Consider the following 54848-nt stretch of genomic DNA (forward strand, 5'->3'; position numbering starts at 1 on the left):
TGGCGCGTCACCGCAGCAGCCGCCGTGCTCGGCCTTCGGATCGATGCACGCGCGCACCGGCACGATGATCTCGCGCCCCAGCCCGTCGATCGCCACGCCGGGATCGACGCACAGCCTGTCGCCGTCGATGGAGACCTTCAGCCCGCACAGGACACCCTTGCCGAGCGTGAGCCGGTTGAGCAGCCATTGCTTGTTCCGGCCGTAGTCCTGCTCCATCTGGAACTGCTGCACGTCCATCCGCTTGCCGTAGAAGAAATGATTGCGGCGCGGCGCATTCAGCGTGCGCAGCAGGAGTTCGGCTTGATCGTGTGCATGCATGTCTGTCTCCGGCTAGGTCAATTGCAGTGATCCGTCGAGCAGGGCTTCGCCGACGCGCGGGGCACCGTCGGGCGGCATCAGGCGCGCGTGCTCGTCGAGCCGCGCTTGGTCGAGCTGCCACGCCGGCAACGGGCCGCCGACGATCGCGTCGACGCCGACCGTCGCCTGCAGGCCGATGCGCAGTTCAGGCATCACGACCTGGACGCGATAGTCGGTATGCGCGGGCTTCTCGCGATCGACGATGCGGCACAGCTCCCGCAGCGTCGCCGGGCTCGCGACGCGATAGCCGTCCACCACCACGCAGAAGCGATATGCCTCGCTCGCGAAGAGCGGCAGTCCGATCTGATGCGCGGCGAGCGGACCGGACTCGCCCACGACCGCGCGGCCGACGAGCTGTTCGCCCTCGCTCGAGGGGCAGCAGCCGGGCGCGGTCAGCCAGTCGGGCGCGACCATGCCGAGCGGGTCCACTGGCGGCAGCCGGGTATCGAAGCCGAGCTGGGAGGTTTCGCCGAGCACCCAGAGCCTGCGCTCGGCGTAGCTTTCGATGATGGCGGGCCGGATGCCCGTATGCAGGGCGACGAACTCGGCGATCGATGCGGGCGAGCCGCGCCGCGCGAAGAGCGAAACGGCGCGCGCGATCAGGGCGCGGCGCTCGTCGTCGCTCGCAATCCGCGGCAATTCGAGCGCGAGCCACTGCGCCAGCCAGTCGAGGCTGGTGGCGCTCGCGAAGCTCGGGGCGGCCACGAGCGGCATGTCGTCGAGCTGCTCCTCGACAGCCAGAAACTCGCCGCGCAGCAACTGCGCGAGATGCTTCAGGACGTCGTCGGGGTCGTGACGGCGATAGGTCGAGGGCAAGTAGTCGCGCAGGTCCTCCGCCTCGGTTGCGGCGCGTGCCTGGCGCAGCACGGGCGTCGCGCGTGGATCGTCCGTGGAGAGCGTGAGGCGCAGCCAGATGTGGCGCCGCTCGCTCACCCCGCTTGCGAGCGGCGCGAGCAGGGCGTCCGTGCCCGGCAGCGTGGCCCAGTCGCTCGCCGAGGGGGCGGGCGCGGGCGTTTTCGCCTGCGCGACTTCCGCCACAACTGAGGTGCCGGCCGGTATCTCGCATTCGATCCAGGCGCGCTCCCACTCGCGCTCGACGCCCGCATCGAACGGTCCGGCGACGATCTGGCCGCCCGCGGCATAGGCCGCATTGGCCGCGAAGCGCAGATAGACGTCGTCGAGCCCCGGCTTGATATACAGATCGCCGCCGGCATCGAGCGCAAGCGCGGTGACCGGGCCGCGCCAGCCGCTCACCGCGCCCTGGAGGACGCCGCCGTTGTCGAAGACCAGGATGCCGCCATCGGCCGCGTTGGCGATGTAGACGCGCGCGGCATCGGCGGCGATCGCGCCGGGCATCCAGGCGGCCGGGCCGTCGAAGGTCGCGACGTAGGTCCCGCCGGCGTCGAACATGTCCACGCGGTCATGCGTGGCGTCCGAGACGAGCACCGAGTCGTTTGCGCCAATGGCGACGAAAAGCGGCGCCGCGAGGCGCGCCGACGCCGCGATCGCGCCGTCGAACGCGGTATCGGGAACGCCAAGGCGCGACACGCGGCGCACGGTGCCGGCCGTCGCATCGACGCACACCAGGCGCGCTTCGGAGTCGAGCGCGAGGCTAGTCGGCGCAAGGCCCGCGACCGGCGCCGAGCTTGCTTCCAGCGCCGGCAGCGCGAGACGCTGCACGCGCAGGTTGCCGCTGTCCGCGACGAACAGCGCCTCGGCGCCGAAGGCGAGGCCGCGCGGCGCGCTGAAGCCTTGCAGCCAGGCTTGCGAGTTGCATTGCGGCTCGCTCAGCAGCACGCGATCGTGTGCGGTGTCGGCGACGAACACGCGGCCGCACGGACCGAGCGCGAGGCCGGACACTTCGCGCGGGGCGGGATAGTTGCCCGCGAGAGCCACCGCCTTGCCGCCGGGCGGTCCCGGCACGCGGGCGAGCGTGAGCGCGCCATCGCGATCGAGCGCGTAGCCGCTGCCGCCGCCGAGCCAGTGGCGGCGGTCGCGCAGCAGGACATGTCGGGTGGGCGTGTTCATGACGGGTCCGGCCTCGGCTTCTGCCGGGTTTGCGGGGCCGCGTCGCCGGAAGTCGGTGTCATGGTCAGCTCACGTACAGGTTGTATTGGACGCAGCCGCCCACGTTCGGCTTGAGCAGCTTGAACTCGAGCTTGTGCTGTCCGAGCCCGATCTCCACGCCGAGCTTGAGCAGGTCGATCGAGCCGGTACCGTCGGGAGCGGCGATCGCGTGAGCGTTGCTGCCGTTGCCGAGCTTGCCCCAGTTCGCGGCCTGGCCGGGCTTGGCGGCGAGCTGCTGCAAAAGTTGCGGCGTGACGTCCTGGCCGTCGAGAAACACGTGCATCTCGTCCACGTAGCCGAGCGCGAGCGCCGTGCCGCTCGCGCGCGCGTCGGGCTGCACGCCCGTGGTGTCGCTGTCCTGGTCGATGAGATGGGTGTGCGCGGGCAGCGCCGCGGCGTCGCCGGTTTTCGAAGGCACCGTGCCCGCCATCACCTTGTGCGTGTGTTTGCCGGAGGGCTTGACTTCCATCATGCCGCGGCCGCCGCGCTCGCCGCCCGCGCCGGTGGCCATGTAGGAATTCGGGTCGTCGTCGTCGCCAAAGTCTATCGAGCCGCTTTCGCCGTCGTCGGAGCCTGCCCAGATTTCGTGACGGTGCTCGCCGTCCTCGGCCATCACCATCGCCGAGAGATCAATCGGATGCGAGTGCGCCGAGGCTTCGCCGGAGGGCGCGGTGTTGAACTTGAGGTGATGCGAGTGCCGCCCGAGCTCCGTGTAGTAGAGCGAGCTGAACTTGCGCGCCCGCAGGTACAGCGTCACGTCGGACGGGTAGCCGCCGTCGACGTGAAAGTACAGGACCTTCGGATTTGCCGAATCGATGTCCTTCTCGCCTTCGAGACTGACCGTGCGCACCTGCTGCGGCTTCACGGGCGTGGCGTAGCGGCGCACCCCCGGCAGCACGCGCTCGACCGTGCAGGTCTGCGAGAGCTCGATCTGCGCGAGGATGATCTTGCCGCTGTCGGCGGCGGGCCAGCTGTCGAGAAACTCGAAGACCACGCCCGCGGCGATGCGGGTTGGCGCACCCCAGGCGAGATCGCCGCTGCACGGCTCGCAGGGCGCCGCGACCGCGCAGCCGTCCTGCACCGGCTGCGTGCGCGTCTCGCGGTACGAAACCGCCAGCAGGTTGCCGAACACGACGCCCTTGGTGGTGCTCGGCGCGCCCATCACCTGCGCCTCGGCATCGGCGAGCAGGGCGATCTCGCGGCCCAGATGATCGAACGCGAGGCCGCTCTGGACGATCACCTTGTGCTTGTCGGCCGGGTGCTTCAGCACTTCGAGGCCCTTGACGATGCCCGCCGAATAGAGCGAGCGGTTCAGGAGCCGCCGCACGCCCACGTGATAGCCCTGCTCGCTGCGAAAGTCCGACGCGGCGAGGCGCTGGCCGTTGAAGTAGTTCAGGCGCTGCAAGGTGTCATCGGGCAGATTCGCACTCATGGGGATCGCTCCTTTGCAATTCGACAGGCAGCACGGCCTGCGCGCGCAGCCGGTGAGGGCCCGGTCGCACGAGCTCGTGCGCGCAGAGCTCGACGTTGCCGCAGCGGGCGGCCGACTCGTTGCTTCCGCTCTTCACGCTGTTCGTGCTGCTCACGCCACAGGCACTGCAGCCGCAACCCGCCGGGGCATCGCCGCCGCAGCCGCAGCTTCCGGCGTTGCGCACGCCGGCGCGCCGGGCGAGGGTCAGGAAGCCGAAATCGTTCACCCGTGTGACGCCGGGCAGCACGGCCAGCAGCGCCATCACCTCGCTGCGATAGACCGTGCGGCCGATCGGCCAGCCGGTGCCATCGGGGCCGCCGGTGAGCGGGTCGAAGAACCGGTTGATGGCATCGCCCGCGAGTTGCAGCGTCGCGGCGAGGTCGATGCCGGCGTCGAGATGCAGGAGAGCCTGCACGCCCACGCGGCGATAATGTGGCGCGATCACGTGGACTTCACTCGTGACGAGGCGGCGCGGCGCGAGATAGGCGGCGACCCGCTCGCGCAGCGCGCGGCTCGGCGTCGGCGCGGGCAGGCGGCAGCGCGGCACGATCACCACCGCGACCGCGCCGGGCGCCGGATAGCAGGGCAGCCAGGGCGACAGGTTGGCCACCGCGTGCGCGCGGGCAACCGGCAGCGCGGGGGCGGCAAGGGCAAGCCGTTCGAAGTCCGGCAGCGTGACGGCCTTGTCGACGCTCGTCGCCAGCGTGTAGGCGCGCGCGCGCAGCGCGTCGAGCGTCTCGCGCGCGGCGCCGCCCGCCGCGGCGAATGGCTGGGCGACGGTCAACGGCGTCATGAGGCCGCCGAGCGCCGGCGCGAGCGCGACGTTGCGCGGCGAGGCGGGCAGGGCGGCGAGCGTCGCCGCGTCGATGTTGCCGGCAGCGCCGCCGCCGGCGCGGAAGCTCGCATGAACCGCAAATCCGGCTGGCAGCGGCTGGCCGCGCAGGCCGTCGCCGCTCACGAGCCCGCCATCTTCCGGTACGAGCAACACATGACGGTCGTGCGGGCCGCTCGCGTCCCAGTCGAGTTTCGTGACCCAGTCGGTCTCGACGGTGCCCGCGCCGTCGTCGAGACGCAACTGCACGGAGTCGGCCACGACGGGCGCCTCGCCGATCGCGAAGCGCGCGAGCGCGTGGCCCGCGGCCATGCCGATGGCCCGCTCGCCACGGGTGAGCGCATGCTCGGCGGACACGGCGTTGACGGCCGCATGCACGATACGCGGCGCGCACTCGTAACCGCCGTCCGATAGCCGGCAGCGGATGAAATAAGCGGCTGGCGCGGCCGCGAGGGCGCCCGCCTGATGATTCGCCGGCGCGGCAAAGCGCACGAAACCGGTGAGGCTCAGCGCGCGCGTCTCGTCGACCAGTCCCTGCAACGGCTGCCACAGTCCGCCGCCCGCATGGAACTCCCATACGGTGCGTGCGCGGTAGTGCAGGCGCCAGTTGCCCGCGCGAGCCGCCCATTCGGCGGGGCAGGCGAGCTTCAGGCGGGCGGCGAGCGCGGCTTCTTCGTCGATCAGCGCCCGGCGCGCGCCGGCGTCGTCCTGCCAGTGATCCGTCCACACGTGCAGCGAGAGCGTGGCGCCCGGCGCGTCGAGTGCGCGGTCGAAGCCCAGCAAGAACGCATGGCCGTCCCGCGCACGCGGACGCGGACCGAGCGGGAAGTAGGCGTCGAGCGACGCATCGGCGTCGGATACGCTCGCGAAGCTGCCCGACTGGTCCGCCCAGCCGAGCGCGACGATCTGCGCGGGCGTGACGTCGAGCGCCTCGGTGGTTTCGAAGAGCGGCCCGTGCGCGTCATGGAGTTGCATGCGCGCGGGCAGTGCGACGCCGCTCGCGTTGCCGTTGCCGATGGCGACGACCGTGCCCGCCAGCGCGGGTGCCAGCGGCGTGGCGCCGACGAGCCGCGCGAACTGGCGGATGGCTTCGTCCGAGAGGCGGTCGAAGCGGTAGATGTTTTGCTCGGCGAGCCATGCCGCGAGCTCGATGAGCGTCACGCCCGGGTCGGACGCATTGTGGTCGGTCCACTGCGGCGCGAGTCGCGGGATCTGGCCGCGTCCTTCGGCGACGAGCTGGTCGTAGGTGCGGTTATCGAGCGTGGGCTTAGGCAGCGGCATAGGACGCTCCCGTCGAGTCCGGCACCACCAGCTTGAGTTGCGAGTCGCCGGCCGCGATCAGTTGGTCGGGGCCGACCGGCACCGTGTCGCCGTACACCGTCTGGCCGACCATCATCTGCAGGAAGCGCACCGCGTCGACGCCCGGCGTTTCTTCGAAGAGCGCGGCGAGGTCGGACAAGGCCACCGTCTGCCCGAATTGCCAGCCGCGCCCTTCGCGGCCGCCCGTCAGCGGATGCAGGAAGCTCGCGAGGCGCTCGCGCAGCCGGGCTTCGACGCGGCCGGCTTCGTCGGCGTCGCTCGGCAGCACTTCGGCGTGCACGCCCACCTGCACGTAGACGGGCGCGAAGAGCTGCAGGTTGCCCGCGATGCCCGCCGGCATGCGCGCGCTCAGGTAGCGGGCCACGTTCGCCTTGAGTTCGAGCGAGGGCATGGGCTGCGCGCGCGCGGAGGCAGGCACGAGAACCAGTCCGACGTAGCCGCGCGCGCCGCGGCCGTCCGGGCTTTCGAGCGGCAGCGCCCGCACCCGGGCAACCTCGGGCGTGGCCGACATCGCGAGACATTCGTAGTCCGCCATGCTCACCGCGCGGTCGCGATGGCGAATCTGCTGCGCCGTGCGGTCGCGCGCAGCGCGCAGGTTCTCGGCCTGCGCGCCGCCGCTCGCGGGCAGCGGATTGCTGACCGCGTTCACATAGCCGACGCCGCTATGCAGCTCGCGGATCACGCCTGCATCCACATTGCCGATGATGCCGCCGCCCGTCACATAACTGATGACGATAGGCGCCCCCGCCGGCGGAATGAAGCCAGCCGCGCCGGGAAAACGGAACACGCCCCGGGCGCGCTCGACCACGTAGTGTCGGTCGCCGGGCCCGGAGGCGTAGAGATGTGGCACCGCGAGCCAGCGCACCCACACGGCGGTCTTGATGGACGTGTCCTGCGCATCCGTTTCGAAGCGCAGGCGCGCCGGGTCCACGCCGGCGACGGCGGTTTCCCAGTCGTCGCCCCGGCCCGCCCATTCGCGCACTTCGAGCACTTCGCCCGCCATCACCGGCACGCCGTTCGCGGGCAGCTCGAGCGCGCGCTCGAATTCGGTCACCGTGTTCGCGGCGGCGCCGCTGGCGGAAGCATCGCGCGGCGCGCGCGCTGCCGGCAGCACGAAGGTCTGGTCCGGCTGGCCGCTGCTCGTGCCCATCGTGTCGCGGTCGATGGCCTGCCCCTGGCTCGCCCCGACCGCGTTGAGCCACACGCCGCCTAGCTGCACGCGGTAGTCCTCGCTTGCAAGGCCTGTCTTCAGGCGCGCGCGGACGCGGTAGAGCGGGCCGCCCAGGCCATCGCGCGGCAGCATGTCCGGCGCGCCGATGAACTGCACCAGGCCGGTCTGCTGGAAGCCGAGCGTGGTGTCGCGCACGGAGAGCTCGGTCCAGCCGCGCGAGCCCCAGTAGTCCCATGCGTAGGGCTGCGGGGCGGCATCGGCGGCGGGCGCGATCACATGCGCGAGCACGCTCACGAGCGCGGCGGGCGGCTGCCCGCTGAAGCCGAAGTGCAACGCGGGCGCACGGTCCGACATCGGCTCGAAGGGCGCGAACGGGCTGCGCGGCCAGTAGGCATCCTCGCTGTGCTCGGCGAACGCGAAGTCGTTCTCGGTCAGACAGGCGTCGAGCGGCGCGGGATTGGAGAAATACAGATAGCTGATGCGCAGCGAAGCGACGATCGGCGGCTTTAGCGTCGGCGCGACGCTCTTCACGATGAACTTGCTGCTGTCGGCGGGATCGGGCTCGACCGACAGGCTGAGCGGCTTGCCGTAGTCGCCCGAAGCGAGCCGCAGCCGCAGCCAGTGCTGCTGGTCCGCGTTGATCTCGCACTCGGCCCAGTCCTGCGGCGCGACGAAACTGATCGCGGCTGCCGGCAGGCCCGTGCCGCCGGGGGCGACGCCTTGCGTGAGGCCCAGGGTGTTGTCGCTGTACTCCTCGTTCGGACCGAGCCCCACCCAGCGCGCGCCGTTGTAGTACTCGGACTGCACGTCGAGCGTGCCGCTTGCGCCGCCGGTCTGGGAAAAAGTGAACATCAGCTCGATGCGCGCGCCCTTGCGCGGAAAGGCCTCCTTGCAGGCCACATAGAACGCCGCGAAGCGCTCGGGCTGCGTACCGAACGGGTAGAAGTCCTTGTTCAGGTCGAGCCTGAATTCGTCCTGAAGCGCGCTGTCGGGCACGAGATCGTTCTTCGCATAGCCGACGCGGGCGCGCAGCACGTCCACCATCGGCAGGCTGCCGCTCTGGTCCGCGCCTTCCGGACGCAGGGGCGGGAGCGCGTCGGCGAGCACGAGGAAGTCGCTGGCCTGGATGTCGGCGAGCGCGAGGTCAAGGAGCACCGCCGCGTCCAGCGTGCCCGTGACGGTGGCGCGCGTCACGCCGTCGATCGTGACGACGTCGCCAGGCAGCAGGTCGCGGCTCGATTCGACCGTCACTTCGGTCCATTCGGGATGGATGCCGTACGGCCGCGCCGTCTTGCCGTCCCCACCCGTGGCGATGCGCGCGCAAGGAATGCGTTGCGACACGCTGGCACGGACCCAGTACGCCTCGTGGCCGGCGAGCGTCTGTGACTGTCCGTCGGGGCCGGCGTCCTTGCTCAGGCTGATCCTGCCGTCGCGGGTGAAGCGCTCCGTGCGGTCTTCGATCAGGACGAGCGGCAGCCAGCCGTCGGTGCTCAGGTACTCCCAGTCGAGCAGAAGCGGACGGCGCGCGGGCGCACCGGCTGCGGCATTCATCGCGTCGGCAAAATCGATCGTCACGTCCACCTGGGCCGAGCCCGCGAGGCGGAACATGTCGGCATGCCCGAGGTAGAGCCGGTGGGGCGCCTGCCGCATCGACGCGAACGCCGTGAAGCCGCTTTGCACGGACGCGCCGTGGTCGGCGTAGGCGTCCGCTTGCGGGTCGATGCTGTAGAGCGCCGCGATCGTCCCGCGCATGGCGGTGATCTCCTGCTCGGTGAAGAACTCGGGCGGCGTGCTGCGGTTGCTGGTGGCGCCGCTGTCGAGCGAGGGCGCGGGCGGCGGCAGCACGGCGGCCACGCGCGTGCCGGCCGGCACCGTGGCGTCGGCGGCGGCGTTCGCCAGCAGCGTGAAGACGAGCGGCGCGCGCGCCGACTGGGCGGGCAGCACGCTCGCGCCGATCTGATCGAGGAATTCCAGTTGCAGGCGCAGCGGCATCGCGTTCAGGCCCGCGGCCTGTATGTCCAGATTGCGCGCCACGATGCGCAGCAGCGCGCTGCCGGCGTCGTCGTGCGCGGTCCAGCCCGGCAGATAGCCGGCGCGGTGCGCGCTCAGGTCGGCGGCGATGGTGGGCCCGTCGCGCAGGGCGATACGGGGCGGGCGTGCCGGATAGCTGCTCATGCCGTGCGCCCCTCCTGCAGATAGAACGGATAGACGAGGTTGTAGAAGGTGTTGGTCGTGCGCACGCGATAGCGCACATCGACGTTCACCATCCCGTTCAGTGGATCGGCGCGCACGTCCACGCCGATGCTGTCGATGCGCGGCTCCCACAGGATCAGCGACTGCTCGACGCGGTGCCGGATCAGCGCGGTGGTGTGCATGTTGATCGGCTCGAACAGCAGCGCGCGCAGTCCGGCGCCGAAGTCGGGCCGCATCACGCGCTCGCCGGGATCGGTGTCGAGAATGATGCGGATCGCCTGGCGGATGTCTTCTTCGTACTCCGCCATCGCGATGGCGCCGCTCGCGTCGATCGCGAGCGGGTACGCGAAGCCCCGGCCGAGAAAGGCGCGAGCGTCGGCGCGGTCGAGTGGGTCGAGGGCTTGCGGGCTGGTCACGGTGCTCATGAATCGCTCCTCATCCGCCAATCTGCACGTTGGGTGAACCGGCGACGATGCTCGCGCCGCAGCCGCACAGGTCGCCTTGCCGCGCGGCGGGGCGACCGCCGATCAGGACGCTGGCGCTGCCTTTGGCGATCGGATTTGGCGGGTGCGGGCCGGCGAGCGGCGGCAGCGCGCAGACATGAACGTCGCCCAGGCAGACGGCCGGCATGCCGTTGATGAGCACGCTCGCCACGCCCGGGCCGGTGATCGCGCCGGGATGGCTGGTTGGGGCATAGAGGAAGGCGGCGGCGGGCATCGCGCGTGCTCAGTTGATCTTCACCACCGAGCCCTGCACCACGCACGCGCCGCTTGCCTTGAGCGTCGCGACGCCCTGGCTCTGCACGGTGAGCGATGCCTTCGCCTTGATCTCGATCACCGGCGCATCGAGCGTGAGCCTGGTTTTCGCGGTGATCGTCACGTCGCCGAGCTTGCCGACCGTCACGCTGGCGGTGGGCGTGCTGATCTCGGCCTTGTCGGCGGCGAGCGTGACCTTGGACAACAGGTTGCTCTTGAGCGTGACCGTCTGGAGCGCGTCGTCGAACTCCAGCTCGTGGCCGAGCGGCGAGCGCACGAGGCGCCGGGTGACCGCGTCGGTGGGGCTCAGGGAGGGCGGGCGGTCGAGGGTGTTCCACAGCGCGCCAACGACAAAGGGCTCGCGCACGTCGCCATGATTGAACGCGACCAGCACCTCGTCGCCGACCATCGGCACAAAGTAGGTGCCGCGCGCCATGCCGGCCATCAGCGTGGCGAGCCGCGCCCACGGCTGATACCCCGGCAGCCACGGCAGCATGAGCTGCACGCGCGCCTGGCCGGTGCTGTCGACGTTGTTGACCACCGTGCCGATCGCCACGCCGTAGACCTTCTTGTCGGGCGTGAGCGGCTGAACGTCTTGCAGCAGGCCGAACATCATGTCATTGGGCATTTGCGCTCTCCCTCTTCAAAACGACACGCGCACCGGCACCGCGCCCTGATCGGCGAGCGGTATCGAGCCGAACCAGATTTCCTTGCGCAGGCCGAACGCGGTGCGAAAGCCGCCGCTGTCGACCGTGTGCGTGACCGAGCTCACGCGATAGAGGCCACCGAACTCTTCGCCGACGCCTTCGATGCGCAGCACGTCGCCCGCGCGCATGGCCGGCTCGCCCACCACCGTGCCGGACGCGGTGAGGCGTCGGTTCAGCTTCGGAATCAGCTCCGAGACCAGCTTGCGCGGGATCGACGTCGGCGTGAGCGGCTCGTCGATCAGGTAGTCGCCAGGCTGCATGCCGATCGGCACCACGCCGGGGTAGATCGCGAGCGCGAGGCTCATCGTGTCCCAGTTGAAGCCCAGCGTGACCACGAAGGTCATCTTGATCGCGGGCACCCAGACGAAGCCGCCCACGGTGAAGATCTGACCCACCGTCGACACGCGCGGCGCGAAGTCGATGAGCGAGCGCCCGTAGCCGTAGGTGAACGTCGGGCGCAGGTTGTCGAGCGAGGACGTGAAGCGCAGCAGGTGGCCGCCGAGCGGGCCGCTGTGCTCGACCAGCACGTCCCAGCCGTTCTCGCCTGCGATGCGGTTGAGAAAGTCGTAGTCGCTCTCGTTCGCCTGCTTGCGGATCACCGCTTGCGCGGAATCGGGATCGGTCACGGCGACGAAGGTGTCCACGCCGCCGAGGATGATCGAGAGCGCCGCGCCGACCGGATCGAAGATCGGCAGCAGCAGGTTCTCCAGCGTGACGATGGAGGCCGTGGCGATATCGGGCAGAGGCAGATTGCCCACCGTGGGAACCGGAATCGCAAACCAGCGCACCTTCTTGCCGTCCCGCATGGTGCGGCGGCGGTCGTGCGCGGTGACGGTGAAGCCCGGCATCGCGCCCGACGGGAAGTTCGCCGCGCGCGCGACCACCTCGCCGTCGAACACCTGCACGAGCGGGTCGGGCGCATAGCCCAGCCGCAGCGTGAGGCGAGTGCCGAGCCTGAACTCCGGGTCGTCGAGCCAGCGCAGCCCTTCGTTGGCGAGGGTGACCTCGACTTCATCGAGCCCTTCCATGCCCGTCTGGCAACGCACGCTCTCGATCGCGGCGCGCAAGGCGGCGGGCACGGGCTGGCCGTTCAGTTGCAGTGCGAATTCGGGAACGAAGCGGGCGCGGTCCATGATGTCATGCGTAGACTTTGCCCGTATCGGGATCGCGATAGGGCAGATTGGGCAGGCGCAGGCGGCTGCCGGCCGGCAGATTGCGCGCGCGCTGCAGGCGGTTCGCCACGGCGATCACGCGCCAGAGCCGCGGGTCGCCGTACTCGGCGCCGGCGATCGACGAGAGCGTCTCGCCCTCGATCACGAGATGCCGCTTCGAGTAGTCGCTGGTCTCGCGCTTGACCTCCTTCGCTTCCAGGTCGATGTTGCGGTACTCGCTGAAGCTCGCGTTGATCCGCGCGCGCACGGGCGTGCCGTTCGCCAGGAACATCACGAACCGCTGCATGGCCTTGGCGAGCACGCAGGTGAAGGCGAGCGACCCCCATGTGAAGAGCAGCACCGGCGGCGCATGCGTGCTCGGCTGGATGTTCATGAGGTCGGTCACCTGCCGCACGAGATCGCGCACGTCGCTTTGCGCGGCGTTCACCACCCGGCTGCCGATCTTGTGCTCCTCGTAGCTGTCGAGGAACAGTTCCATTTCGAGCGTCTGCAGATTGCCGTTGACGAATTGCAGGAGCGGCGCGGAGAGGCCGGGCACGGCCGCCTGCGCGTAGTTGTTGTCGCGATTGAGCGTGTACTCCTCCGGATTGAACTGCACCGGAATCTGCTGCCCCGTGACGGTGTTGGTGATGATCGCCTTTTCGAGCTGCATGGCTGGTCTCCTCGTCTACAGTCGCCCGTTGCGTTCGCGAAACGACAGCGCGCGGCGCTCCAGCTCCGAGATGACCCGATGGCTGACCGTGGCCGTGAGGCGCGCAAGCTCCTGCGCAGGCAGACTCCAGGCCGCGCCGGCGGGCGTACCCGCGGCGCGGGGCGGCTCGCGTCCGGACGCCTGCACGACCGGAACCTTCGCAGGCTCGCGGCGCTTGCTTCCCAGTTCGTGCACGATGGCTGGCTGCGCAAGCGCCTTGATGACAGGCGGATAGACCCCTTGCGTTTCGGTGCGGCGCAGGATGTGCGGCAGCGTGTGCGCCACGGCTACGCGCAGCTGCGGCACAGGGACGATGCGCTCGCGCGGCGCGGCTTCCTGCCGCGTACGCAGATGGAACGTGCGGTGCTCGCTGCTGCGTTCGCGCAAGAGGCTGGCTTCGTGCCGCTCCACCGTGGGCACGTGCAGGAGCGGCGCAGCCGCGCGAATCAGCACGGCATGCGAATGCGATGCGAGCCGTAGCGAGGCGGCGACGTGGATCGCGAACGACAGAGCCTGCGGCGCCGCATGCCGTGGCCGCAACACGACGCGCTCGATCCGCGCGAGCGGCGCGGCTACGCGCCTTGCCCCCGCCCGGAGCGACAGGAACCGCCGGTGACGCGCGAGCGGCGCCACGCAGACACGCGGTATCGAATGGCGTTGCATGCTCATGCCTCGTTGATCCTCTGGTTCAGGGTCGAGATCTGGCTGACCCAGCGACGGCGGTCGCGGTGCTCGAGTTCCATGATCTGATCGTGCGGCCAATGAAAGTGATACGCGATGAACGCCACCTCCTCGGTCAGTTGATCGAGGGGGTAGCCGAAAACTCCCCCGGCCGCGCGGCTCCCGCGCCCGGCGCCAGCTCGTCGGCGTCGGCGGGTTCGTCGAGACGGTTGATCCGGTTGTAGAGGTTTTGCAGATACGCGAGGTCGGTGGCGAAGAGTCCCTCGATCACCTTCGGATTGATCGCCGCCACGCCGCCCAGGCGCGTCACCACGCGCGACAGCAGGATCACGATCAGGTACGCCTCGTTCCGCTGCACGCGCGGGTCCTTGAGCGGCAGGATTTCATCAGCTGCGGTGGCGCGGCGCATCACACCGTCGCGATGCAGCGTGCCGTCCTCGTCGAGATAGCCGCAGGGCAGGGTGAACTCAAACTCGGTCTGGAACATGACGACTCCTTTTCCGGTGGACTGCCTCAGGCGCGCACGATGCTTTCGTGCGCGAGTTCCAGCGCTTCGATTGCGACATCGTTCGCTTCGGCGTTGAAGCTGGGCCCGGTCCATTTCGCGGGCCACGCGTTGAAGAAGTTCCAGCGCGCCTTCTCCTGCCCCTGGCGGTCGAGCAGCACGATGGAGCCGTTCTTGCGCGCGGCGGCCGGGTCTCCTTCCGCCCACTGGCGGTGCCAGGCATAGAGGTCGAGGTCATCGGACATGCCCCACTTGAGGCTGATGTTCGAGTACTTCACCTGCCCCGGCAGCTTGCGCATCGTGATGTTCTCGCCGCCTTCGCGATGCTCGATCACGTCGATCGACGAATCGAGCCCGCCGGCCTCGTGAAACGCTGCGCGCACGATGCCGTCGATCTCGACGAGAAAGTTGAAATTGACGTAGGGATCTTTGCGGGTTGCCATCGCTGCTCCTTTGCAAGTACGGGCCGTCGATCAGGATTCCGACACGTCTGAGCCGCCGTCCCAGATGCCGATACGCACGATGATGAATTCCGCCGGATAGCTGGGCCGCACGCCGATCTCGATATGCAGGCGCCCGAGCTGCTGCTCCGAGAACGGGTTGAGGTCTTCGTCGATGCGCACGTAAAAGGCCTTGTCCGCCTTCTCGCCGAAGAGGGCGCCTTCGCGCCAGCTGCGCGTGAGAAAGTCGGTGAGCGTGCGCTTGAGCTTCTGCCAGAGCTGCGTGTTGTTCGGCTCGAACACCGCGCCGCGCAGACCTTCCTGGATCGACTCTTCGAGGTACAGGAAGAGGCGCCGGATGTTCACGTATTGCCAGCTCGGATTGCCCCCGAAGCCGCTCGCCGTGGTGCGCGCCCCCCATACCGTGGGCCGGCCGCCCGCATAGAAGACGCGGATGACATTGATGCCGTTGGGGTTGAGCCCTTCCTGTTCGGTGTGCGTGATTGCGCGCTCCACGCCGAGCGCGCCCGAGACCGTGGCCTCCTGGCCCGCGGGCGCCTTGTGCACGCCGCGCGCCTGGTCGGTGCGCGCGTAGATGCCGGCGACGTGCCCCGACGGCGGCACGTTCAGGGTCTTCACGCCCGCACTGTCGATAACCGTGAGCCAGGGATAGTAGAGCGCGGCATAACCCCGGTTCGACGTGAGGCCGGCGCGTTGCGTATCCACGCTGCTGCTGCCGAAGGGCGGCAGGCCGCGCGCCGCATCCAGCACCGCGAATCGGTCGAGCATCGACTCGCAGTGCCCGAGCAGGGCGCCCTGCACGGCAGCGTCCTGCCGGTCGGGAATGGCCACGATGTTGATGTCGTCGATCGCTTCGAGCAGCGCGATCGCCTTCTGGTAGTCAGCCACGGAGAGCGTCGCCGGATTGTCGGCCGCGCCGGCCGGCAGCGCCGTGATGGCGAGCGTCGCAGGCCGGTTGCCCGGCGCGGGCGTCACGTTGGGCGGGTCGACCGGGGTCACCGTCACGTAGGGATCGGCGGCGTTGACGATGTCCGCGTAGTAGCGCGGATGCTCCGGGTCGATGCCCAGCCCGTCGTACACCTGCGGGCTCCCGGTGGCGGGCGTGACGGTGAGCTTGAACTCCTGCGACTGCACCGACACGTCGCCGCCGCCCGCGCCGAACACGAATGCACTCGCGAGGCCACTCCGCACGGTGACGCGATAGGTCGTCAGCGCGCCGCTGATGCGCTCGACGATCACGCTCTTGACGATCGCGATGTCGGTCACCGCCGCCGGCGCGGTCTGCTTGAGCAGCAGCACCATGCCCGGCGCGAGGGCCGCGCCGCCTTCCATGCGCAGCGTATCGCTGCCCGCCGCTGGGTCCATGAGGCGCAGCGCGCCGGCCGCGTAGTTCTGCGACAGCGGATTGAGCACTTCGAGCGTCGCCCCGCTCACGCGGGCGAGCGTCACGCCATCGTCGGCGGGGGCCACGCCGGTCCAGGTGAGCCGGTCGCCGGGCCGGAACTTCTCGGCATCGGACGCCGCCGTGAGCGTGATGATCCGCGAGCCGGCGGCGGCACCCGCGATGGTTCCGGTCGGGCGGAAAAGCTTGGCCGGCGCATCGACGGCATGGACGTTCGAATCCACCGTGATCGAGAGCGCCGGGCTCGGCACGCCCGCCTGTCGCGCGCTCACGACGAGCGTGGGCGCCGCTGCGCTGTCCTTGAGCGTGAGCGTGCCGTAAGTCGCGTTGCTCACCCGGGTGACGAAGCAGGTCTTCCCGCCGTTCTCGTAGAAGCCGCGCACTGCGTACCAGAGATAGAAGCCCGGGACGGGGTCCTTGCCGAACTGGCTCGTGAACTGATCCCAACTCGTCAGGCGGGTGGGCGTGTTCAAGGGGCCTTCCGTGCACGGCCCGAGCAAGGCCGCGTTGCTGGTCCCCACCCCCGCGATCGGCGCCGCAGGCTCGAACTCTTCGATGTACACCTCGGGGGTTGCATAAGTCGCCATCTGCGTCTCCTTTGCTGGCTGTTCCGGTCAGGCGATAAAACGCATCGTCAGAAATGAAGGTCGTAGCTGCCACCCGGCGCCGGCACGTCGATCACCCGGGCGAACGCGGCGAAGCCCGTGGCCGACACCCGCAGCTCATAGCTGCCCGCGGCGATCTGTGTGAACAGAAAGCGTCCGTCGCCGTCCGTCCTGACTAGTTGCCGTCGCGTGCCGGCGGTGGTTCGCAGGTCGACCCAGGCGCCGGCCACGGGCAGCGCGCCCGGCGCGGCGCCCGCCCGCACGGTGCCGCCGAACTGCATGGAGGTCTCGGCGCTCGCGGGCACATCCGCCACGCGCGTTTCCATGAACGTGGTGGTCACCATCGGTCCCGCGGGCACGGCGGTCTCGTGGAGCGCCACCGTCACCGCGATATAGACGCACGGCTTCCAGCGATGCCCGTCGCCCATCGTTCCCCAGAACTCGGCGAGCTTCGGAAAGCCTTCGATCGGCAGCAGGGTGATCGGAAAGCGCTCCTCCGCGATCTGGGCCGGAGGCGGGGCCGGAGGGGTCGATGCCGCATAGATCTCGACCGGGTCGAGCTCATCGCTCTGGCCGAGCGCACGTGCCGCGTCGGCGAGCAGCGCGTGCTCGTCGATCGTCGGGTCGGTCATCGGCGTGATCGTGACCGGGCTCCACGCGCTGATGAGATAGTGGCAGTCGACGCGGCGCGGCGGCGGCGTCTCGAACACATCGAGCCCGACCGTGCTGCGCTCGCGTTCGTTGGTGCGCAGCTTGCGGTTCTCGCGCATGTCGAAGAGGTAGACGTTGAGCGCGTTGCTCGTCATGTTCGAGACGAGTTGACGCCAGGCTTCGTCGGGCGGCTGAAAGCGTACCTGCGCATCGGCGGTGATCTGCGCGACGCGGTTGCGCAGCAGGCGTTGCAGGAGCAGGTCGAGGTAGTCGATCATGAATGCCTCGCCGTCTCAGATCTCTTCGTAGCCGGGCAGGCCGGCGCCGTAGCTGTGGTACGGAACCTTGCGGTCGAGCTCGAGATAGCGCGCGCGGTCGGGTTTGAAGGTGTCGGCCTTGGCCGGGTCGCCGCCCGCCTGCTGGATGAGCCGCCGCAGTTGCGCGATGTCCTTTCCCCACTTCGGGTAGGCGTCCTTCAGCTTGTTCTGCTGGCTGGTCAGCTCGATCACGCTGGGGTTGGAGAGCTTCGGCAACTCGTAGCCGAATACGGTCGAGCCCTTGAACTCCGTTTCCATGGCCGCAAAGACGCCTTGCTCCACGCGCCGGTAGCTCTGCAGACGCCCGATCGTGTCGGTCGTGTCCTGCTGCAGCTTTTGCGCTTCTTCCGCCTTGCGGGCAGCGGCTTCGTCTGCTTCGGACCGTGGCGCGTGCGCAGCAGCGGCGGCCGCGGCGGGGGCGGGGGCGGGGGCGCCGCCGTCCCTGGCCGGGCCGGCCGCGGCCGTCTTCGCATTCGGCGCGGCGAGCCGGTTCAGGGCTGTGCGCATCGCGCTGCGCCGCTCGCCGATACGCTGACGCATTTCGATGAAGTCGCCCGGCCGCTCGAAGGCGCCCGCGTTGTCGCTGATCTTCCGGTCGAGCGCGTCGAGCTTTTCCATGTCGCTCTTCAGGCGCGCGAGCTGTGCGGTGTCGTCGCCGGCCGCCTGTGCCGCGGCGATGGGATCGCCGACGATCAGCGCATCGTAGAGCGCCTTCTGGTCGGCAATCGCATCGGGAAACTCGAACGCGATCGCGGTGCTTCCGACCGCGCGCTGCACGGTGTCGCTGCGCCCACGGCCCGACTCGCTTTCGAATTCCGCGACGGCCTTGGCGATCAGCTGGCGATTCTGGCCCGCAGCCAGCACTTTCGGACGCGTATCCATCCAGGCTTGCCAGGTTCCGAAGCTGCCGGACCAGGCGCGCGACCACTCGTTCGGATTCTTCGCAAGCGCGATGAGCGCCGCGTAGCTGTCGTCGGTGAGCGAGGCGCCGTGCTGCTGCACACTTTCCTGCAGCACGGGCGTGCTGCCCGTGAAGGCGCCGACCACGGTGCCCACCGGCGCCTTGTTGAAGTTGCCGGCAAACTTCTGCGCGCTGCGCGTGAAGTCCGTCTCGCGCCGTTCGTTGCGCGTCTCACCGAAGCCCGCGTTGTCCGGGCCGGCGCCGCCGGCGAACGCATTGGTGTCGCTCGCCGAGACGACGGGCTTGCTGCCCGCGCGCAGCGTGGCCCCGCCCGTGCCCTGCGCGCGGTAGGTCCTGGTGACGCCCTCGGGGCCTTCGGTCACTTCCTCGTTGATCTCGCCGCGATCGACGATGTCGAGCGACAGCCCGCCAACGCCAGCCGTTGTCGTGGTGCCCGTGCCCTTTCCCCGCGACGTGGTTCTCGAGCTGACGAGGTCCGGATAACGGGCCTGGAGTCCCTGCAGCGCATCGATCGAGCCGGCCTTGCTGATCTCGGCGAAGCGGGCATCGCGGGCCGGATCGTTCGCGTCGATCGTGAAGCTTACCGACAGGCCTTGAGTCGCGCTGTCCGCGCGGCTGACGCCCATGCTCGCAACGCCATAGCCGCCCGTCGCGCCGATCGTCGTGTCAGTGCCCTTCGTGCTCGTGACGGTCACGATGTATTTGCCGTCGCGCAGCGCGACGCGGCGCTCGAGCCCGGATTGCGCGCCCGCACCGAGCTGGAGGCCGACGCTGCCGCCGCCTTTGCCGCCGCCCGACGCGCCGAGGTTGCCTTCGATGCTGCCCGTGGCGCCGAGCGCGATTTCGTCGCCTTCCTTCATCTGCGCGAGGCCCTGCGGCGAGCCGGCGAGCGCGCGCATCTGTCCCGCCAGTGCCCGGGCGTCGTCGATGCTGCCCGCCGCGGCGAGCTGGGCCACGCGCAACTCGCGCCAGGCGCCGCTCGAGCCGGCCGTCACGTCGGCAAGATATCGGCGGGTTTCCTCCGCCGAGAACTCATGCGCCACGGTCAGATCGAGCGATCCCGACGCGGCGACGCCGGCCGACACGGAGCCTCGGCTGCCTTCCTTCTCCGCCTTGCCCCCCGCGTGTCCGCCGAGGTTCAAATGGAAGACGATGCGATAACGCGGCGGCTTGCTGAACGGGATCTCGCTCGTCTCGACCCACGCCTTGCCGCTGAACGCGGCCGTCTTCGTGACGCTGCGGCCCTTGCCATAGTCGGTCTTCGACTGCGCCGAAGCGTTGACCTGCACGCCGGCCTTGTCGGGGCCGGCGATGAGCGAAGCGCCGGCATCGCTCTGGCGCGACGTCGCAGGCGCGGGCTTCACGGCGGACTTGTTCGCGCCTTGCCGCGGCTTCGACCGGGGCGGGGCGTCCTTCTGTTCCTGTTGCTCGGTGCCGGGTGCGGGCGGCGGAGTCCGGGTCTGCTGCTGCGCCGCGGTCTTCGGCGCTGCCTTGGGCGCGGGCTTTGCCTTCGCGGGCGACGGCTTCGGGGTGCGGCCTGCCGCACGCGGCGGCGTTTCGGGTTTGTTGCCGCTCGTCGGAGCAGGCACGGCGACGGGTTTGCGAGGCGCGGCTTTGGGATGAGCGGGCGCGGTGCTCTGCTTCTGCGGCTGCGTCTTGCGCGCCGTGGCTTGCTTCTCGTCAGCCTGCCGTTTCTTCGTTCCCGCTGGCGCGGCCCTTTCGGCGCCTGGCTCGGGCGTGGCGCTCGCCTGCCGGGCCCCGCCCGGCTTGACTCTGCCCTGGCTCGCGATCCGGGGCGCGTTGCGCGTGGCCGGTTTAGCGGACGCTTTGCGCACCGCTCTCGGCACCGTGTACGCGTCGGCGGCGCCGTGTGGCTTGCCCGCGGCGCCTTTTCCGCCGCCTGCGGTGGTGCTCCGGGGGCCGCCTGCCGCTTTCTTCGTCCGTGACGCCGATTTTGGCTCGGATTTCCGGTTGGCGGCCGGCGTGGCCGCGGCAAGCTCCGCGACATCGCCCGGGCCTGCGCCACCCTTGCTCGCCAAAGTCCGCAGGCCGCCACGCCGGGCGACATTGGCCTTGCCCGTGGCTCCCGCCTGTTTCGACGCATGCCTGGTTGTGCCGCCGCCCTTGTTCTTCGGCGAGGCCGGGCTCGCGACACCCGCTTGCTTCGACGCCCCGGTTCGCGGCGCGGGCTTCTTCTTGCTCTGCGCCGCCTTGCTGCCCTTGGTAGGTGTCGCGCTGGTAGCCGATGCCTGCCTGCCACGCTTCCTGGGCGCAGCCTTCTTGCCCGCGGGCCCGGTGGCCGGTGAGCTCCCGGCGGCCGCGGGCTGTTGCGTCCCGGCCTTGCCGCCCTTGGTGCCTGCGTTGGGACGCTTGCCTTGCTGCGCGGGCGGGGTGGCCGGTTGCTGGCCGGCTGCGCCCTGCGCCTGTGCCTGTGCCTGTGCCGCGCTGCCCGCTTTATTGCGCATGCGCGTGATGTTCCGCGGTAGCGTGCCGTTGCGCAGATCCCTCTCCAGCTTCTCCCGATGCGCCTCGTATGCGCGCTCGATCTTGCCGGGCGCGTACTGGATGAGGCCGCTCTCGCTGATCTGCTCGTCGCCGAGTTTGTCGCGCAACTGAGCGGACCTGCGGCGCGTGGTCTTCGGGCCGTTTTTCAGATCGCGCGTCCAGTAGACGACGCCTTGCAGGCGGTTGTCGCGCGCCGCCTGCAGCAGCATCTCGGCGGTTTCAGTGTCGCCCACCATTCGCAGCTCGGCGATCTTGCGGCCGACCCACTCGTTGGACATCTGCCGCACGCCGTCGCTCTTGTTCAGGCCGCTCGCGCCATACTTGTTCTCGATGATGAGGATCTTGCCGCGCTTGCTTATGCCCCAGGCGTCGATCCCCGTGCCGTAGTCGCCGACGTGCTGCTGCGGCGAATTCCAGTCGGCGAGCGTGATGCCTTCCTTCTCCGCCTGCGCGAGGCCGCCCGCAGTGCCGAGGCGCTCGCCGGACTGCAGCGAGGCCTTCTTCGCGACCCTACGCGACGGCTTGCCCTGTTCGAGCGCGGCGCGATCGATGTCGGCGGTGCTCTGGCGTCGCTTGCCGCTCGCGCCGCGCTCGGGACCGATGCGCTGCGCCTGCACCGAATCGATGTCTTCCAGCACTTGGGAATGCAGGTCCGTCGCCCCGGCGGCGCTGCGCACGCGCCTTTCGAGTCCTTCGATCATTTCCTCGGCGCTGTCGCGGTCGCGGCCGATGCGCTTGCGCACCTCGGCGGCGGCGCGCACCGTCGAGCTGCGCGGCAGACCCGCAGTGGCGGCGTCCGCCTCGACCTTGCGCAGGCGCTCTTCGAGCGGATCGGAGGCGGGCCCCGCGCCTTTCTTTTTCTTGCCCTTGCGCGCTTCGTCGTCCTCCTCGCGCGCGACGCCCGGTGCGGTGCCGCCGCTCACCCGCACCGGACCCTGGCCGTTCGAGAACTGACTCGCGGCCCGGTCGGCCGCCTGTTCGTGCCCGGCATACGGGTCGAGTGCGGGAGCGGAGCCGCCCCGGCCTTGCTGGATCACGTGCGCCAGTTCATGGCCGAGCAGGCGCCTGCCGCGGACGTCGTGCGGTGCATAGCGTCCGGCGGCGAATACGATGTGGTGCCCCAGCGTGTAAGCGTTCGCGTGCAGGTCCGCGGCGGACTCGGCCGCGTCGCCATTGGTGTGGATGCGGACCTGCGAGAAATCCTGGCCGAAGCGCGCTTCGACGTGACGCCGCAGCCCGGCGGGCAACGGCATGCCGGCCTGACCGACGGCGCGCAACACCGCGTCGCCGTGACCGTGCCCGGGCGTGTCGAGGTACGCGTATCCGCGATCCGGCGAGCGGTCGCGCGAGACATGCGGCGCGCGCTTCGTCGTATCGGGAGGCGGCTTGTGGCTGTGCCGGGCGGTCATCGGGCACGCTCCTCCGCAGGCTGTGAGCCGGCGAGGCCGAGCCGGCGCCAATCGGCTTCGGCGAGCGTCTTGCCCATCTTCTGATATTCGCGCTGGGTGGCGCGCAGCAGATGGCTCCGCTCGACGGCGCATGCGTCGGTGGCTGCGAAGTGGGCCGCCGCGAGAACCAGGTTGCGGATGTTGCCGCCGGCGAGCGGCAGGCTGCGCGCCAGTTCGTCCAGGTCGACCGAGGCGTCGCGCGCGAGCTGTTCAGGCCAGTGCGCCTGCCACAGCCGGCGCCGCTCGGTTTCCTGCGGCAACGGAAAGGTCACCGCGAAGCTCACGCGCCGGGTAAACGCATCGTCGATGTTTTGCCGCAGATTGGTCGCGAGTATCGCGAGTCCCTCGAATTGCTCCATCTTCTGCAGCAGGTAGGCGATCTCCAGGTTCGCGTAGCGGTCGTGTGCGTCCTTCACCTCGGAGCGCTTGCCGAAGAGCGCGTCGGCTTCGTCGAAGAACAGCACGGCATTCGCGGATTCGGCGGCCTCGAACACGCGATCCAGATTCTTCTCCGTCTCGCCGATGTATTTGCTCACCACCTGCGCGAGGTCGACGCAGAAGAGATCGAGCCCGAGATCGGCGGCGATCACTTCCGCCGCGAGGGTCTTGCCGGTGCCGGAGGGACCGGCGAACAGCACGGTCACCCCGCGCTCGGAAACGAGGCGGCTCGACGTGCCCCACGCCTGCGCGAGCTGCGCGCGCTGCGCCGCGCGCCGGCTGATCTCGCGCAGTTGCTCCTCCGTGTCGGGCGGAAGGATGAGGTTCGTCCAGTCGGCGCGCGGGCACACGCGCCGGGCCAGTTGCTCGAGCGCGTGCCCGCATAGCGCGCGGGCGGCCGCGGAGCAGTCGGCAAGGCCGAGTGGCGTCTGGCCGCTGTCCGGATCGCGCGCGAGCACGTCGTCCACGGCTTGCTCGATTTGCGATGCGCCGAGGCGAAAGCGCCCTGAGAGGATGTGCGCGGTGTCCGTGCCGATGTCGCGCCCGCGCGCCGCCGCGGCGCGCCGCCACAGCCTTGCACGTTCGTCGGGCTCCGGCAGCGACAGGTCGAGGCGGACCAGTCCGCCACGCATGCGCAGCCCGGCGGGCCACGGCAGACTGGAACCGGTCACGCAGTGGACGGGGAATGCATCGAGCGCGTCCGCGAGCGCGGCGCAAACGGCGTCCCGCTCGTGCGGGTCCAGTCGCTCCGCGCCGTGACAGTACAGCACCGCGCCGCGCCACCATGCCTCGCGGCACAGACGGAACGCGAGACGAGCAGGCCGGCCACCGGCGGGCAGCGCGCAGAGGTCGGCGCTGATGAGGCTCATGCGCTGCTCCGCCGCCAGCAGAGCGGCGATGCGGTGCCGGCCGCTGCCGGCCGGCCCGCGCAAATGGATACGAAGCGGCGCGCGACGCCGCGCCGAGGCCTCGCGCAATGCGTGTAACGCCAGTAACGCGGAGTGTCCCGGCGAGTCGGCCTCGGGCATCCGCAACGGACGGATGAGCCGGCAGAACGGAATCAGGCTCTCGTCGAGAGCGGAGCCTGGCAGAAAGAGCGCGAGCACCTGCCGATCGATGGTGAGGCCGCGCGAGGCCGGAAACGAGGGGACGCATTCGGTCTCGTCCATCTCGACGAGGCGGTGAGTGAAGAGCGGTCCTTTGAGCGACGTGGGCAACGCTTCGAGCATCCGGCCACGAGAGAGGCCGAGCAGCCTGAGTGTGAACGCGAGCGACGGGCGCTGTGCGCTCACATCGTCCTGCAGGTAGGCGAGCGTGGACCGGTAGACGGGGTCGAACTGCAAAACCAGCAACACCGCGAGCACGGCCTCGTCGAGCGGGCTGAGCGCATACTGTGCGCTCAGCCAGTCGCCAGCGGCAAGGGACGCCCAGGCGTGAGCCAGGTTCCCGATCCGGTCGGGCCATTGCGGCGTTGCGCCGGGCTGGCATTGATGATCGCTCACGGCGCGCGTCAGCAATTCGTCCAGCAGGGCGCACAGGTCTTCGAGCCCGCTTTCCGTCGTGCAGTCGTGCGCCTCCTGTTCGGACGCGCGAGATACGGCAGCGGACTCGCCTAGCGTGGTCATCATCAGTACTCGGGATCGTCGGGCGGCGGAGCGTCGGCCCCGGTATGGCCGAGCGCCTCGTGGACGGCCTCGAATCGCGCGAGCGTCGAGCGTAGCAGTTCGAGCAATGCGCGCGCATAGGTCGGCGTCATGACGATGCGAATCCCGTCCCCGCATTCCTGCTTGCCGTCGAACGCCTGTGCGATCCGCAGCAGAATCTCCTCATGGCTGAACCCCGCCTCGAAGTAGTTGGCGTACGCGTAGGCGGTCTCCGCGATATCGGAGGGCGCAGAAAACTCAGGTGGCGGCGTGTCGGCTTGCATGGCCCCGCTCGTTGCAGGAGCCATGCCATCCGCGGAATCTCGAGAGCGGCTCGGGAAGTCCTTTGATTTCAAGGGTTTGCTCGAGGGGCGCGCGAAGCGCCGCGGCCTGTGTCACAGGGCGGGTTGTGACACGGATCAGGATCGCGTCGATGGATCAAGGCCGGAGGGTGTCACATCGCGCTGTGACACCGCGTGTGACACGGCTACGTTTCGGGCCGCTCGTCTTCGATGTGCAACTGCCGCATCTTGCGATAGAGGGTCATGCGCGACCAGTGCAGCATTGCCGCTGCCTTGCTGCGGTTCCATTCGCATTGATTGAGCGCTTCCAGGATCAGTGCGGACTGGGATTCATCCGGCGTCGGCGCGCGTTCGGGCGGCAGAGGAAGGGCGGCGGCGTCGAGCGGCGTTGCCTCGTATTGCAGCGAGAGCGCCTCGACCAGATTGCGCAGCTCGCGCACGTTGCCGGGCCAGGGATGCCGGCACATCCGGACGAGCGCGGCCGCCGTGAGCCGCACAGGCGGCGTCTGCGTGCGTCGGGCGAGTTCGCGTGAAAAGTGCTCGAAGAGGACGACCACGTCCGACGGCCGCTCGCGCAGCGGCGGCAGCAACACGCGCGCGACATTAAGGCGATAGAACAGGTCGGAGCGGAAACGACCCGCCTGCATGGCCTGCTCAAGCGGGCAGTGCGTCGCCGCGACGACGCGAAAGTCGACGCGCCGGCTGCGCACCGCGCCGATCGGGAACACTTCATAAGTCTCGAGCACCCGCAACAGCCTCGCCTGCGCGTGCAAGGGCATGTCGCCGATCTCGTCCAGAAAGAGCGTGCCGCCGTCGGCGAGCGCGATCTTGCCCGGATAGGCCGACAGCGCGCCGGTGAAGGCGCCGCGCTCGAAACCGAAAAGTTCGCTGTCGAGCAGGCTGTCCGGAAGGGCCGCGCAGTTGATCGATATGTAGGGTCCCTGATGACGCGCGCTCAACTCGTGCACGGCACGCGCCACGCATTCCTTGCCGGTCCCGGTTTCCCCGGTGATGAGCACGTTGCACGTCCTCGCCGCGATTCGGGGAATCTGTTCACGCAAGGCGGAAAGGGATGGACTGTTGCCCAGCAGACTTTCCAGAGCGGGACTGCGAAGTCCGGTGCCCGGCGGAACCCGCGATGTGTGCGGTGTCGTCGCGAGGAGCGGGCGCGGGATCGCGGGTGGCGCGCACGGTCGCGAGCCGGGTACCGTTGGTCCCATTGGTGCTGATTTCGACATGATGTGACGACCTCACGCATTCCGGTTCACGCGCGCTCCGCGCAAGGCGACGGGCGCAGCTGCCTACTCCTGCTTTCACACACGATAGGCGAGGCGGCGGAATTTTGTAATGTTAGCTACGCATTAACTTGTGAGGAAACGCATGTTGCGCCCGGAAGCTAGGAATTCGCTAGTTCAGTTATAGATTTTTCGTAGTTTCCTGAAGCTGTACCTCGTGTCATTCTCGTTCCAACTCAACAAAACGACAGGAGGAAGTATGCTGAGCGCCGAGCGAGAAGCGTTTGTACGCGATGGAGTCACCGTCTTACGCGGCGTATTCACGGACTGGATCGACCTGCTGCGCGATGGCGTCGACTTCAATGAAAAGCACCCCGGACCCGATTTTCGCGACTACACGAAGGGCACGTCGTCGGGGCGATTCTTCGGCGACTATTGCAACTGGCAGCGCATCGAGCCGTTTCGCCGGTTCGTCGAGGAAAGTCCGGCTGGCGCCATTGCCCGGGAATTGATGGCGTCCCGGCGTGCGCGCATCTTTCACGAGCACGTTTTAGTGAAGGAAGCGGGCGCGGACAAGATCACGCCCTGGCATCACGACGAACCGTACTATTGCGTGAGCGCGGAACAGTCCGTGAGCATGTGGGTGCCGCTCGATCCGGTGCCGCGTGAGACTACGCTCGAATTCGTCGGCGGCTCGCATCAATGGGGAAAGCTTTTTCGTCCGCGCAAGTTCACGGGCGTTGCGTACGACCGTTCGTCGGACGGACTCGAAGAGATGCCGGATATCGACGCGCATCGCGACGACTACAACATCCTTGGGTGGGACCTGAAGCCCGGCGATGCAGTCGCGTTCAACTATCTCACGGTGCATGGCGCGCCGGGCAATCGTTCCGGTTCGGTGTCGCGGCGCGTGGTGTCGTTCCGCTGGCTCGGCGACAACGCGGTGTATGTCGATCGAGGCGGCGAGACATCGCCTCCGTATCGACATCTCGCGGAGCGGCTCAACGCCGGCGATCCGCTGCCGGAGGAAGAGTTTCCGTTCGTCGTCTGACCGTGCTTCAGCGGCCGCCTCTTCAGCAATCGAGAACGAGGCGGCCGCGCTTGCAGCCCGACACGCAAATCATCATCGTTTTGCCTTCCGCGCGCTCCGACTCGCTCAGAACACTGTCGCGATGATCGATATCGCCTTCGATCACCGACGTCTCGCAGCTGCCGCAAATGCCCTGTTCGCAACTCGACGGCACGTCGACGCCCTCGGCGCGAAGCACATCGAGCAGTCGCGCGCCGGCTTCGACGCGCACGACTTTTCCGCTTCGTCCGAGTTGCACTTCATAACCTGCGCCTTGCGAGTCCTTCAAACCACTCGGGTCCGCAGAGAATCGTTCGATATGCGCGTGCGTGTAGCCGTTTTCGGCGCATGCGCTTTCGAATGCGCTCAGCATCGGCGTGGGGCCGCAGCAATAGAATCGCGTGGCGCGATCGCGTTCGTCGAGAAAGCCTCGAAGATCAGGCGGGCCGCCGGCCTGTGCATCGAAATGCAGCTTCAGTGAAAGCCCGAGCGCCTGAATCGGTTCCAGCCACGCCGCGTGCTCGCGCGAACGGCAGCAATAAAGCATCTCGACCGATTTACCGAGCGCAACGAGCCGTTGCGCCATGCTGTAGATCGCGGTTATGCCGATACCGCCCGCAATCAGAACGAATCGCTCGCCGGATTCATCGAGCGGAAAGTTATTGCGCGGCTCGGAAATCAGGATCGAATCCCCGGTGCGCAACTTCTCGTGGACGAAAGCCGAACCGCCCTGACTGTCGCGCGCGCGAAGCACGCCGAGAATATATCGATCGCGATTGCCCGTCGCATTGACGAGCGAATAACTTCGCACGATGCCATTGGGCAGATGCAGGCTGATATGCGATCCGGCATCGAATGCAGGCAAGGGAGCGGAATCAGACGCGCGCAATTCGATGCTGACGGTGTCCATCGCTTCGACATGAATCCTGTCGACGATGACGGTAAAGGTGGCGGGACGCATGTTCGAAATCAGTCGCAGATACGATGAGCCATGAAGCTATAGAAGTCCCGAAGCGTGCCCTCCAGATTCTCCGCTGAGAGGGGGCCGGGCGAATAGAAAGTCGAGCTGACGCCTTTCTGCAGCGTTTCCAGCTTCGTGCGGTCTTCGGCGTTGAAGGCGTTCGCGAACGCGACGTATCGTTCGATGCTTTCCTTGTCCGGTGCTCGCTCGTGTCCGGCAAGGCCCCATTTGATCGCGACCTGATCGGTTGCGGCGGGCCTCAGACAAAGATAGATCGTCTGATGCGGCATGTAAGTCACGACGAGATTCGGAAAGACGCTGAAGAGAAAACTCGAGCGGCGCTCGCTTTGGGTCAGGTCTTCGTGAAACGGCGTGCGTTGCGGCGAATCGGGCGTGTAGTGCGCGCGATAGGCCGAAAAGTGTCCATTGCCCGGCACGTATTCGCATAGCTCCGTGGGCGTGACAGGCCGCAAGGTGCGCGGATGCGTGGCGTTGAGGTGATAACCCTCCATGAAGTTTTCCGCCAGGCATTTCCAGTTCGTGTGCCACACCTCTTCCTGGAGGTGATAAAGCTCGCGCTCCTCGTTGTGATAGTTGCGTATGTGCGCTTCGAGCGGGCGAAGCGCTTCGCCGAGCGGCGCCGCGTTGCCATCGATGTTCACGAAGATGAAGTTCTGCCAGATCGTCGAGTGGATTTTCGGCAGCGCGCATCGCGATGTGTCGAGATCCTTGCACTCCTGCATCAAGGGCGCGCGTTTGAGCTTGCCATCGAGTTCATAACTCCATGCGTGATACGCGCACACGTGCACGCGCGCATTGCCACGGCCGAGTGCGACGAGATTGCCGCGATGCCGGCATACGTTGGCCAGGACATGAACTTCGCCTTGGGCATCGCGCTGAATCAACAGCGGTTCTCCGGTCAATTCAGTCGTGAAGTAGTCGCCGTTGCGGGGAATCTCGCCCACATGGCCGACGCAAACCCACGTGCGTCGAAAGACGCGCCGACGTTCGAGCTCGGCGAAGTGAGCCGAGCTATAAAACGCGCCGGGCATGCCGTGCGTCGCGCGCTTCTCCGAGCGCGCCAGGGTCGATAGCGTGTCGAGCAGCGCGCGGTCGTCCGGCGAGATTGCATCGGCAAATAGAGACGCTGGCACATTCATCGTGATGACTCACTCAAAAGCGGTTCTGATCGGAAAACCCGTGGTCCGAGGCCGATGTTCACAAAATAGCCTCGTCAAAGCATCGAGGAAAACATTGTTTTCCAATGCGCTCGCCAGCTTTCTCCTATGCAGGGAATCTTCGAAAATGGCGAAGAGGCATGCTTTCGATAACGCGCTCCGTATCCGATAAGATGGTGCGAACAAAAGTCGGCGATAAACCTATGTCATCCTCCTTCACGCTGCGCCAACTGAAGTATTTCGTCGCAACGGTGGACAACGGAAGCGTCGCCGAGGCGTCGCGGAAGCTGTTTATCGCGCAGCCATCGCTATCCGTCGCGATCAAGGGGCTGGAGGAAAGCTTCGGCACGCAACTCATCATTCGTCATCACGCGCAAGGCATTTCGCTGACGCCGGCCGGCGCGCGGTTTTACGAGCGCGCCAAGGCGCTGCTCAAGTCCGTCCATGAGTTCGAGCAGAATGCGCTCGCGGAAGGCGACATATCATCGGGGCGCGTCGATATCGGATGCTTCGAGACCTTCGCGCCGCTCTATCTGCCGAGCCTGATTCGCGGCTTCAACGCTGTGTATCCTGGCATCGAAATCCGAGTGCGCGACGGCGATCAGGAAGAGCTTTTGCAAGGGCTAGATAAAGGCCGATTCGATCTCGTCCTCGTCTACGAACTCGGGCTCGACGATACGTTCTCCACGCACTTGCTGACGCCGGGGCAAGCGCCTTATGTCTTGCTGCCGGCGGCGCATCGGCTTGCCGCAGCGGATAAGGCAAGTCTCTTCGATCTATTCGACGAGCCGCTCATCCTGCTCGATGTCTCGCCGAGCAAGGACTATTTTCTCGGCCTGTTCGAACCGTACGGATTGACCCCGAAAGTGGGCTTCAGCTCGCCATCGCTCGAACTGGTTCGCGGCATGGTGGGCGAGGGATTCGGCTACTCGCTTCTGGTCACGCGTCCGCACGCGCCGACCACGTATGCCGGACACGAAGTCGTCGCGGTCGAGATCGCGGAGCCGGTTGGCTGTTCGGGCCTCGTGGCTGCGTGGCTCAAGCGCAATCAGTTGACCGTGCCCGCGCGTCTGTTCATGGAATACGCGGAGACACGGTTCAATTCGATGTCCGCCTGACCGAATACCCAGTCAGACCAGCGCCTGACTCGCGGCCGCCGCACGGGCGCGCAGCCAGTTGATGCTCGCGAACAGCAGCACGGCGAACACGATCAACATGGTCGCAACCGCCAGAATCGACGGATCGATGGAATCCCTGATGCCGCTCCACATCTGTCGCGGCACCGTCTTCTGATCCGGGCCGCCGATGAACAGGATCACGATGACTTCATCGAACGACGTCGCGAAAGCGAACACGCTTCCCGTTGCGACCGCGGGCGTGATGAGCGGAAGCGTCACGCGCCTGAACGCGACCCACGGCGGCGCGCCCAGTCCGGATGCCGCGCGCAGGAGACTCTGATCGAAGGACAGCAACGAAGCCGTCACCGTGATGACGACGAACGGCGTGCCGAGCGCGGCATGCGCAAGAATGACGCCGGGATAGGAGTTGACGAGCCCGAGCGGCGCGAACACGAGATAAAAGCCCGCGGCCACGACGACGATCGGCACGATCATCGGGGAAATGATGATCGGCATGACGATCGAGCGCAGCGGAAACTGCGTTCGCGACAAGCCGAGCGCCGCGAGCGTCCCAAGACACGTTGCGATCAAGGTGGACGCCGCGCCGATGGCCACGCTGTTCAGCAGCGCGCGTTGCCAGTCCGGACTCGTCAGCGCCTGTTCATACCAGCGCAGCGAAAACCCTTGCAGCGGATACGAAAAGTAAGACCCCGAGTTGAACGAAAGCGGAATGATCGCGAGAATCGGCGCCACCAGAAAGAACAGCACGAGCGCGGAATGCACGCGTACCCAGCGGGAAGCGACGCGCTCCGTCAGCACCGTATTGCGTTTGTCTAGCATGATCGTCCCTTTGGTCTCGCGTGCTTCAACCGAAGCGCAGCCGGTCGATGCCGACAATGCGATTGAAGATGAAATAGAAGATCGCCGTGAAGATCACGAGATAAGCCGAGAGCGCGCCCGCGAGTCCCCAGTTGAGCTGCGTATTCGTCTGGATCGCGATGAGCTGGCTGATCATCTCGTCGCCCGCGCCGCCGAGCAGGGCAGGCGTGATGTAGTAGCCGAGCGCGAGCACGAACACGAGGAAGCATCCCGCGCCCACGCCCGGCAAGGTCTGCGGAATATAGACGCGCACGAAGGCCGTGAACGGATGCGCGCCCAGCGACTTCGCCGCGCGCAGATACACGGGCGGCACGCCCTTCATCACGGAGAAGATGGCGAGGATCATGTAAGGCAGCAGCACGTGCGTCATGCCGATCAACACGCCCATGCGATTGAAGACGAGCGGCACGGGATGCGTCACGACGCCGAGACTCATCAACAGGCTGTTGACGACGCCGCCCGGTTGCAGAAGCACGTACCACGCCGTCGTGCGCACGAGCAGCGAAGTCCAGAACGGCACGATGACGAAGAGCATCAGCCGGTTGCTGCTTTTCTCGGGCAGGTTCGCGAGCAGCCACGCGACGGGATAACCGAGCAGCAGACACAGCAGCGTGACGGTGAAGCTGATCGATATCGTGCGCACGAATGCTTCGCGATACACCGTCGCGTTCGCGGGAAGCGAGGCGATCGAGCCTTGCGGCGTCACTTTCGCGTCCACGGCGTTCAGCAGATAGTCGGGCGTCGGCGATGCCGCGGCGCGCTTCAACAGACGCCACGTCTCCGGCGAGTTCCAGCGATCGTCCATTTCGATCAGGGCCGGTTTCCACGCGGCGGGTGCATCGTTGCGCACGCCGCGCGCCGTCTTCATCAGCAGGCTGCGGAATTCGGATTGCGCGAAGTTCATGCGCCTCGCGACGGTGCCGAGCTGGCCGCTTTGCTGCGCCTCCCTGAGTCCGGCGGCGAGCAGCGCGAATGTGTGCTCGTCCGGCACGCCGCGGCCGTCCCATGCGTCGAGCGCACGGGAAAGCGCTGGCATGCTGTCCGGCAATTCGCGATTCTCCACGCTGCGCGCGAGCAGCAGCGCGATGGGCGCGATAAACGTCGATAACAGAAACACGATCAACGGAAGCGCCAGCAACAGCGCTCGAATCGATGCGCGGCGTTGCGCCTTTTGATAAGACGCGCGGCCGCCGGCTCTCGTCGGAGAGCCCGTGGCCGAGGCATGGGCCGTTACGGGCGTATGAGTAGTCACGGTCACAGCGGGCTCTCTCTCGATGGTGGCGTTACGGCGAGGCTGTTATTGCGTCAACCAGACCTGGAAGCGCTTGTTGATCTCGTCGGCGTTATCGGCCCAGAACGTCGGGTTGATCTGGATCGCGCGCTTGAAGTTATCCGGCGCGGTCGGCAGGTCGGCGAGCCGCTGCTTGTCGACGAGCGGGATCGCGTCCTTGCGCGGCGGCGCATAGGCGATGTACTTCGACAGATCGGCATACGCCTTCGGCTGCGATGCGGAAACGATGAACTTCGCCGCCGTATCCGCGTGCTTCGCGCCCGTCGGAATGCCCCACCATTCGTAGTCGTACACCTGCGCATCCCAGACGATCTTGAAGGGCTTCTTGTCCTTCTTCGAGGCATCGTCGATGCGGCCGTTGTACGCCTGCGTCATCACGACCGCGCCGTCGGCAAGCAACTGCGGCGCCTGCGCGCCCGACTCCCACCACACGATGTTCTTCTTGATCGTGTCGAGCTTCTTGAATGCGCGGTCCACGCCGGCGGGCGTGCCGAGAACCTTGTAGACGTCTTTCGGATCGACGCCGTCGGCGATCAGCGCCCATTCCATCGATCCCTTCGGCGACTTGCGCAGCCCGCGCTTGCCGGGGAATTTCTGCAAGTCGAAGAAATCGTTGATGGTGCTCGGCGCGGTCTTCAGCTTGCTCGCGTCATAGGCGTAGACCGTGGACCACACCATGCTCGCGACCGCGCAATCGCTGATGGAGCCGGGAATGAAATCGCTGGTATTGCCGAGCGTCTTCTTGTCGAACTTCTTGAGCAGCCCTTCGTCGCATGCGGTGATCGCGTCGTTGCTTTCGAGATCGATGAGATCCCATGTCGTGTTCTTCGCCTGTTCCATCGCGGAGAGTTTCGCGAGGCCGCCGTCGTAGGATTCGAGCGAGAAGTTCACGCCGGTCGCCTGCGTGAACGGATCGAAATACGCTTTCTTTGCCGCCGCTTCATATGCGCCGCCGAACGTGACGACATTGAGTGTTTCAGCAGCCTGCGCCGAGACGGCGGCGAAGGCGGCTAAGGCGAGGGCGGCGCATTGTGCTTTGATGTGAGTGCGCATATCAGTTGGCTCCTGCGGGTGCGGTCGAGATGATGGAAGGTGAGGGCGATGCGGGGGGCGGAACCGTGGGCGCGCTGCGAGGCACGCTCGCAGCGAGAATCTTGCAGTCGTCGTGACGCCAGGCCACCTCGATGGTGTCGCCGGCGGAAGGCAACGCGTGGCGTTGCGTGTTGGGCACCTTCGCGACGAGCGCATCGCGCGATCCGAGCGTCAAATGCACGCGATGATGATCGCCGCAATACACGAGCTCCTGCACGCGCGCGCGCACGACATTGCTGTGCGCATCCGCTTGCGTGCCCTCGGCGCTGTGGATATGCGCGCGTTCCGGGCGTAGCGCGAGCATCGCTTCGGCGCCTTCGCTCAGACCCTGTTCGCAGCGTCCGCGAATGATGCTGCCATCGGAGAGCGCGAGCGTCGCCCAGCCGTCGTTCACGGTGACGACGCGTCCGCGCAGGCCGTTGTTCTCGCCCACGAAGTTCGCGACGAACGCGTTGCTGGCGTTCTCATATAGCTCCGTGGGCGATGCAGCCTGCTGAATCTTGCCATCGGAGAAGACCGCGACGCGATCCGACATGGTCAGCGCTTCGGCCTGATCGTGCGTCACATAGACGATGGTGAGCGACAGTTCGCGATGCAGCCGCATGATCTCGTACTGCATGGTTTCGCGCAGGCGCTTGTCGAGCGCGCCGAGCGGCTCGTCCATGAGTACGACGCTCGGCTCGAACACGAGTGCGCGCGCGAGCGCGACGCGCTGCTGCTGTCCGCCCGAAAGCTGCGCCGGACGCCGGTTCGCCAGATGCGGCAACTCGATCATCTCCAACGCACGCTTTACGCGCGCTTTCTGTTCGGCGCGGCCCACGCGTCGCACGGACAACGGAAACGCGACGTTCTCCGCAATCGTCAGATGCGGAAACAGCGCGTAGTTCTGAAAGACCATGCCGATGTCGCGCTGATGCGGCGGCTTGTCGTCGAGGCGTCGTCCATCGAGACGAATCTCGCCTTGCGTGGGCGACTCGAATCCGGCGAGCATCATGAGCGTCGTCGTCTTGCCCGAACCCGACGGACCGAGCAGCGACAGGAATTCGCCCTTTCGCACATCAAGGTTCAAGTCATCGACGACGTAATTCGCGCCGTCGTACGACTTGCTCACGCCTGAGAACGAAATGAAGGATGGGTTTGACATCGTGATAGCGTCCTGACGGAAGTGCTTCGATTAGCGCGCGGCGAGCTTCGACGCGAGATATCGGGCGAAGTCATAATTCGGGCGTTCGAGATGGCTCAGGTGACCGGGCTTCGCGAGCGGCGCATTCACGCCGCGAAACACCGCTTCCACGCCGCGTTTGTCTTCCGCGTTCACTTCGTCGAGCAGGGTCTTGAGCGTCGCCATGTGCGCGTTGGCTTCCGGGTCGGCGATAAATTCAGGCGCGAGCCCGCCGCCGAAGCGGATATGCACGCGGCCCACGCCACGCGGCTGCAAGACGAGATACCAGAAGTAACCCGGCGTGAGCGTGATGAGATGTGTCGGATAGATCGCGAGCAAGGCCGTGGTCTTGCGCCAGTGGCCGGTCAGCCGGTTGTTATCCGGATGCGCATTGCCAATGGGAAGTGATGCTTCCTTGGTGATCCAGTGATAGTTGAATGCGGGATAACCCGGCGGGCATTCCATTTCTTCGAGGCGCGAATGGGGCCCGACCGTTGCGCGATGCAGCATCGGCAGGTGATAACTTTCCATGAAGTTCTCGGCGAGGATCTTCCAGTTGGTGTCCCAGACGTGTTCTTCATGGAAGGTTTCGATGTAATCGGTCATGCCGTATGCATCGATCAATTCGCTCAATTGCGCAAGTTGCTGATGCACCGGTTGCGCCTTCTGATCGAGTGTCACGTATATCCAGCCTTGCCATTCTTCGCAGCGAACGGCCGGCAGCTTATAGCTTTCCTTGCAGAATCCGGATTGCTGTTCCATGAGCGGCGCACCCTTCAGCCCGCCGTCAAGTCCGTAATTCCACGCGTGATACGGACAGATGATCCGACGTATGTTGCCGCGCCCTTCGAGCAGCACCGACATACGATGCAGGCATACATTCGACATCGCGCGCAGGCCCATTTGCTCGTCGCGCAGCACCACGATCGGCTGATTCGCGATGCTCGCGGTCAGATAGTCGCCGGGTTTGCCGAGCGAGCTCGCGCGGCCCACGCACTGCCATTCTTTCGAGAAGATCTCCCGCTCTTCCAGAGACAGGAATTCGGCTGATGTGTACACGCCAGGAGGCATCGCGCGCGCATCGCCGAATGATCGCTCGCAGTTGGTCGCGAGTTCGTCGAGCAAAGCGTGTATTGCGGCTTGCCTGGTGGGGTTTTCCATGAGACGGCTCCTGAAGCAGGGTGCGGTTACGCTGGCGGGAGATCGGCGCATTCGTCGCATCGACTGGAGTTAATCTACCAAGCCAAATTACAAGTCAAAATATTGTTTTCGGATGCTAAAGCAAGCTTATGGCTATGCAAGGCGCGAAAGTCTCTCTATTGCAGGCGCGTGTCACGTGTCGAGCTTGAGACGCCGTATATAGCTTTCGCTGAAGGAAGAGAATCGCGACACCAGTTGACGCGGCTTCATCGTTTTCGATTGAGCGATACCGAGCGTCGTCGCGTTGACGTTATCCCTAAAGTGCTTAATCACGAATTCGCCGCCGTCCACGGTGCGCGTCGAACTCAGTGGGAAGTTCAGGATGCTGTAACCGAGCCCGTTCGCCACCATGCCGCGCACCACTTCCGGTTGCGAAGAACGAAACGCAGGGACAGGGCGGCTTCCCACGGCATCGAACAGCGCCGCGAAGTAATCGCGGCTGTGCGGCAGGTCCAGCATCACATACGGTTCGTCTATCAGATCTTGCAGCGATACCTTTCGCGCGCGCGCCAGCCGGTGCGTCGCGGGAAGAATCGCGTACGGTGGCAAGGAAAGCAAAGGCGTGAAGGCGATGTCTTCGGTCAGATCGAGGCTGTAGGTGAGGGCGATATCGAGCGAACCGTCGTGCAAGCCTTTAAGCAGTTCATCCTGATGCGCCTCGATGGTGCGAAAGCTTATTCCGCCGTGCTCGCTCGTGAATCGGCTGATCAATCCGGGCATTAACGGCGGCGCGAGCGAGACGAGGCAGCCGAGCGCTATCGATCCCGTCATGCCGCCGTCCATTTCGGTGGCGGCCATTTGCAGTTCTTCCGCGAACTTCAGGAGATTGCGCGCCTGCCCGAGAAGATCTCGCCCCGCCTGAGTCAGCGACAGTCCACTCGCGTGATGCCGGATGAACAACTGCACGCCGAACGAGATCTCGAGATCGGCCAATGCGGTCGAGATGGACGGCTGCGAAATATGCAGGCGTCTCGCCGCGGCCGTGAAAGACAGCACTTCCGCCGTCACCACGAAGTATCGCAACTGACGCAGTGAGTAACGCAACGGCTGATTTTCCATGGGCTTGGTTCCCGGTTGACGGCGTCAGATGGATCGCATTGTGAAGTGATCAAAAATGACTGCATAGGTAGAACCGATGCTCTGCATTTTTTTAATATATTTTTCGGATTCTGCAAGCGAGCGTAGATTGCTATCCGAAAGCACACGCATGGTGCACCGAAGCCGCAAAGGGCCAAAGGGATCGCACACCGAACTCCGCTTCTTCGAAGGACTCACCCATGACAGTCGAAACAAAGGCAATTGACACGCTCGTTGTGGGCGCCGGGCAGGCTGGCATCGCCATGAGCGAACATCTGAGCAGGATTGGCGTTCCGCATATCGTGCTCGAGCGCGATCGCATCGCCGAACGCTGGCGCACGGGCCGGTGGGACTCGCTCGTTGCCAACGGACCGGCATGGCACGATCGTTTCCCGAATCTCGAGTTCGCGGATGTGGATCCCGATAGCTTTGCGGGCAAGGAACAGGTCGCCGAATACTTCGTCGCCTATGCGAAGAAGTTCGAAGCGCCGATTCGAACCGGCGTCGAAGTGAAGCGAGTCGTTCGCAATGTCGGACGGCCAGGTTTTACCGTCGATACGTCTGATGGAACCTTCGAAGCGAATCGCGTGGTTGTTGCAACGGGACCGTTCCAGCGCCCTGTGATTCCGCCGATCGCGCCGAAAGCCGCCGCGCTCACGCAGATTCATTCCGCAGACTATCGCAATCCACAGCAATTACCCGAAGGCGGTGTGCTGGTTGTCGGCGCGGGATCGTCGGGCGTGCAGATCGCGGATGAATTGCATCGCTCGGGCCGGCGCGTGTATCTCTCGGTGGGCGCGCACGATCGTCCGCCGCGTGGTTATCGCGGACGCGATTTCTGCTGGTGGCTCGGCGTGCTCGGCGAATGGGATGCGGAAGTCATGAAGCCCGGACGCGAACACGTGACGATCGCGGTAAGCGGCGCGCGCGGCGGCCATACGGTCGATTTCCGGCGACTCGCGCATCAGGGCATCACGCTGACTGGTCTGACGAAATCGTTCGACGATACGCGCGTCACTTTCGAAGCCGATCTCGCCGATAACATTCGTCGCGGCGACGAGAACTATCTGTCGCTGCTCGATGCCGCCGATGCCTACGCACAACGCAATGGTCTCGATCTTCCCGAAGAGCCCGAGGCGCGCAATATTCCCGAAGATCCGGACTGCATGAAGCATCCGCTGCTCGAACTCGATCTGGCTAAGGAAGGCGTGACGTCGATCATCTGGGCAACCGGTTATGCGGTCGATTTCACCTGGCTGCAAGTCGATGCATTCGATGAAAAGGGCAAGCCGAAACATCAGCGTGGCGTGGCGAAAGAGCCGGGCATCTATTTCCTCGGCTTGCCGTGGCTGTCGCGCCGTGGTTCCGCCTTCATCTGGGGCGTGTGGCACGACGCGAAACATGTTGCGGATCACATCGCCACGCAGCGCAAGTACCACGCTTATTACGATGAGCCACATCGTCCGGTGGACGAGAAGCGCGTGGAAAGCGTCGAGAGTGCGCCGGATGCATCGCGTGTTCACACGGTCAGCGAGATGGGCGTCAACTGATTAACAATCCATTCAGAATCCAGCATCAAGGTGCATTCGATGAGCCAACCCACGCATACCCGTATCCGCATGTTCAACACGAAGGATACGTACCCGAATCAAACGCTCGATAACGATCTTTGCCAGGCGGTGCGCGCGGGCAATACCGTTTATGTGCGCGGTCAGATCGGCACGGACTTCGACGGCAATCTCGTCGGTCTCGGCGATCCGCGCGCGCAGGCCGAGCAGGCCATGAAGAACGTGAAGCAGTTGCTCGAAGAAGCGGGGAGCGATCTGTCGCACGTCGTGAAGACGACGACCTATCTCACCGACGTGCGCTTTCGCGAGCCGGTGTATCGCGAAGTCGGCAAGTGGCTGAAGGGCGTGTTCCCCATTTCGACGGGACTCACCGTCGTCGCGCTCGGACAGCCGGAATGGCTGATGGAGATCGACGTGATCGCCGTCATCCCCGATGGATGGACGCCGCCTCAGGCTTGAGCCCAAGAAGGAGCGCACATGACTTTTTCTATCGTCGGACGATGTGAAGAGACCGGGCAACTCGGCATCGCGATCAGTTCATCGAGCATCGCAGTGGGCGCGCGTTGTCCTTGGGTGCGCGCGGGCGTCGGCGTGGTCGCGACGCAGAACGTGACGCTGCCCGCGCTTGGCTCGATGATCCTCGATCATATGGAACGCGCGAAACTCGATCCTGCCGGAGCGCTCGATCGCGCGCTGCGCGAGAGTGAATGGAACGAGTATCGGCAAGTGACGGTGGTCGATGCGCAGGGACGTACCGCGTTCTTCAGCGGCAAGCAGGCACTCGGAACCTATCACGCGGTCGCGGGCAAGCAGTGCGTCGCGGCGGGCAACATGCTCGCGGGCACGCACGTGATCGAAGCGATGATTCCCGCGTTCGAGAACGCCTCGGGTCATCTCGCGGATCGCTTGCTCGCGGCGATGCACGTGGCAATCGCGGCGGGCGGCGAAGCAGGACCGGTGCACTCGGCGGCGCTGAAGATCGCGGGCGAGCAAAGCTGGCCGCTCGTCGATCTGCGTGTCGACTGGGCGGATGATGATCCCATCGGCAAGCTCGATGGATTGTGGCAAGCGTATAAACCGCAAATGCAGGACTACGTGACGCGCGCCTTGAACCCGACCGCCGCGCCGAGCTACGGAGTGCCGGGCGATGAATGACATGACGAGCCGCGATCTGCTCGAACGGCTGATCGGTTTCGCGACGGTCAGCCGCGATTCGAATCTGAAGCTGATCGAGTTCATTCGCGATTACCTCGTGCAATTCGATATCGAATGCGAACTGTTCTATAACGCGGAGCGCACGAAGGCGAATCTGTTCGCGACCATCGGACCGCGCGATCGTGGCGGCATCGTGTTGTCGGGTCATACGGATGTCGTGCCCGTCGATGGACAAGCGTGGACCGTCGATCCGTTCAAGCTGAGCGAGAAGGAAGGACGGCTCTACGGACGCGGCGCGGCCGATATGAAGGGCTATCTCGCATCGGTATTGGCAGCGGTGCCGTTGTTCGTCGAACGTGAGCTGAAGATACCGGTGCATCTCGCGTTCTCCTTCGACGAAGAAGTCGGATGCCTCGGCGTGCGGCCGATGCTCGCGGAACTGGAGAAGCGCACATACAAGCCTTTGTTATGCCTCATCGGCGAGCCGACCGAATTGAAACCCGTGCTCGGCCATAAAGGCAAACTCGCGATGCGCTGTCAGGTGAAAGGTGCGCCTTGTCATTCCGCCTATGCGCCGTATGGCGTGAACGCGATTCAATATGCGGCGCGGCTTATCAATCGTCTGGAAGAAATCGGCGAACGGCTCGCGCAACCCGAGCATCACGACGAGCGCTTCGATCCGCCGTATTCGACGGTGCAGACGGGTGTCATCAAAGGCGGCCGCGCGCTCAACATCGTGCCGGCGGAATGCGAGTTCGACTTCGAAGTGCGAGCGCTGCCGGGCTTCGACGCGAACGAAGTCGCCGACGATTTGCAATCGTACGCGCAAGCCGCATTGCTGCCGAAGATGCGCGCAGTGAAACATGATGTGGATATCCGTCTCGAACCGCTATCCGCCTATCCGGGACTCGCCACGCCGCCTGACAGCGAGGCGGCGCGCATTCTGGCGGCGCTTTGCGGCTCGGACGAGTTCGGCACCGTCGCGTTCGGAACGGAAGGCGGACTGTTCAATCACGTCGGCATTCCGACGGTCGTTTGCGGTCCGGGCAGCATGGATCAAGGGCATAAACCCGACGAGTATGTGACGATCGAACAACTTCGAGATTGCGATGCGATGATGGAGCGCGTCGCACGGTACGCCGCCTCTGGCGCCTTCTGATGCCTCTTGCTCTGAAGTCCCGCAGTAGACACCGGCACAAGAATTGACTAAATTCGTAGGACCGACCGATCCGAGAGGGATAAGGCGGCGTGATGCCTTGGAGCGAGATCATGTGTGGCAACGATCTTCCTTCTCGTGTGCGGGGACGGGAGCTGCCCGACGCGAAGAATGCCCGCCGAGAACGCGCTTCGGAAAAAGGAACCGATTTACCGCGGACGGCAGGGGAATGGGCGCTGGCCATTGCGCTGCCAGTTGGCGCAGCACTCTTGATTGTCCTCGCAAAGCTATGGGTGTCCCGCTAGCCTATGGCTGAAGAGCGCCCGATGTGCGCTGCACGCACTGCTTCTACACCAAGGCCGTTCAAATCGACCCGCGCCGTGTATTCGGTAAGGATCCCCAGGTTCGCGCGCCGACGGAACTGGCATCGAGCGACACCAGCGAATGGCTAGCCATTACGCGACGACAGTTCGTGATGCCCCTGTATGCCCGCAAAGAACGGATGCTTATCGGCCTCGATGGCATCGGCGATCGAGCCGCTCTCGTCGTGCGCGATGCGGCTTCTTCCGTGGATCGCCATCTTCGAGTGGAGACTGCCATGAGAACGACGCAGCAGATGAGCATCACTCTGCCCAACGAGACAGCCGATTCTGTTCCCACAAAAGTTGCAAGCGGCGACTACGCGTCAGATAGCGAGGTACTGAGAGACGCACTTCGCGCGCTGCGCGAGCGCGACGCTATACTCACGCCCGCAGAAAATAACAATCGAGGCAACAACAATAACGAGGGGTCGTATGGCACGCGCAGCTGTGATGCATCGCTTCACCCAGGGAATTGTAAAGGGCATCGTAGTCAGTGGACTGGCATTCGCATTGGTCGGCTGCGGCGGCGGATCGAGCAGCACCAGCGGATCGAGCAGCACCAGCCCGCCATCACAGCCTCCCGTCGGCCTCGTCTCAGTCGTTCCCAATACGAGCAGCGCCACGCAGCCGCCCTCCAAGCTGAGTGCAAGTTTCGCCGTCAATGTAACGTCAGTGGGCCCGACGTTTGTTCAGGTTACGGGCACATGCAGCACCTTGCCCACGGTCACCACATCGATCAGCGCGGGTGTCGTGACCGTTGCGCTGGCAGGTGGCGACTGCCTGCCGGGCCAGACCCTCACCCTCACGGTTGACCCGTCTCAGGTCATCTTGGCGTCGCCGGTCCAACAGGTCGGTGCAGTGTGGACCCAGACGTACACTGTCCCGCTTACGAAGCAAAACGTCGGCGGCACCGTAACGGGGTTGGTCGGCACTGCGGTGCTGGCGGACAACGGCACTGACCTGCTCACACTGACCGCGAACGGCAGCTTTGTCTTTCCGACTCAAGTCCAACAGAACAGCCCGTATGCCGTGACCGTGCGCTCGCAGCCGACCAACCAAACTTGCTCTGTCAGCAGCGGGACCGGTACGGTCGGTGGCAGCGCGGTGAAGAGCGTGCAGGTGAACTGCTCGAACAACGCCATGACCGTAGGTGGCACGGTGACTGGCCTGACTGGCACGGTGGTGCTCCAGAACAACGGCGGCGATAACCTCACGCTGATCGCAGAGGGTCCCTACACCTTTGCGACGCCCGTGGCGAACGGTAGCCCGTACGCGGTGACCGTCCTGACCCAGCCAAGCGGTCAAGTATGCATCGCGCAGAACGCGTCAGGCACGATGGGAGGCGCCAACATCACGAACGTGAATCTGACCTGCGTTGCGCCGACTTCGCTCAGTGTCACAGCGCCCGCAACTGCGGTCATCCCAGTTGGTACCGGCACCCCTGGCACACTGACCGTCAACAATACCGGAAATCAGCCCGCGCTCAATGTGAGGGTCGCGCTACCGTCGGGCTGGACTGGTGTAACGCAGGATGCATCAGGCTGCACGAACGTCGCAGTCGGCGGCAATTGCATCATCTCGCTGACCTCGACATTGCCCTACATCGCACAGGGCGGCATCAGCGTCACGGGTGATAACGTCAATTCGCCGGGAACCGCCGCGCTGGCTACCAGCATCGCGGGCTTTCAAGTGTTCTCGATCGACAGCCCTTCGACGGCGACGGTCATCGATTCGACCGATTCGGCATCTGTGGTCTGGGGTACCGGCGGACTGGCAACGAACGCGCAGAGCTTGACGGACGGCGCTGCGAACACGAACACGATTGTCAACGCAGACCCAGGCGGCGCCGCGGCAGCGGCTTGCGCCAACGATACCTCCGGAGGAAGCCTGCCCGGCACTTGGTATCTTCCCGCCATCTGCCAAATCGACGGCTCCAGTTCTCTAGCAGGCTGCGCCGCGGGCACCGCAAACATCAAGGACAACTTGACTGCGTTTGGTTTCGGCGGACTCGATACGCATCGCGCTATCTATTGGTCTTCAACTGAAAATTCAGCTTCACCGACAAGTGCGGCTTGGGGCTACCGGCCGCTTGGGCGAAGAGCGCAAAGTGCTCTCAAAGGCATCAGCGCCCCGGCTCGGTGCGTGCGTTCGATCAACTACTGACACATGATGGCTGGCGGCTGCGCGACTGGCAGCATATTCGCACTTCGTCGGTCGGGAAGAGCCCTCGATTACCCTTGGCCAACGCTGACGTTTGATCATGCCAACCGCGTGGGGCTTGGCTCCTAAGCCTGTCGGCGATCTGCGCGATGAGTGACTGAAACGAAGGCGCGAGCAACCTTGGCCGCGCGCGTCGCGCCACGCTTCATGAACCGATAGAATCGATCGAAGCGCCCACGAAGCGCGCGGCGCGAGTTCACCACGAAGGACCAAAAGCACATGAAGCCTCGGCACGGAGCGAACGAAGGCGGCGCCCGGCCCATTCCGCTGCCGCGCCGTCGCGGCCTGATTTTCCCGGCCATCGCGTGGTCCGGATTTTCATCGGCGTTGGCGTCGATCGTCGTCGGCGGATATCTGCAAGCTTCGCTCGGCACGCTCGACGCGCTCTTCGCCGCCGTCCTTGGCAACTGGATTCTCTTCATCTACTCGGCCGCGATCGGTTTCGCCGCCGGGCGTTGGGGCCTGAGCTCGCAGCTCGTTCTCGAAGCCGTGTTCGGCCGCTGGGGCGCCGTGGTTCCGGGCGCGCTGCTGGGAACGCTCGTCACCGGCTGGTACGCGTTTCATGTCGCGCTGACGGCGGCGATTCTCTTCGCCGGGTTGCATGTGCCGATGAGCCCGACGTCCGCCATCTGCATCATCGGCGTGCTCTTTGCGGTTCCCGCGATCGTGCGCGTGAGCCACGGTTTCAACATGACGGCGATGGCCATACCGGCCATGACACTCTTCGCCATCCTCGTTTTCGGCCACCTTCTCGTGCCGAAACTCACCGTGCTGCTCGACGGTCCCATCGGCGGCGCATTGCCTTTCGGCACCGGCGTGTGCGTCGCATTCGGCACGTTCGTCGTCAGCGGCACCATGACCGGCGATATCGTGCGTTATTGCCGTACCGGCAATGAAGCCGTGCAGGCCACCGCGTACGGATTTCTGTTGTCCAATCTGCCGTTCCTCGTTCTCGGCGTCTTCATCGCGGCCGCCGGCATCCGCGTCATCGATCTTTTCGCGCCGGGCAACGCGCTCGGCCGGGTATTGCTGCTGCTCGCGGTCGTTTCGAACTGGACCACTTCCGATGCCTGCCTGACCAACGCCGGCGTGACGTTCAACAGTGCTTTCCCGCGCTTGAGCTGGGTCACGGTATCCGTGTCGGCGATGCTGCTCGGGATCGTGCTGGCCGTGACGAACACTGTCGGCGACGTGTCGAGCTGGACGCTGCTGCTGACGGCGCTCGCCGCGCCCATCGGCGGGGTGATCATCGCCGATTACTACGTGCTGCGCGTGCGCGTCGGGTTCTCACGCACACGCGGTGCGCCGGTCAACGCCGCCGCGCTGCTCGCCGCGGCGGCGGGCATCGCCATCTCTTTCGCATGCGAGCGCCTCGCGCCCGGCGCAGTCACGCCGCTGGTCAGTGCGCCGGCTGCCGGCTGCTTTTATCTGCTGCTCGCGCGTGTCGCTCCGCATCGGCTGGGCGCCGACTTCGGCCGCGTGACCGCCGGCGCGGAAGCGCTGGACTGACGCGCATGTTCGGCCTGCGCTCGCGAACGCTCACGCCACGGCCGCCCGCCGAAGCGCGCACGGCGATGGTCGTGATCGTGCTGATATCGTCGCTGGCCTTTCTGCTGTTTCAGGCGCGCAAGGACGCACTCGACAACTTGCTGCGGCACGAGGCGCGCCTCGCGATCCAGTTCGCGACTGCCGCGAACCACGCGGACCTCGCGCCTCGCCCCGTGCAGTGGCTCGACAGGGGCGAGCCACTGTCCGCGAATGCGGTTGCGGGCATCGCGGCGTGGCCGCGGCAGACGACGGTCATCATCCGGGCGCCATTCGATTGCGCTCAGGATTCCCCTTGCCGCGATCTGATCAACGGCGAGTCGAGCCCGGAAGACACGAAGGGCCGTTTCGTGATCCGCGCCGGCATGCTTTTCGCGTCCATTCACGGCGACGGGATCGCGGCCGTCTCGACCGCGCCGCTGACCGCATTGGCGGCGGGCTTGCCGGGCCGCCTGTCGATGGACATCGTGGGCGTGTTCTTTCTCGGGTGTCTGCTGCTCCTCGTGCGCGAGAGCCGGCTCAGCGACTACTCCGTGCACCGGCTGCTGGATGCCTCGCCGGTTCCGCTGCTGTTGAGCGATGCAATCGGGCACATCGAGTTCGCGAACCGTCAGGCGCTCGAACTCTTCGTCGGCGAGGCGCCCGGCTCGCTGGCCGAACTGGAAAGCGCATTGCGGCGTGAGGCGCATCTGTACGCCTGGATTACGTCGGGGCAGGACACGGCCGGCACGATCGAAACCGCCGAGTTCGAAACCGTTGCTCGCCCGGACGCGGTTCGTCACCTTCTGGTGTCGAGGCAATCGCTGCTGGTGAGATCGAGGCGGGTGATCATCGCGAGCGTGGCCGACATCACCGTGCGGCATCAGGCGCAGACCGCCCTGCTGGAAGCGAAGAACGCCGCCGAAGCGCTCGGGCGGATGAAGTCCGAATCGCTCGCGATGATCAGCCACGAGCTCAGAACGCCCGTGAACGGCGTGCTCGGTCTCGCGCAATTGCTCGAGCGCCATGACCTGCCCGAAGGCGCCGCGCAGATCGTGCGCCGCATGATCCAGGCGGGCCGGACGCTCGCGGCGATCATCAACGATATCGTCGATCTGGCGTTGCTGGAGGTGCGGCAGGTCCGTCTCGAGCCGCGCCGCTTCGACATCCGCGAAACGCTCACGGGCGCGGCGACGCTGGCGAGCGCCGCGGCGACGGCGAAGGGGCTGCTTGTCCGCGTCACCACGCTCGCGCCGCTGCCGCCTGCCGTGTATGGCGATCCGGCGCGGCTGCAGCAAATCGTCATCAATCTGGTCAGCAACGGCATCAAGTTCACGGAAGCGGGGCATATCGAAGTGAAGATCGATGTGGCAGGGCGCCGCGACGATGCCATCGACATCGTCATCGAAGTGGCCGACACGGGCATCGGCATCGCGCCGGAAATCATCCCGCGTCTGTTCCAGCCGTTCTCGCAGGCGGAAACCGGGCGCGAGAAGCGCTTCGGCGGCACCGGACTGGGACTCGCGATCAGCAAGGGCCTCGCCGAAGCGATGGGCGGCACGATCTCCGTGCGCAGCGAAGTGGGGCGCGGCTCGACGTTCATCGTGCGGCTGCCGTTCGCGCTGGCGCAGGGCGAAGAGAGCGGCCCCAAGGGCGCGTTAGCCTCGCGCGTGCTCGTGGTCGATGACGTCGCGCTCAATCGCGACATCGTGGCCGAGTTGCTGAGCGCTGAGGGATGCAGCGTCACATCGGCGGCGTCCGGTCAGGAAGCGCTGGAGATTCTCGAGACGAAGCAGTTCGATCTCATCCTGATGGATATTCGCATGCCGGTGATGGATGGCCTCGCCGCGACCGCCGCCATTCGCGCGAAGGAGGGCGCGCACAGGCACGCCGGCCCGATTCTCGGCCCGATTCTCGGCCTGACCGCGAATCCGTTGCCGACGGAGCGTCCGCTGTATCTGTTGCGCGGCCTCGACGGCGTGATCGATAAACCCGTCGACGTGGACAAGCTGCGCGTCGCGCTGCGAGCACTCTCGCAGCCGGCGCAAGCGGCGGACGTGAACGAGGCCCCGCGCATCCGCGAGTTGCGTCAGTCTCTCGGAGACGAGCGTACCGTGCGTATCGTGCGTGCATTCGCGCAGACGGCGCGCGATGCGCTCGAAGGCATCGCCACGGGCTGCGCCCACGGCAACTTCGCGGATGTCGTCGAGCACGCGCACAAGCTCGCGGGCGCGGCCGCGAATCTGCGCTTCGAAGCGCTCGCGGACGCTGCGTCGGCGCTCGAACGCATCGCGGAGGCGGGCGGCGCGCTGGAAGTCGCGGAGGCCGCGTCGACGGTCGTGACGTTCTACCGCGACGCGGAGCGATATGTGCGCGTGTCTTTGTCGTCGTCGTCGCCGGCCGGTCCGGCGAACAGATATCCGGTGCCGTGAACCGTCTTGATCAGATGCGGATTGTCGGGGTCCGTTTCGATCTTGCGGCGCAACCGCCGCACGAGCGTGTCGATCGTGCGGTCCATCGATTCGAAACGCTTGCGCCGCGTCGCCGAAATGAGGCGCTCACGTGACATGACCTGGCCCGCGTTACGCACGAGCACGGTAAGCAGATCGAATTCGGCGTGGTCAGCGGCACGGTCCGGCCGGCGGCGTCGGTCAGGATGCGCGAGCGCGTATCGAGCAGGAACTGACCGAACGCGAGCATCGACGACGCGGAGAGCGATGCGCTGCGGCTATGCCCCACGCGGCGCAGCAGATTGCGCACGCGCGGCAGCAGCTCGCGCTCGTCGACGGGTTTCGCGATGTAATCGTCCGCGCCGTACTCGAGGCCGAGTATGCGATCGACCTTGTCGTTGCGGCCGGTGATCAAAATAATGCCGATCTCGGATCGGGCGCGCAGCTCGCGCGTGAGCGAGAGACCGTCGCGTCCCGGCAGGCGGATATCGAGCAGAACCAGGTCCACGGGTTTCATGCGCATCACGCGGTCGAGCTCGTCGGCGTCGGCGGCGCAATCGATCTGATACCCCTCGCTTTCCAGGAAGCCTTCCAGCGTTTCGCGGATGGACGGATCGTCGTCCACCACGGCGATGCGCTCGCCGCTTTTCGTCCGCTGCATGCCGTGTCTCCCTGAGTGCCGCTCGCGCGGCGCCGCGTCGCGATCCGTCGTTTGTTCACAAATTTTAACAAACAGCCATAGCTTGTTCAATTGACATGGCAGACGCGTTCACATCATCGCCGGATAGTGAGGCCACCAGCGACACTTCAACAGGAGACGGAGATGGACCTGCAAAAGCAAATCTGTGGCATGGACGCGGTCGCGCTTGCCAAGGCGGTAAGAACGAGGGAGCTATCGGCGGTCGAAGTCGTCGATGCGCATCTCGCGCGGATGGACGCGGTCGAGCCGTCGATTCATGCGTTCTGCACCGTGACGGCGCAATGCGCCCGGGACGCGGCGCGCGAGGTGGACGCGCGCATCTCGCGCGGCGACGAGGTCGGCGTACTGGCGGGCGTGCCGGTCGGCATCAAGGATCTGGTGTGCACGGCGGGCATCCGCACCGCGTCGGGCTCGCCGGCCTACAAGGACTTCGTGCCCGACGAAGACGATGTCGTAGTCGAACGCCTGAAGAAAGCGGACGCGATCATCGTCGGGAAGACCAACGTGCCGGAGTTCGGCTATAGCGGCGTTGGTCACAACCCCGTCTTCGAAACCACGCGCAATCCGTGGAATACGGCGATGACGCCGGGCGGTTCCAGCGCCGGCTCCGGCGCGGCCGTGGCGAGCGGCGAGGTGCCGTTCGCGATCGGCAGCGACGGTGGCGGCTCGATCCGCATTCCGTCGGCGCATTCGGGCATCTACGGCATCAAGCCGTCGATGGGCCGCGTGCCGCTGTATCCCGGCTGCCGCGACGAGCGCTATCCGGGCGTGTCGAGCTGGGAGAGCCTGGAGCATCTCGGCCCGATGAGCCGCACCGTCGCCGACAGCGCGCTGATGCTGTCCGTGATCGCCGGTCCCGATCCGCGCGATCGCCACTCGCTTCCGCACGCCGGGTTCGACTGGATGAAGGCGCTCGACGGCGATCTCAAGGGCTTGCGCGTCGCCTATAGCCCGGACTGGGGCTACGCGGCAGTCGATCCGCAAGTGCGCAAAGTGGTGGATGAGGCCGTGCGCGTGTTCGAGCGCGACCTCGGCTGCACGGTCGAAGTCGCTCACCCGGGCTGGAGCGATCCGTTCGACGCGTTCTGGGCCATCGTCGCGATGGACACCGATCTCAAAGGCATGCGCGCGATGGTCGAGCAATACGGCGAACAGATGTCGCCGCATCTCGTTGCCTTCCTGAATCATCCGTGGAGCGCGGAAGACTTCACCAACGCCAGCGTCACGCGCAAGGCGCTCGTCAACCGGATGTGGCGCTTCATGGCGAACTACGACCTGCTGCTTACGCCGACGCTGTCGGTGCCGCCGTTTCCCGTACACATGCAGGGCCCGGAAATCATCGATGGACGAATGGTCGCGCCGACGCAGTGGCTCTCGTTCACCTATCCGATCAATCTGACCGGGCAACCGGCCGCATCCGTGCCCGCCGGATTCACGACCGACGGCTTGCCGATCGGGCTGCAGATCGTCGGCCGGCATCTGGATGACCCGCTCGTGCTGCGCGCTTCCGCGGCATTCGAGAAGGCGCGGCCGTGGCGTCAGGCATGTCCGCCGTTGCTGAAGGAACTCGGGCTCGCCAACTGAAACCAGTCACGCTGACAAGGGGAACATCATGAGCAGTTCGACCGAGCAACACGGCGTCGACGAAGAGTTCGAGCATCAACCCGTCCCGCTTTCGCATCGTCATTCGCTGTCATCGGTGGCCGCGGTCTGGTTCGGCTTTCCGATGATCATCACCAACGCTGTGTTCGGCGGCGTCATCGCCTACAACCTGGGGTTCGTGCGCGCGCTGATCGCCATTTCGATCGGCAACGCGATCCTGCTCGCCTATGTGGGCACGCTCAGCTTTATCGCGGGGAACACGGGCCGCAACTTCGCGCTTATGGCGGAGCGCACGTTCGGCAAAAAGGGCTATGTGATCACGTCGGGCTTTCTGGCCACTGTCGTTGTCGGCTGGTATGCGTTCCAGACCGGGCTCACCGGCACCACGGTGCACGCGTCGTTCGGCTGGAACGAAACGGCGACCATCGTCGGCGCGACGCTGCTCTTTACGGCGGTGACCTACATGGGCATCCGCGCGCTGTCGATCGTCGGCATGATCGCGGCGCCGATGTACGTGATCCTCGCGGTCGTCGCGCTCGTGATGATCGGCGCCGATCATCCGCTCTCGTCCGTGCTGACTTACGACGGCGCGGGCGCTGCCAGCGTGATGTCGTTCGGCGGCGCGGTGACGCTCGTGGTCGCGACCTTCGCGGATTCCGGAACGATGACGGCCGATTTCACGCGCTGGGCTCGCGACGGCAGGAACGCGGTCTATGCGACGCTGACTGCGTTCCCGTTCGCGAACATGATCGCGCAACTGGTCGGCATGGTGATCGTCTGCGCGGGTGCCGCAGCCGCGCCCGCGACGAGCGGCGGCGACTTCATGCCGGTGCTGACGAGTCATGGCGGCGCGCTGTCGGTCATCGCGCTCGTGTTCGTGTTCGTGAATCTGGGCTCGGTGTGCACGCATTGCCTGTACAACGGCGCGGTGGGCTGGGGACGCATCGCGAAGCGCAGGATGCGCACGATGACGATCGCGCTCGGGCTGCTGGGCGGCGTAGTGGCGGTAGCGGGCGTGTGGAGCCTTTTCCTGAACTGGCTGAACCTGCTCGGCGTGTTCGTGCCGCCGATCGGTGCGGTGATCATCGTCGACCAGTTGATGATTCGCCATTACGCGGTCGATGAGGACGTGCCGAACTTCCGCGGCACTGCGTTCCTGGCATGGGCGTGCGGAGCAGTCGTCGCGATCTGCGTGCACGAAATGGCGCCGTGGTTTCCCGAGGCTGTTGCGGGCATGCTGTCGGGTGGTCTCACGTACTTCGCGTTGTCGCAGAAATCGAAACGCGTCGTGCGCCGGGAGGATGGGACTGCTAACACGTAGGTGCGCCGAAGAGCGGTCGCCGCGCCGGACGAAGTCGGTCCGCGCGGCGATCATCGAACGATTTTGGATGCGCCAGTCGAGGCACGCGGCTGTGACTACGCCTTGGCGCGTTTGCGAGCTGTGCGCGTAACCGCTGGCGCCTCAGCGCGCGCGCATTGCTGGATCACGCGCTGAAGATGATCCGGACCCGCCGTAATCGCGCTAAGCAACGTCATCAGGACGAAGTCGATCAACTTCGGTATTGCGACTTTGGTGTCCGCCCGCGGCGCGCGGTTCGACAGGATCAGCGTGGCGAGACCATGTTCCATGCTCCACGCGGCATGGGTCACGAGTTTGAGGTCGGCCTGCGACCAGCCACTCTCGATGGCTAGCGCCTCGATCGTGTCGGAGAACAACCCGAAAGACCGGTTACTTTCGTCAGTGAGTTCCGGATACGCCTGATGCGCCGCGATGCGAGGCCCGATCATCAGACCGAACAGCCCATTGTGGCGCTGCGCGAACTCAACGTACACCCGCATCATCCGGTACGCTTTGGAAAGCGCCGTATCCTCGCTGTCGCGGATCGCAACGCGCAGCGCAGCGAGATCACGATAACCACTCGCCGCGATCGTGGCCAGCAGCTCGTCGATACCCGCGAAATGCCGCGAGGGCGCGGCCTCCGATACGCCCACCATGCGTGCGAGGTAACGAAGGCTCAGGTCTTGCACGCAGCGCGCGCTTCGCGGAGCGAAACCGGACATTTCTAACGAGCCCAAACGCGACATTTCTTATATGGTCGCCGCCCATTTGCAAGGTAATTGTTCGTAGCGAGGAGGGTGGTTGCAGACTTATATCCGGACTCGATCGCGGGCATGCCCGCCGGCCCCGATGGATTTCGCCGCAAAGGGTCCTAATCTAAAAGGCGGACTCGAAGTCCGAGAAATGTCTCAGGCTTGCCTTTGCGCGGTCCAACCTGTCTTGCCATCGTTCAATCTACCTGTGCAACGGTGGATAAGTTTTAAGTTGCGTAGCTTGCTTACTGCTGTGGTGAGGCTTGATACGTTCGTCCATACGCAAGCAGCGCCCAAATCGTTCGTGCCATCTTGTTGGCGAGAGCGACAGCAACGACGTTCGTCGGACGCCGGGTCAACATCAGGCGCAATCGCTCCGGCAAATGCCTTGAGCTTGAGATCACCGCTCGAGCTCCGTGAATCAGCAGCGTTCGCAAATAGACGTCACCGCGTTTGCTGATGCCTCCAAGCTTCGTTTTGCCTCCGGAGCTATTCTGTCGCGGCACCAGACCAAGATAGGCAGCGAACTCGCGTCCGGAGCGGAACGACTTCGCTTGTCCGATTACCGATACCGCAGCGGTCGCGGTAAGCACACCAACGCCGGGAATTTCGGAGATCCGGCGACATGCGTCGCCGTTGCGCCGCCATTCCTGAATGCGACGTTCGAGCAGTTCGATCTGCTCGTCGAGCGTACGAAGTCGCGAGAGTTGATCTTGCAGACTTTCCGTCAGCATGACGGGAAACTGGTCAGCTAGTGACGTCAGGGACGCTTTCGCAGCCTCAATGGATGGGCGACGGCCTTGCGGCAGTACGATGCCGAACTCGTAGAGCAATCCACGAAGCTGATTGATGTGCATGACGCGAATCCGGACCAGTTGCTGACGGATCCGGTGCATCGTCAGCATGGCCTGCTGATCTTCGGTCTTGACTGCGACGAACCGCATGCCAGGGCGCTGGGCGGCTTCCCAGATTGCGGCGGCATCAGCCGCGTCGTTCTTGTTCGACTTCACAAACGGTCGTACGAACTGGGCCGCTATGAGCCGCACGTCGTGGCCGAGGCGTGCCAGAGTTCGGGCCCAATGATGAGCACTGCCACAAGCTTCCATGACGACGCGGCATGCCGGCCGGTTCGCAAAGAACGGCACGAGCTGCGCACGTTTGAGCGCCTTGCTGTAAATCGCGCCGGTCTGAGGATCGACGTAGTGAATCTGGAAAACGCGCTTGGTCAGATCGATGGCAATGGTCGTGGATTCCATCTGGTTCTCCTTGACGGCGAACACACCGAACCAGCAATGTCGCACGCTCCAGTCAACCGAACTGCGGCGACGGATGACCGCTAAGGCGGGAGGCGACCATTCCATCTAAAAAGCTCTAACATAAATGTCACGGCCATATCAAGATGTCGTAGCGGCAGCCATTTAGAAATGTCGTGTTTCGAGGGTTAAGAGATTCGTTTGCAGTGGGTTCCAGCTCACGCCGTGTCGAAGCGTTGAGTCTGAACCGGCAAGACGCTTACGGCTATTGCACTGTCCTTGGCAGACCGACGGCCAGGTTTGCGGGACTGCTGAGCGAGCGGCCTACTTTGCGCAAGATCCAGAATCACCTGTTCGATATCGGCCTGCGTGAAGTCTCGCTGCTTCTTCTTGCCAGGCTGAAGTGCGTTTCGGCGGGTTCGAGTCGAATCGCCGCGATGGGTTCGAGAGGGCGCTTTACCGATCGGACTGTTGTCGCGCTGCGCTTGAATGGCTTGCGCGACTTGCAGCGCATGACCCAGGCGCTTGTGCTCGACCACGGCGCCTTGGTCGATTTCTGCCAACCGATCGTACTGCCTGCTGGGCAACATACGACCGTCGGCCCGGATTTCGATGCGCCCATCCGGGTACTCCCATACCTCGATATAGCGGTCGATCAGCTTGCGGTTCTGGGGCGTGTCCTCCAGCAAATACATCACGCGATCGTATTGCACCGTGAGCGACTTCGTCACTTTGCGCGGCTCGCGCCACGTCAGAACCAGATCAAGACTCTCGTCGGCCCGCAGCGGCCGGTGAGTATCGAACGCGCTTCTCGGTGGCTTGGCAAAGCGCGCGTGGTAGGCGGCCATGAAGCAGGGCGCATACGCATTGGCGTCTGCTACCGTGTTGATGCCGCGCAGGCGCAACTCCTTGACCAACCGGTCCTGCAAGGTCAGATGCGCACGCTCCACGCGGCCCTTGGCGGGGCTCGAATTGGCGCAGAACACGTCGATGTTCAGCTCGTACATCGCACGGCCGAACGGCGTCACTCGGCTTCCCGTTTTACCCGGGCTCACATTGCGAAACACGCTGGCGCGGTCACTGTAGAACGCAACGGGCTTGCCGTGGCGCTCGATGTACGCACGCGTCGCCTCAAAATAGCTGAAGGTCGATTCGGTCGCGGTGAAATGCAGTTGCATCAGCCGGCTTGTCGCGTCGTCCACGTACACCAGCAGCATGCATTGCGGCGCCCGGTCTTCAAACCACCGATGCTCACTGCCGTCGATCTGAATCAGCTCACCCAGACACGCACGCCGGGCGCGCGGCTGATACACCTTGGGCGGGCGCTGCCGGCGCGGTACCCACAGGCCCGCATCCGTCATGAGCTTCCTGACGGTTTCCTTGGCCAACCGGATGCCGTGGCATTCCCATAGCTTCTCGCAGGCCAGGGTCGGCCCAAAATCGGCATAGCGCTCGCGGATGATCGTCAGCGCGCGCCGCGCCAATTCCACCTCCAGCCGCCGGTTGCCCGGGCCACCCCGTTTGCGCGAGATCAGGCCTGCCGCGCCCGACTCCCGGTATCGAATCACCAGCCGCTCGATCTGCCGTACCGTCAGGCCCAGGCGTTCAGCCGCACGTCCGGGCTTCAGCCCCATGTCTACCACGGCCTGGATCACCTTCAGACGGTCGAGTTCGCGCATGCTCAATGTCACCAGTGTCGCTCGTTGCATCGCCAGCTCCGAGATCCCGCAAGGAACCGACAAGCATATCGAACCCAAAACACGACATTTCTATCTGGCTAGAACGCGACATTTCTATAAAGCTCCAACAAGTAATGTCACGGCCAGATTGAAATGTCGTAGCGGCAGCTAAATACAGATGTCGTACTTGTTCTGTGTTTGGTTCTCACA

The 54848-nt window shown here is 65.7% G+C and carries 44 protein-coding genes and 2 pseudogenes (1 of these 46 running past the window's edge); 12 read left to right on the forward strand and 34 right to left on the reverse strand.

The features are described from left to right. From AWB70_RS17975 to AWB70_RS18060, 20 genes are all read right to left on the reverse strand, one after another. Positions 1–318, reverse strand: the 5' end (the start) of a protein-coding gene (locus tag AWB70_RS17975) for a hypothetical protein (RefSeq protein WP_053570408.1). 1191 nt of this gene lie to the left of the window's left edge; 318 of the gene's 1509 nt are visible here — the first part of the coding sequence; it begins with the start codon at positions 316–318; its stop codon lies off the left edge, out of view. A 12-nt stretch (positions 319–330) separates the two neighbouring features. Next, positions 331–2385, reverse strand: a complete 2055-nt coding sequence (locus AWB70_RS17980) for a phage tail protein (RefSeq protein ID WP_053570407.1) — start codon at positions 2383–2385, stop codon at positions 331–333. A gap of 64 nt (positions 2386–2449) precedes the next feature. Further along, on the reverse strand, positions 2450–3856 hold the full coding sequence (locus AWB70_RS38760) for a hypothetical protein (RefSeq protein WP_053570406.1): 1407 nt from the start codon (positions 3854–3856) through the stop codon (positions 2450–2452). Next, positions 3834–6008, reverse strand: a complete 2175-nt coding sequence (locus AWB70_RS17990; protein WP_053570405.1) for a putative baseplate assembly protein — start codon at positions 6006–6008, stop codon at positions 3834–3836. The genes AWB70_RS38760 and AWB70_RS17990 overlap by 23 nt, the downstream gene beginning before the upstream one ends. Continuing rightward, on the reverse strand, positions 5995–9393 hold the full coding sequence (locus tag AWB70_RS17995; RefSeq protein ID WP_053570404.1) for a putative baseplate assembly protein: 3399 nt from the start codon (positions 9391–9393) through the stop codon (positions 5995–5997). Before AWB70_RS17995 ends, AWB70_RS17990 begins: the two co-directional genes overlap by 14 nt. Further along, a complete protein-coding gene (locus tag AWB70_RS18000) occupies positions 9390–9836 on the reverse strand; it encodes a gp25 family contractile injection system sheath assembly initiator (RefSeq protein ID WP_053570403.1) in 447 nt (148 codons plus the stop codon). The genes AWB70_RS17995 and AWB70_RS18000 overlap by 4 nt, the downstream gene beginning before the upstream one ends. Before the next feature lie 10 nt (positions 9837–9846). After that, positions 9847–10128 carry a PAAR domain-containing contractile injection system baseplate protein gene (locus tag AWB70_RS18005; RefSeq protein ID WP_045457114.1) on the reverse strand — a complete coding sequence of 94 codons (282 nt, stop codon included), beginning with the start codon at positions 10126–10128 and terminating at the stop codon, positions 9847–9849. 9 nt (positions 10129–10137) lie between these two features. Continuing rightward, on the reverse strand, positions 10138–10794 hold the full coding sequence (locus AWB70_RS18010) for a phage baseplate assembly protein V (RefSeq protein ID WP_045457116.1): 657 nt from the start codon (positions 10792–10794) through the stop codon (positions 10138–10140). A 15-nt stretch (positions 10795–10809) separates the two neighbouring features. Continuing rightward, complete coding sequence (locus AWB70_RS18015; protein WP_053570402.1) at positions 10810–12006, reverse strand: phage late control D family protein; 1197 nt, start codon at positions 12004–12006, stop codon at positions 10810–10812. A 4-nt stretch (positions 12007–12010) separates the two neighbouring features. Then, positions 12011–12697 (reverse strand): CIS tube protein, encoded by a 687-nt coding sequence (locus AWB70_RS18020; RefSeq protein WP_053570401.1) that lies wholly within the window; start codon positions 12695–12697, stop codon positions 12011–12013. Positions 12698–12712: 15 nt separating this feature from the next. Continuing rightward, positions 12713–13405: a hypothetical protein gene (locus AWB70_RS18025; protein ID WP_143281655.1), complete on the reverse strand. Its 693-nt coding sequence runs from the start codon at positions 13403–13405 to the stop codon at positions 12713–12715. Further along, complete coding sequence (locus AWB70_RS39610) at positions 13402–13524, reverse strand: DUF6760 family protein (RefSeq protein ID WP_318293409.1); 123 nt, start codon at positions 13522–13524, stop codon at positions 13402–13404. The genes AWB70_RS18025 and AWB70_RS39610 overlap by 4 nt, the downstream gene beginning before the upstream one ends. 8 nt (positions 13525–13532) lie before the next feature. Further along, complete coding sequence (locus tag AWB70_RS18030; protein WP_045457124.1) at positions 13533–13904, reverse strand: hypothetical protein; 372 nt, start codon at positions 13902–13904, stop codon at positions 13533–13535. A 26-nt stretch (positions 13905–13930) separates the two neighbouring features. Next, positions 13931–14365 (reverse strand): phage tail protein, encoded by a 435-nt coding sequence (locus tag AWB70_RS18035; RefSeq protein ID WP_053570399.1) that lies wholly within the window; start codon positions 14363–14365, stop codon positions 13931–13933. A 30-nt stretch (positions 14366–14395) separates the two neighbouring features. Next, positions 14396–16372 (reverse strand): phage tail sheath subtilisin-like domain-containing protein, encoded by a 1977-nt coding sequence (locus tag AWB70_RS18040; protein WP_053570398.1) that lies wholly within the window; start codon positions 16370–16372, stop codon positions 14396–14398. A gap of 47 nt (positions 16373–16419) precedes the next feature. Continuing rightward, positions 16420–17319 (reverse strand): Pvc16 family protein, encoded by a 900-nt coding sequence (locus AWB70_RS18045; protein ID WP_053570397.1) that lies wholly within the window; start codon positions 17317–17319, stop codon positions 16420–16422. 15 nt (positions 17320–17334) lie between these two features. Next, positions 17335–22194 carry an eCIS core domain-containing protein gene (locus tag AWB70_RS18050; protein ID WP_053570396.1) on the reverse strand — a complete coding sequence of 1620 codons (4860 nt, stop codon included), beginning with the start codon at positions 22192–22194 and terminating at the stop codon, positions 17335–17337. Next, positions 22191–24299 carry an ATP-binding protein gene (locus tag AWB70_RS18055; RefSeq protein WP_053570395.1) on the reverse strand — a complete coding sequence of 703 codons (2109 nt, stop codon included), beginning with the start codon at positions 24297–24299 and terminating at the stop codon, positions 22191–22193. The genes AWB70_RS18050 and AWB70_RS18055 overlap by 4 nt, the downstream gene beginning before the upstream one ends. Beyond that, positions 24299–24598, reverse strand: a complete 300-nt coding sequence (locus tag AWB70_RS38765; RefSeq protein ID WP_053570394.1) for a DUF3467 domain-containing protein — start codon at positions 24596–24598, stop codon at positions 24299–24301. The genes AWB70_RS18055 and AWB70_RS38765 overlap by 1 nt, the downstream gene beginning before the upstream one ends. A 203-nt stretch (positions 24599–24801) precedes the next feature. Beyond that, positions 24802–25716, reverse strand: coding sequence for a sigma-54 interaction domain-containing protein (locus AWB70_RS18060; protein WP_063786732.1), 915 nt, complete (start codon positions 25714–25716; stop codon positions 24802–24804). Positions 25717–26110: 394 nt separating this feature from the next. Here AWB70_RS18060 and AWB70_RS18065 point away from each other — a divergent pair, with 394 nt between their 5' ends. Next, positions 26111–26902, forward strand: a complete 792-nt coding sequence (locus AWB70_RS18065; protein WP_053570392.1) for a phytanoyl-CoA dioxygenase family protein — start codon at positions 26111–26113, stop codon at positions 26900–26902. 22 nt (positions 26903–26924) lie between these two features. Here the strand turns inward: AWB70_RS18065 and AWB70_RS18070 are convergent, their stop codons facing one another. Next, positions 26925–27881 carry a PDR/VanB family oxidoreductase gene (locus tag AWB70_RS18070; protein WP_053570391.1) on the reverse strand — a complete coding sequence of 319 codons (957 nt, stop codon included), beginning with the start codon at positions 27879–27881 and terminating at the stop codon, positions 26925–26927. Positions 27882–27889: 8 nt separating this feature from the next. After that, complete coding sequence (locus tag AWB70_RS18075) at positions 27890–29041, reverse strand: aromatic ring-hydroxylating oxygenase subunit alpha (protein WP_053570390.1); 1152 nt, start codon at positions 29039–29041, stop codon at positions 27890–27892. Between the two features lie 221 nt (positions 29042–29262). On the opposite strand from AWB70_RS18075, the gene AWB70_RS18080 reads away from it, so the two are divergent. After that, positions 29263–30177 carry a LysR family transcriptional regulator gene (locus tag AWB70_RS18080; protein ID WP_053570389.1) on the forward strand — a complete coding sequence of 305 codons (915 nt, stop codon included), beginning with the start codon at positions 29263–29265 and terminating at the stop codon, positions 30175–30177. Between the two features lie 12 nt (positions 30178–30189). Here AWB70_RS18080 and AWB70_RS18085 read toward each other — a convergent pair whose 3' ends face one another. The 6 genes from AWB70_RS18085 to AWB70_RS18110 form a co-directional block, all read right to left on the reverse strand. Beyond that, complete coding sequence (locus AWB70_RS18085; RefSeq protein ID WP_045459074.1) at positions 30190–31017, reverse strand: ABC transporter permease; 828 nt, start codon at positions 31015–31017, stop codon at positions 30190–30192. Positions 31018–31042: 25 nt separating this feature from the next. Continuing rightward, positions 31043–32308: an ABC transporter permease gene (locus tag AWB70_RS18090; protein WP_053570746.1), complete on the reverse strand. Its 1266-nt coding sequence runs from the start codon at positions 32306–32308 to the stop codon at positions 31043–31045. A gap of 45 nt (positions 32309–32353) precedes the next feature. Beyond that, positions 32354–33400: an ABC transporter substrate-binding protein gene (locus AWB70_RS18095; protein WP_045457152.1), complete on the reverse strand. Its 1047-nt coding sequence runs from the start codon at positions 33398–33400 to the stop codon at positions 32354–32356. A gap of 1 nt (position 33401) precedes the next feature. Further along, positions 33402–34583, reverse strand: coding sequence for an ABC transporter ATP-binding protein (locus tag AWB70_RS18100; protein ID WP_014193275.1), 1182 nt, complete (start codon positions 34581–34583; stop codon positions 33402–33404). A 30-nt stretch (positions 34584–34613) separates the two neighbouring features. Further along, entirely contained in the window at positions 34614–35762 is a 1149-nt protein-coding gene (locus tag AWB70_RS18105; RefSeq protein WP_053570388.1) for an SRPBCC family protein, read from the reverse strand. Between the two features lie 171 nt (positions 35763–35933). Beyond that, on the reverse strand, positions 35934–36860 hold the full coding sequence (locus AWB70_RS18110; protein ID WP_014193273.1) for a LysR family transcriptional regulator: 927 nt from the start codon (positions 36858–36860) through the stop codon (positions 35934–35936). A 218-nt stretch (positions 36861–37078) separates the two neighbouring features. On the opposite strand from AWB70_RS18110, the gene AWB70_RS18115 reads away from it, so the two are divergent. From AWB70_RS18115 to argE, 4 genes are read left to right on the forward strand one after another with little or no spacing between them, the layout of a single operon-like run. After that, positions 37079–38428: a flavin-containing monooxygenase gene (locus tag AWB70_RS18115; protein ID WP_053570387.1), complete on the forward strand. Its 1350-nt coding sequence runs from the start codon at positions 37079–37081 to the stop codon at positions 38426–38428. 39 nt (positions 38429–38467) lie between these two features. Further along, a complete protein-coding gene (locus AWB70_RS18120; protein ID WP_045457163.1) occupies positions 38468–38905 on the forward strand; it encodes a RidA family protein in 438 nt (145 codons plus the stop codon). Positions 38906–38923: 18 nt separating this feature from the next. After that, positions 38924–39601, forward strand: a complete 678-nt coding sequence (locus AWB70_RS18125; protein ID WP_053570386.1) for a DUF1028 domain-containing protein — start codon at positions 38924–38926, stop codon at positions 39599–39601. Then, the gene (argE, locus tag AWB70_RS18130; RefSeq protein WP_053570385.1) at positions 39594–40760 is read left to right on the forward strand and encodes an acetylornithine deacetylase; all 1167 of its coding nucleotides are present in this window, start codon (positions 39594–39596) and stop codon (positions 40758–40760) included. The genes AWB70_RS18125 and argE overlap by 8 nt, the downstream gene beginning before the upstream one ends. Positions 40761–41205: 445 nt before the next feature. Here the strand turns inward: argE and AWB70_RS39540 are convergent, their stop codons facing one another. After that, positions 41206–41337, reverse strand: a complete 132-nt coding sequence (locus tag AWB70_RS39540; protein ID WP_268760621.1) for a hypothetical protein — start codon at positions 41335–41337, stop codon at positions 41206–41208. Positions 41338–41355: 18 nt separating this feature from the next. On the opposite strand from AWB70_RS39540, the pseudogene AWB70_RS18135 reads away from it, so the two are divergent. From AWB70_RS18135 to AWB70_RS18150, 4 genes and pseudogenes are all read left to right on the forward strand, one after another. Beyond that, positions 41356–41493 (forward strand): annotated as a pseudogene (locus tag AWB70_RS18135) (ribbon-helix-helix domain-containing protein); the annotation flags it as partial. A 58-nt stretch (positions 41494–41551) separates the two neighbouring features. Then, entirely contained in the window at positions 41552–43282 is a 1731-nt protein-coding gene (locus AWB70_RS18140) for an Lcl C-terminal domain-containing protein (RefSeq protein ID WP_053570384.1), read from the forward strand. 276 nt (positions 43283–43558) lie between these two features. Further along, complete coding sequence (locus AWB70_RS18145) at positions 43559–44848, forward strand: purine-cytosine permease family protein (RefSeq protein WP_053570383.1); 1290 nt, start codon at positions 43559–43561, stop codon at positions 44846–44848. A 5-nt stretch (positions 44849–44853) separates the two neighbouring features. Continuing rightward, positions 44854–47295: an ATP-binding protein gene (locus AWB70_RS18150; protein ID WP_053570382.1), complete on the forward strand. Its 2442-nt coding sequence runs from the start codon at positions 44854–44856 to the stop codon at positions 47293–47295. Here AWB70_RS18150 and AWB70_RS39715 read toward each other — a convergent pair. Then, a complete protein-coding gene (locus AWB70_RS39715) occupies positions 47211–47432 on the reverse strand; it encodes a winged helix-turn-helix domain-containing protein (protein WP_235024281.1) in 222 nt (73 codons plus the stop codon). The genes AWB70_RS18150 and AWB70_RS39715 overlap by 85 nt on opposite strands. Before the next feature lie 248 nt (positions 47433–47680). Next, positions 47681–47974: pseudogene (locus tag AWB70_RS39720) on the reverse strand (response regulator); the annotation flags it as partial. 162 nt (positions 47975–48136) lie between these two features. Here AWB70_RS39720 and AWB70_RS18160 point away from each other — a divergent pair. Together AWB70_RS18160 and AWB70_RS18165 are read left to right on the forward strand one after the other, a co-directional pair. Next, positions 48137–49597 (forward strand): amidase, encoded by a 1461-nt coding sequence (locus AWB70_RS18160; RefSeq protein ID WP_053570381.1) that lies wholly within the window; start codon positions 48137–48139, stop codon positions 49595–49597. Between the two features lie 28 nt (positions 49598–49625). Continuing rightward, a complete protein-coding gene (locus AWB70_RS18165; protein ID WP_053570380.1) occupies positions 49626–50936 on the forward strand; it encodes a purine-cytosine permease family protein in 1311 nt (436 codons plus the stop codon). A gap of 95 nt (positions 50937–51031) precedes the next feature. On the opposite strand, the gene AWB70_RS18170 is transcribed toward AWB70_RS18165, so the two are convergent. The 3 genes from AWB70_RS18170 to AWB70_RS18180 all read right to left on the reverse strand — a co-directional run bounded on the left by AWB70_RS18170 (position 51032) and on the right by AWB70_RS18180 (position 54668). Beyond that, positions 51032–51643 carry a TetR-like C-terminal domain-containing protein gene (locus tag AWB70_RS18170; protein WP_235024282.1) on the reverse strand — a complete coding sequence of 204 codons (612 nt, stop codon included), beginning with the start codon at positions 51641–51643 and terminating at the stop codon, positions 51032–51034. Positions 51644–51951: 308 nt separating this feature from the next. Continuing rightward, positions 51952–52962 (reverse strand): IS110 family RNA-guided transposase, encoded by a 1011-nt coding sequence (locus tag AWB70_RS18175; protein ID WP_060854120.1) that lies wholly within the window; start codon positions 52960–52962, stop codon positions 51952–51954. Between the two features lie 215 nt (positions 52963–53177). Beyond that, on the reverse strand, positions 53178–54668 hold the full coding sequence (locus AWB70_RS18180; RefSeq protein WP_053570378.1) for an ISNCY family transposase: 1491 nt from the start codon (positions 54666–54668) through the stop codon (positions 53178–53180). Positions 54669–54848 lie beyond the last annotated feature (180 nt).

This window comes from Caballeronia cordobensis, from assembly GCF_001544575.2.
Classification (GTDB): Bacteria; Pseudomonadota; Gammaproteobacteria; order Burkholderiales; family Burkholderiaceae; genus Caballeronia; species Caballeronia cordobensis.

Excerpts from the sequence above, each read along its gene's own strand:
- AWB70_RS18070 (WP_053570391.1), bottom strand. The coding sequence starts at position 27,881 with ATGCGTCCCGCCACCTTTACCGTCATCGTCGACAGGATTCATGTCGAA.
- AWB70_RS38760 (WP_053570406.1), bottom strand. The coding sequence starts at position 3,856 with ATGAGTGCGAATCTGCCCGATGACACCTTGCAGCGCCTGAACTACTTC.
- AWB70_RS18030 (WP_045457124.1), bottom strand. The coding sequence starts at position 13,904 with ATGTTCCAGACCGAGTTTGAGTTCACCCTGCCCTGCGGCTATCTCGAC.
- AWB70_RS18105 (WP_053570388.1), bottom strand. The coding sequence starts at position 35,762 with ATGGAAAACCCCACCAGGCAAGCCGCAATACACGCTTTGCTCGACGAA.
- AWB70_RS18095 (WP_045457152.1), bottom strand. The coding sequence starts at position 33,400 with ATGCGCACTCACATCAAAGCACAATGCGCCGCCCTCGCCTTAGCCGCC.
- AWB70_RS17995 (WP_053570404.1), bottom strand. The coding sequence starts at position 9,393 with ATGAGCAGCTATCCGGCACGCCCGCCCCGTATCGCCCTGCGCGACGGG.
- AWB70_RS18065 (WP_053570392.1), top strand. The coding sequence starts at position 26,111 with ATGCTGAGCGCCGAGCGAGAAGCGTTTGTACGCGATGGAGTCACCGTC.
- AWB70_RS18005 (WP_045457114.1), bottom strand. The coding sequence starts at position 10,128 with ATGCCCGCCGCCGCCTTCCTCTATGCCCCAACCAGCCATCCCGGCGCG.
- AWB70_RS18140 (WP_053570384.1), top strand. The coding sequence starts at position 41,552 with ATGGCACGCGCAGCTGTGATGCATCGCTTCACCCAGGGAATTGTAAAG.
- AWB70_RS18125 (WP_053570386.1), top strand. The coding sequence starts at position 38,924 with ATGACTTTTTCTATCGTCGGACGATGTGAAGAGACCGGGCAACTCGGC.
- AWB70_RS18055 (WP_053570395.1), bottom strand. The coding sequence starts at position 24,299 with ATGATGACCACGCTAGGCGAGTCCGCTGCCGTATCTCGCGCGTCCGAA.
- argE (WP_053570385.1), top strand. The coding sequence starts at position 39,594 with ATGAATGACATGACGAGCCGCGATCTGCTCGAACGGCTGATCGGTTTC.
- AWB70_RS18120 (WP_045457163.1), top strand. The coding sequence starts at position 38,468 with ATGAGCCAACCCACGCATACCCGTATCCGCATGTTCAACACGAAGGAT.
- AWB70_RS18165 (WP_053570380.1), top strand. The coding sequence starts at position 49,626 with ATGAGCAGTTCGACCGAGCAACACGGCGTCGACGAAGAGTTCGAGCAT.
- AWB70_RS18180 (WP_053570378.1), bottom strand. The coding sequence starts at position 54,668 with ATGCAACGAGCGACACTGGTGACATTGAGCATGCGCGAACTCGACCGT.
- AWB70_RS18110 (WP_014193273.1), bottom strand. The coding sequence starts at position 36,860 with ATGGAAAATCAGCCGTTGCGTTACTCACTGCGTCAGTTGCGATACTTC.
- AWB70_RS18085 (WP_045459074.1), bottom strand. The coding sequence starts at position 31,017 with ATGCTAGACAAACGCAATACGGTGCTGACGGAGCGCGTCGCTTCCCGC.
- AWB70_RS18035 (WP_053570399.1), bottom strand. The coding sequence starts at position 14,365 with ATGGCAACCCGCAAAGATCCCTACGTCAATTTCAACTTTCTCGTCGAG.
- AWB70_RS18015 (WP_053570402.1), bottom strand. The coding sequence starts at position 12,006 with ATGGACCGCGCCCGCTTCGTTCCCGAATTCGCACTGCAACTGAACGGC.
- AWB70_RS18100 (WP_014193275.1), bottom strand. The coding sequence starts at position 34,583 with ATGTCAAACCCATCCTTCATTTCGTTCTCAGGCGTGAGCAAGTCGTAC.
- AWB70_RS18145 (WP_053570383.1), top strand. The coding sequence starts at position 43,559 with ATGAAGCCTCGGCACGGAGCGAACGAAGGCGGCGCCCGGCCCATTCCG.
- AWB70_RS17980 (WP_053570407.1), bottom strand. The coding sequence starts at position 2,385 with ATGAACACGCCCACCCGACATGTCCTGCTGCGCGACCGCCGCCACTGG.
- AWB70_RS18010 (WP_045457116.1), bottom strand. The coding sequence starts at position 10,794 with ATGCCCAATGACATGATGTTCGGCCTGCTGCAAGACGTTCAGCCGCTC.
- AWB70_RS18045 (WP_053570397.1), bottom strand. The coding sequence starts at position 17,319 with ATGATCGACTACCTCGACCTGCTCCTGCAACGCCTGCTGCGCAACCGC.
- AWB70_RS18020 (WP_053570401.1), bottom strand. The coding sequence starts at position 12,697 with ATGCAGCTCGAAAAGGCGATCATCACCAACACCGTCACGGGGCAGCAG.
- AWB70_RS18000 (WP_053570403.1), bottom strand. The coding sequence starts at position 9,836 with ATGAGCACCGTGACCAGCCCGCAAGCCCTCGACCCACTCGACCGCGCC.
- AWB70_RS18175 (WP_060854120.1), bottom strand. The coding sequence starts at position 52,962 with ATGGAATCCACGACCATTGCCATCGATCTGACCAAGCGCGTTTTCCAG.
- AWB70_RS18040 (WP_053570398.1), bottom strand. The coding sequence starts at position 16,372 with ATGGCGACTTATGCAACCCCCGAGGTGTACATCGAAGAGTTCGAGCCT.
- AWB70_RS17990 (WP_053570405.1), bottom strand. The coding sequence starts at position 6,008 with ATGCCGCTGCCTAAGCCCACGCTCGATAACCGCACCTACGACCAGCTC.
- AWB70_RS18050 (WP_053570396.1), bottom strand. The coding sequence starts at position 22,194 with ATGACCGCCCGGCACAGCCACAAGCCGCCTCCCGATACGACGAAGCGC.
- AWB70_RS18080 (WP_053570389.1), top strand. The coding sequence starts at position 29,263 with ATGTCATCCTCCTTCACGCTGCGCCAACTGAAGTATTTCGTCGCAACG.
- AWB70_RS18150 (WP_053570382.1), top strand. The coding sequence starts at position 44,854 with ATGTTCGGCCTGCGCTCGCGAACGCTCACGCCACGGCCGCCCGCCGAA.
- AWB70_RS38765 (WP_053570394.1), bottom strand. The coding sequence starts at position 24,598 with ATGCAAGCCGACACGCCGCCACCTGAGTTTTCTGCGCCCTCCGATATC.
- AWB70_RS39540 (WP_268760621.1), bottom strand. The coding sequence starts at position 41,337 with ATGGCGATCCACGGAAGAAGCCGCATCGCGCACGACGAGAGCGGCTCG.
- AWB70_RS18160 (WP_053570381.1), top strand. The coding sequence starts at position 48,137 with ATGGACCTGCAAAAGCAAATCTGTGGCATGGACGCGGTCGCGCTTGCC.
- AWB70_RS18075 (WP_053570390.1), bottom strand. The coding sequence starts at position 29,041 with ATGAATGTGCCAGCGTCTCTATTTGCCGATGCAATCTCGCCGGACGAC.
- AWB70_RS39715 (WP_235024281.1), bottom strand. The coding sequence starts at position 47,432 with ATGTCACGTGAGCGCCTCATTTCGGCGACGCGGCGCAAGCGTTTCGAA.
- AWB70_RS18115 (WP_053570387.1), top strand. The coding sequence starts at position 37,079 with ATGACAGTCGAAACAAAGGCAATTGACACGCTCGTTGTGGGCGCCGGG.
- AWB70_RS18025 (WP_143281655.1), bottom strand. The coding sequence starts at position 13,405 with ATGAGCATGCAACGCCATTCGATACCGCGTGTCTGCGTGGCGCCGCTC.